Annotated in this window: 52 protein-coding genes and 1 pseudogene (2 of these 53 only partly in view); 32 read left to right on the plus strand and 21 right to left on the minus strand. The window is 72.3% G+C overall.

Translation table 11 applies throughout. The features are described 5' to 3' along the window. The 3 genes from M2266_RS11595 to M2266_RS11605 all read right to left on the minus strand — a co-directional run. Positions 1-102 carry the beginning of a deoxyguanosinetriphosphate triphosphohydrolase gene (locus M2266_RS11595; protein WP_277438125.1) on the minus strand. The gene continues 1,233 nt to the left of window position 1, outside the view, so 102 of the gene's 1,335 nt are visible here — the first part of the coding sequence; it begins with the start codon at positions 100-102; the stop codon falls past the left edge of the window. Between the two features lie 73 nt (positions 103-175). Further along, positions 176-964: a sirohydrochlorin chelatase gene (locus M2266_RS11600; RefSeq protein WP_277441159.1), complete on the minus strand. Its 789-nt coding sequence runs from the start codon at positions 962-964 to the stop codon at positions 176-178. A 252-nt stretch (positions 965-1,216) separates the two neighbouring features. Beyond that, positions 1,217-1,669, minus strand: coding sequence for a gamma-glutamylcyclotransferase family protein (locus M2266_RS11605; RefSeq protein ID WP_277438126.1), 453 nt, complete (start codon positions 1,667-1,669; stop codon positions 1,217-1,219). A 112-nt stretch (positions 1,670-1,781) separates the two neighbouring features. Between M2266_RS11605 and M2266_RS11610 the strand changes: the two genes are divergently transcribed. The 3 genes from M2266_RS11610 to M2266_RS11620 all read left to right on the plus strand — a co-directional run bounded on the left by M2266_RS11610 (position 1,782) and on the right by M2266_RS11620 (position 5,246). Further along, positions 1,782-2,519 (plus strand): ElyC/SanA/YdcF family protein, encoded by a 738-nt coding sequence (locus M2266_RS11610; RefSeq protein WP_277438127.1) that lies wholly within the window; start codon positions 1,782-1,784, stop codon positions 2,517-2,519. 115 nt (positions 2,520-2,634) lie between these two features. Further along, complete coding sequence (locus M2266_RS11615; protein WP_277438128.1) at positions 2,635-4,722, plus strand: molybdopterin oxidoreductase family protein; 2,088 nt, start codon at positions 2,635-2,637, stop codon at positions 4,720-4,722. A gap of 50 nt (positions 4,723-4,772) precedes the next feature. Further along, positions 4,773-5,246 (plus strand): OsmC family protein, encoded by a 474-nt coding sequence (locus M2266_RS11620; protein WP_277438129.1) that lies wholly within the window; start codon positions 4,773-4,775, stop codon positions 5,244-5,246. A gap of 721 nt (positions 5,247-5,967) precedes the next feature. On the opposite strand, the gene M2266_RS11625 is transcribed toward M2266_RS11620, so the two are convergent. From M2266_RS11625 to M2266_RS11635, 3 genes are all read right to left on the minus strand, one after another. Further along, the gene (locus M2266_RS11625) at positions 5,968-6,873 is read right to left on the minus strand and encodes a DJ-1/PfpI family protein (RefSeq protein WP_277438130.1); all 906 of its coding nucleotides are present in this window, start codon (positions 6,871-6,873) and stop codon (positions 5,968-5,970) included. Next, positions 6,870-7,454 (minus strand): cysteine hydrolase family protein, encoded by a 585-nt coding sequence (locus tag M2266_RS11630; protein WP_277438131.1) that lies wholly within the window; start codon positions 7,452-7,454, stop codon positions 6,870-6,872. The genes M2266_RS11625 and M2266_RS11630 overlap by 4 nt, the downstream gene beginning before the upstream one ends. A gap of 82 nt (positions 7,455-7,536) precedes the next feature. Next, positions 7,537-7,968, minus strand: coding sequence for a MarR family winged helix-turn-helix transcriptional regulator (locus tag M2266_RS11635; RefSeq protein ID WP_277438132.1), 432 nt, complete (start codon positions 7,966-7,968; stop codon positions 7,537-7,539). Between the two features lie 210 nt (positions 7,969-8,178). Here M2266_RS11635 and M2266_RS11640 point away from each other — a divergent pair, with 210 nt between their 5' ends. The 19 genes from M2266_RS11640 (at position 8,179) to M2266_RS11730 (ending at position 29,247) form a co-directional block, all read left to right on the plus strand. After that, positions 8,179-9,462, plus strand: coding sequence for an FAD-dependent oxidoreductase (locus M2266_RS11640; RefSeq protein WP_277438133.1), 1,284 nt, complete (start codon positions 8,179-8,181; stop codon positions 9,460-9,462). A 2-nt stretch (positions 9,463-9,464) separates the two neighbouring features. After that, positions 9,465-12,086 carry a nitrite reductase large subunit NirB gene (gene nirB / locus M2266_RS11645; protein ID WP_277438134.1) on the plus strand — a complete coding sequence of 874 codons (2,622 nt, stop codon included), beginning with the start codon at positions 9,465-9,467 and terminating at the stop codon, positions 12,084-12,086. Beyond that, positions 12,083-12,406, plus strand: coding sequence for a nitrite reductase small subunit NirD (gene nirD / locus M2266_RS11650; protein WP_277438135.1), 324 nt, complete (start codon positions 12,083-12,085; stop codon positions 12,404-12,406). Before nirB ends, nirD begins: the two co-directional genes overlap by 4 nt. 145 nt (positions 12,407-12,551) lie before the next feature. Then, positions 12,552-13,520, plus strand: coding sequence for an iron ABC transporter permease (locus tag M2266_RS11655; protein ID WP_277441160.1), 969 nt, complete (start codon positions 12,552-12,554; stop codon positions 13,518-13,520). A 68-nt stretch (positions 13,521-13,588) separates the two neighbouring features. Further along, positions 13,589-14,569: an iron ABC transporter permease gene (locus tag M2266_RS11660; RefSeq protein WP_277441161.1), complete on the plus strand. Its 981-nt coding sequence runs from the start codon at positions 13,589-13,591 to the stop codon at positions 14,567-14,569. Beyond that, positions 14,566-15,405 carry an ABC transporter ATP-binding protein gene (locus tag M2266_RS11665; RefSeq protein ID WP_277438136.1) on the plus strand — a complete coding sequence of 280 codons (840 nt, stop codon included), beginning with the start codon at positions 14,566-14,568 and terminating at the stop codon, positions 15,403-15,405. Before M2266_RS11660 ends, M2266_RS11665 begins: the two co-directional genes overlap by 4 nt. Positions 15,406-15,450: 45 nt before the next feature. After that, positions 15,451-16,458 (plus strand): iron-siderophore ABC transporter substrate-binding protein, encoded by a 1,008-nt coding sequence (locus M2266_RS11670; protein ID WP_277438137.1) that lies wholly within the window; start codon positions 15,451-15,453, stop codon positions 16,456-16,458. Positions 16,459-16,540: 82 nt separating this feature from the next. Then, a complete protein-coding gene (locus M2266_RS11675; RefSeq protein WP_277438138.1) occupies positions 16,541-17,734 on the plus strand; it encodes an ATP-grasp domain-containing protein in 1,194 nt (397 codons plus the stop codon). Between the two features lie 62 nt (positions 17,735-17,796). Next, a complete protein-coding gene (locus M2266_RS11680; RefSeq protein WP_277441162.1) occupies positions 17,797-19,581 on the plus strand; it encodes an IucA/IucC family protein in 1,785 nt (594 codons plus the stop codon). 53 nt (positions 19,582-19,634) lie between these two features. Continuing rightward, complete coding sequence (locus M2266_RS11685) at positions 19,635-20,819, plus strand: MFS transporter (RefSeq protein ID WP_277441163.1); 1,185 nt, start codon at positions 19,635-19,637, stop codon at positions 20,817-20,819. Between the two features lie 17 nt (positions 20,820-20,836). Then, on the plus strand, positions 20,837-22,606 hold the full coding sequence (locus M2266_RS11690; RefSeq protein ID WP_277438139.1) for an IucA/IucC family protein: 1,770 nt from the start codon (positions 20,837-20,839) through the stop codon (positions 22,604-22,606). Then, complete coding sequence (locus tag M2266_RS11695; protein ID WP_277438140.1) at positions 22,603-23,823, plus strand: type III PLP-dependent enzyme; 1,221 nt, start codon at positions 22,603-22,605, stop codon at positions 23,821-23,823. The genes M2266_RS11690 and M2266_RS11695 overlap by 4 nt, the downstream gene beginning before the upstream one ends. A gap of 9 nt (positions 23,824-23,832) precedes the next feature. Further along, positions 23,833-24,474, plus strand: a complete 642-nt coding sequence (locus M2266_RS11700; protein ID WP_277438141.1) for a PhzF family phenazine biosynthesis protein — start codon at positions 23,833-23,835, stop codon at positions 24,472-24,474. Positions 24,475-24,526: 52 nt separating this feature from the next. After that, a complete protein-coding gene (locus tag M2266_RS11705; protein ID WP_277438142.1) occupies positions 24,527-25,168 on the plus strand; it encodes a hypothetical protein in 642 nt (213 codons plus the stop codon). Then, positions 25,169-25,396 (plus strand): hypothetical protein, encoded by a 228-nt coding sequence (locus M2266_RS11710; RefSeq protein WP_277438143.1) that lies wholly within the window; start codon positions 25,169-25,171, stop codon positions 25,394-25,396. A 125-nt stretch (positions 25,397-25,521) separates the two neighbouring features. Further along, the gene (locus tag M2266_RS11715; RefSeq protein ID WP_277438144.1) at positions 25,522-26,373 is read left to right on the plus strand and encodes a helix-turn-helix transcriptional regulator; all 852 of its coding nucleotides are present in this window, start codon (positions 25,522-25,524) and stop codon (positions 26,371-26,373) included. Positions 26,374-26,383: 10 nt separating this feature from the next. Next, on the plus strand, positions 26,384-26,581 hold the full coding sequence (locus M2266_RS11720; RefSeq protein ID WP_277438145.1) for a DUF397 domain-containing protein: 198 nt from the start codon (positions 26,384-26,386) through the stop codon (positions 26,579-26,581). 9 nt (positions 26,582-26,590) lie between these two features. Further along, positions 26,591-26,926 carry a hypothetical protein gene (locus tag M2266_RS11725; RefSeq protein ID WP_277438146.1) on the plus strand — a complete coding sequence of 112 codons (336 nt, stop codon included), beginning with the start codon at positions 26,591-26,593 and terminating at the stop codon, positions 26,924-26,926. A 1,406-nt stretch (positions 26,927-28,332) separates the two neighbouring features. Further along, positions 28,333-29,247, plus strand: coding sequence for an oxidoreductase (locus M2266_RS11730; protein ID WP_277438147.1), 915 nt, complete (start codon positions 28,333-28,335; stop codon positions 29,245-29,247). 15 nt (positions 29,248-29,262) lie between these two features. Here the strand turns inward: M2266_RS11730 and M2266_RS11735 are convergent, their stop codons facing one another. From M2266_RS11735 to dusB, 3 genes are all read right to left on the minus strand, one after another. Continuing rightward, positions 29,263-30,075, minus strand: a complete 813-nt coding sequence (locus M2266_RS11735) for an HAD-IIB family hydrolase (protein WP_277438148.1) — start codon at positions 30,073-30,075, stop codon at positions 29,263-29,265. Positions 30,076-30,242: 167 nt separating this feature from the next. Further along, positions 30,243-32,954 carry a pyruvate, phosphate dikinase gene (gene ppdK / locus M2266_RS11740; protein WP_277438149.1) on the minus strand — a complete coding sequence of 904 codons (2,712 nt, stop codon included), beginning with the start codon at positions 32,952-32,954 and terminating at the stop codon, positions 30,243-30,245. A gap of 419 nt (positions 32,955-33,373) precedes the next feature. Then, positions 33,374-34,516, minus strand: coding sequence for a tRNA dihydrouridine synthase DusB (gene dusB, locus M2266_RS11745; RefSeq protein WP_277438150.1), 1,143 nt, complete (start codon positions 34,514-34,516; stop codon positions 33,374-33,376). Between the two features lie 105 nt (positions 34,517-34,621). Between dusB and M2266_RS11750 the strand changes: the two genes are divergently transcribed. Beyond that, positions 34,622-36,046 carry an MFS transporter gene (locus M2266_RS11750; RefSeq protein ID WP_277438151.1) on the plus strand — a complete coding sequence of 475 codons (1,425 nt, stop codon included), beginning with the start codon at positions 34,622-34,624 and terminating at the stop codon, positions 36,044-36,046. A gap of 13 nt (positions 36,047-36,059) precedes the next feature. Here the strand turns inward: M2266_RS11750 and M2266_RS11755 are convergent, their stop codons facing one another. Continuing rightward, a complete protein-coding gene (locus tag M2266_RS11755) occupies positions 36,060-36,995 on the minus strand; it encodes a helix-turn-helix transcriptional regulator (protein WP_277438152.1) in 936 nt (311 codons plus the stop codon). A gap of 110 nt (positions 36,996-37,105) precedes the next feature. Here M2266_RS11755 and M2266_RS11760 point away from each other — a divergent pair, with 110 nt between their 5' ends. The 3 genes from M2266_RS11760 (at position 37,106) to M2266_RS11770 (ending at position 40,463) form a co-directional block, all read left to right on the plus strand. After that, positions 37,106-38,578 (plus strand): MFS transporter, encoded by a 1,473-nt coding sequence (locus tag M2266_RS11760; protein ID WP_277441164.1) that lies wholly within the window; start codon positions 37,106-37,108, stop codon positions 38,576-38,578. 78 nt (positions 38,579-38,656) lie between these two features. Next, positions 38,657-39,667: an aldo/keto reductase gene (locus M2266_RS11765; RefSeq protein WP_277438153.1), complete on the plus strand. Its 1,011-nt coding sequence runs from the start codon at positions 38,657-38,659 to the stop codon at positions 39,665-39,667. 181 nt (positions 39,668-39,848) lie between these two features. Further along, positions 39,849-40,463, plus strand: coding sequence for a TetR family transcriptional regulator (locus M2266_RS11770; protein ID WP_277438154.1), 615 nt, complete (start codon positions 39,849-39,851; stop codon positions 40,461-40,463). Here M2266_RS11770 and M2266_RS11775 read toward each other — a convergent pair. Genes M2266_RS11775 through M2266_RS11785 form a run of 3 tightly spaced genes read right to left on the minus strand, consistent with a single transcriptional unit; the run spans position 40,433 to position 43,139 of the window. After that, positions 40,433-41,266: a DUF4097 family beta strand repeat-containing protein gene (locus tag M2266_RS11775; protein ID WP_277438155.1), complete on the minus strand. Its 834-nt coding sequence runs from the start codon at positions 41,264-41,266 to the stop codon at positions 40,433-40,435. The two genes, M2266_RS11770 and M2266_RS11775, sit on opposite strands and share 31 nt — an antisense overlap. After that, positions 41,263-41,907 carry a response regulator transcription factor gene (locus tag M2266_RS11780; protein WP_277438156.1) on the minus strand — a complete coding sequence of 215 codons (645 nt, stop codon included), beginning with the start codon at positions 41,905-41,907 and terminating at the stop codon, positions 41,263-41,265. The genes M2266_RS11775 and M2266_RS11780 overlap by 4 nt, the downstream gene beginning before the upstream one ends. Beyond that, on the minus strand, positions 41,895-43,139 hold the full coding sequence (locus M2266_RS11785) for a sensor histidine kinase (RefSeq protein WP_277438157.1): 1,245 nt from the start codon (positions 43,137-43,139) through the stop codon (positions 41,895-41,897). The genes M2266_RS11780 and M2266_RS11785 overlap by 13 nt, the downstream gene beginning before the upstream one ends. Before the next feature lie 169 nt (positions 43,140-43,308). Between M2266_RS11785 and M2266_RS11790 the strand changes: the two genes are divergently transcribed. After that, the gene (locus M2266_RS11790; RefSeq protein WP_277438158.1) at positions 43,309-43,827 is read left to right on the plus strand and encodes a hypothetical protein; all 519 of its coding nucleotides are present in this window, start codon (positions 43,309-43,311) and stop codon (positions 43,825-43,827) included. A gap of 46 nt (positions 43,828-43,873) precedes the next feature. Here M2266_RS11790 and M2266_RS11795 read toward each other — a convergent pair whose 3' ends face one another. Continuing rightward, positions 43,874-45,256, minus strand: a complete 1,383-nt coding sequence (locus M2266_RS11795; protein WP_277438159.1) for a glycine--tRNA ligase — start codon at positions 45,254-45,256, stop codon at positions 43,874-43,876. Positions 45,257-45,397: 141 nt separating this feature from the next. Between M2266_RS11795 and M2266_RS11800 the strand changes: the two genes are divergently transcribed. Genes M2266_RS11800 through M2266_RS11815 form a run of 4 tightly spaced genes read left to right on the plus strand, consistent with a single transcriptional unit; the run spans position 45,398 to position 48,544 of the window. Beyond that, positions 45,398-46,375, plus strand: coding sequence for a metal ABC transporter substrate-binding protein (locus tag M2266_RS11800; RefSeq protein ID WP_277438160.1), 978 nt, complete (start codon positions 45,398-45,400; stop codon positions 46,373-46,375). Continuing rightward, positions 46,372-47,157 carry a metal ABC transporter ATP-binding protein gene (locus M2266_RS11805; protein WP_277438161.1) on the plus strand — a complete coding sequence of 262 codons (786 nt, stop codon included), beginning with the start codon at positions 46,372-46,374 and terminating at the stop codon, positions 47,155-47,157. Before M2266_RS11800 ends, M2266_RS11805 begins: the two co-directional genes overlap by 4 nt. Continuing rightward, complete coding sequence (locus M2266_RS11810) at positions 47,157-48,098, plus strand: metal ABC transporter permease (RefSeq protein ID WP_277438162.1); 942 nt, start codon at positions 47,157-47,159, stop codon at positions 48,096-48,098. The genes M2266_RS11805 and M2266_RS11810 overlap by 1 nt, the downstream gene beginning before the upstream one ends. 26 nt (positions 48,099-48,124) lie before the next feature. Beyond that, complete coding sequence (locus M2266_RS11815) at positions 48,125-48,544, plus strand: transcriptional repressor (protein WP_277438163.1); 420 nt, start codon at positions 48,125-48,127, stop codon at positions 48,542-48,544. 79 nt (positions 48,545-48,623) lie between these two features. Here M2266_RS11815 and M2266_RS11820 read toward each other — a convergent pair whose 3' ends face one another. Further along, on the minus strand, positions 48,624-49,460 hold the full coding sequence (locus tag M2266_RS11820; protein ID WP_277438164.1) for an isoprenyl transferase: 837 nt from the start codon (positions 49,458-49,460) through the stop codon (positions 48,624-48,626). 45 nt (positions 49,461-49,505) lie between these two features. Further along, positions 49,506-50,252 (minus strand): DNA repair protein RecO, encoded by a 747-nt coding sequence (recO, locus tag M2266_RS11825; protein ID WP_138353201.1) that lies wholly within the window; start codon positions 50,250-50,252, stop codon positions 49,506-49,508. Positions 50,253-50,346: 94 nt separating this feature from the next. On the opposite strand from recO, the gene M2266_RS11830 reads away from it, so the two are divergent. Further along, positions 50,347-50,709 carry a DUF1304 domain-containing protein gene (locus M2266_RS11830; protein ID WP_277438165.1) on the plus strand — a complete coding sequence of 121 codons (363 nt, stop codon included), beginning with the start codon at positions 50,347-50,349 and terminating at the stop codon, positions 50,707-50,709. A gap of 70 nt (positions 50,710-50,779) precedes the next feature. Here M2266_RS11830 and M2266_RS11835 read toward each other — a convergent pair whose 3' ends face one another. From M2266_RS11835 to leuA, 5 genes and pseudogenes are all read right to left on the minus strand, one after another. Beyond that, positions 50,780-51,493, minus strand: a complete 714-nt coding sequence (locus M2266_RS11835) for a response regulator transcription factor (protein WP_277438166.1) — start codon at positions 51,491-51,493, stop codon at positions 50,780-50,782. Then, positions 51,490-52,812 (minus strand): sensor histidine kinase, encoded by a 1,323-nt coding sequence (locus tag M2266_RS11840; RefSeq protein ID WP_277438167.1) that lies wholly within the window; start codon positions 52,810-52,812, stop codon positions 51,490-51,492. Before M2266_RS11840 ends, M2266_RS11835 begins: the two co-directional genes overlap by 4 nt. A 167-nt stretch (positions 52,813-52,979) precedes the next feature. Then, positions 52,980-55,058, minus strand: a complete 2,079-nt coding sequence (locus M2266_RS11845; protein WP_277438168.1) for an MMPL family transporter — start codon at positions 55,056-55,058, stop codon at positions 52,980-52,982. Positions 55,059-55,197: 139 nt separating this feature from the next. After that, positions 55,198-55,914 (minus strand): TerB family tellurite resistance protein, encoded by a 717-nt coding sequence (locus M2266_RS11850; protein WP_277438169.1) that lies wholly within the window; start codon positions 55,912-55,914, stop codon positions 55,198-55,200. 412 nt (positions 55,915-56,326) lie between these two features. Then, positions 56,327-56,863, minus strand: a pseudogene (gene leuA / locus M2266_RS11855) (2-isopropylmalate synthase) (it continues 1,235 nt past the right edge of the window).

Consider the following 56,863-nt stretch of genomic DNA (forward strand, 5'->3'; position numbering starts at 1 on the left):
CTCGATCACATAGCGGTCGGTGTCGGCGTCCCCGTACGGCCCCCACCGCTCGTACGGCCCGAGGTGCGCGGCCGCCGCGTCGGTCCGGTAGTTCGCTTCCATGCCTGTGACCGTAACGCTCCGCTGTGACAGACGCGCCATCGGTCCTGCGACCCCGTGCGGGGTTCGTACCGGGTCACGCGCTGGCGAGATGGAGTGGCGCGGGCCGGCCGGCGGCGGCCAGGGCCTGGTCGTAGCGGTGCAGCACCAGGCGGGCCATGGCGCTGTGCGCGCCCAGCGGCGCCGCCGCGATCCACGGCGCCCCGGCGGAGGTCTGGGTGGCGAACCGGCCGGGGGCGGTGAAGTACGAGCTGACCGCGACCCGGTGGCCGCGCGCGGCCAGCGCACCGGCCGCCTCCGCGACCGAGGGCCCGGCGCCGGAGGCGTAGGCGGGCAGTACGGGGGCGCCGCCCAGCCTTCGGCTGAGGAGTTCGGCGGTGCGGGCGGTGTCGGCGGGCCACTCGGGGTCGCGGGAGCCGGCCGCCGCCAGCACGACGCCCGCGCGCCGCGCGCCCTTGCGCCAGCCGGCCTCGGTGAGGCGCACGTGCAGCGTCTCGGCGAGCAAGGGGTGCGGGCCGAGCGGCGCCGCGGTCAGTCCGCGCAGGTGCGGGGCTCGGGCCAGCGCCTGCGGTATGTCCTGCTTGACGTGGTAGCCGTGGCCGAGCAGCAGCGGTACGAGCACCACGTCGCCGTGCAGCGCCGCGAGCGTGTCGTCGAGCAGCGGCTCGTTCAGCTCGATGTGCCCGAGGTGGACGGGCAGGCCGGGGCGCAGCGTCCGGACCCGGTCGAGGAGCGCGCGCACGGTGCGCCGAGCCTCGGGGTCGCGGCTGCCGTGCGCCACGGCGACCAGTGCGGGACGGCGCGGGGCCGCGGTGAGGGTGACGCGGGCGAGCTGGTTGCTGAGCTGCGCGGTGATCCGGTTCATGAGCTGCGCCGTACTGTCGAAGCTGGTGGACGGGCTGGAGCCACCGGACGGGCTGGAGCCGTCCGACGGGCTGGAGCCGTCCGACGGGCTGGAGCCGTCCGACGGGCTGGAGCCGTCCGGGCCGGCGGGGCGGCCGGACTCCGGGTGCGGTTGCGGGTGCGCTGTCGACGCCGTCATGGACCGAGCGTGCGGGGCGCAGGTTGCGCCCGCGTTGCCCGGCGATGACAAGTTTTTACCTCCCCCTCACGGTCGTCAGGACCGCCTGTGAGGCCGCTGGGCGCGGACCCAGTCGCCGCCGGGTATGACCTGCCCCGAGGCCCGCAGGGCCGCCGCCGGCTCCTCCCCCGCGAGGTACACCCAGGCGTCGCACGGCCGGCCGTCGCAGACCACGCGCAGCGCCGACCGCTCGTACAGGTTCCCGCGCGCGCCCGGAACGTGCTCCTCCAGGCGGTCGAGATCGGCGAGGACGCGCTCGTAGTGGCCGGGAAGGACGTGCAGCAGCTCGCCGTGCACGCCGCCGGTGACCGCGTCGTCAGGACCGGCGACCGCGTACGGGTAGCCGGGCCCCTCATACAGCAGCACCCCCGGCAGCACGGCGGGCCGCGGGGGCGCGGTACGGCCCGCCACCAGGACGTGGTTGGCCTGGCCGGGACGGAGCGTCCCGTAGACGAAGAACGGCAGGCGGGGCCGGGGAGGCGGGGTCACGGCGGCGGTCCTCTCGTCGTCGGGGCGCGGCTGCGTCCATCGTGTCCGGAACCGTACCGGCGCCGTACGCGTCGATCCGGACGACGGGGGTCGATCAACGAGGGGGCGCCGCATGAAGCCGGGCCGGATACGCGCGGCGGTGCCCGCCGTGCTGCGCGGATGGCGTGGATTGCGCGTGCTGCGGGGGTTGCGGCCGCCGCGGACCCGGCGCGGCCGTCGGCTGCTCGTGCAGGCCGTGATGGCCTGCTGCGTTCTGGCGCTGCTGCCCGCGACCTGGCTGCAGGCCTCGGCGGACGGTCGGGTGCGCGCGGTCGCGGACGTACCGGCGGAGCCGGTGGCGGTGGTGTTCGGCGCGGGGCTGGACGACGGGAAGCCGTCGCCGTACCTCGCGCACCGGCTGGACGCGGGCGCCGAGCTGTACCGGACGCACAAGGTGCGGGCGATCCTGGTGACCGGCGACAACAGCCGCACCGACTACGACGAGCCGGGCGCGATGCTCGGCTATCTGGCGAAGCAGGGCGTGCCCGCGTCGAAGGTCGTGCTGGACTACGCCGGCTTCGACACCTGGGACTCCTGCAGCCGCGCCAAGCGGATCTTCGGGGTGGACCGGGCGATCCTCGTCAGCCAGGGCTTCCACATCCGGCGGGCTCTGGCGCTGTGCGACGCCGCGGGCGTCCAGGGGTACGGCGTCGGCGTCGACGAGCCGCACGACGTGACGTGGTTCTACGGCGGCGGGCGCGAGCTCGTCGCGGCGGTCAAGGCGGCGCTGGACGTGGTGGTCGAGCCCGACCCCGTCTTCCTCGGGCCCAAGGAGCAGGGCGTGACGCGGGCCCTCGCGGAAACGCCCTGACCAGCGCGCCGACCGGCGTCCTCACACCCGCCCCCGCGGCGCGCTGAGGTGCACGTACCGGCCGTGTAACCGCGTCGCGTACGGGGGTGAAACACGTACGGCGCAGGCTGGGCGCATGAGCCCGAGCACCGTTGACACGCACTGTCCCTACTGCGCCCTGCAGTGCGGCATGGGACTGGTGGCGCTGCCCACGGGCGGCGTCGAGGTCGTCGAGCGGACGGCGTTCCCGGTGAACCGGGGCGCGCTGTGCGGCAAGGGGCGCACCGCGCCCGAGGTGCTGGCGCGTGGCGCGCGGCTGACCGGGCCGCTGGTCCGCGGTGCGAGCGGCGCGCTGGAGCCGGCCGGCTGGGACGAGGCGCTCGACCGCGTCGCCGAGGGTCTGCTGCGGACACGTGCCGCGCACGGCCGCGACGCCGTCGGGGTCTTCGGCGGCGGCGGGCTGACGAACGAGAAGGCGTACGCGCTCGGCAAGTTCGCCCGGGTGGTGCTGCGCACCTCGCAGATCGACTACAACGGCCGGTTCTGCATGTCCTCGGCCGCCGCCGCCCACCAGCGGGCCTTCGGCCTCGACCGCGGTCTGCCGTTCCCGCTGGAGGACGTCGCCCGCACCGGCTGCGTGATCCTCGTCGGGTCCAACCTCGCCGAGACGATGCCGCCCGCGCTGCGCTACCTGACGGAGCTGCGCGAGCGCGGCGGCAAGCTGATCGTCGTCGACCCGCGCCGCACCCGTACCGCCGAGCAGGCCGATCTGCATCTGCAGCCCCGGCCCGGCACCGACCTGGCGCTCGCGCTCGGGCTGCTGCACCTGGCCCTCGCCGAGGGGTACCTGGACGAGGAGTTCATCGCGGAGCGCACGAACGGCTGGGCGGAAGCGCGGCCGGGGGTGATGGCGCACTGGCCGGAGCTGGTGGAGCGCATCACGGGGGTGCCAGTGCCGCAGCTGCGGGAGGCGGTGCGGCTGTTCTGCTCCACGCCGGACGGGATGGTCCTGACCGCGCGCGGCCCCGAGCAGCAGTCCAAGGGCACCGACACCGTCAGCGCCTGGATCAACCTGTGCCTCGCCACCGGCCGCGCGGGCCGCCCCCTCTCCGGCTACGGCTGCCTCACCGGCCAGGGCAACGGGCAGGGCGGCCGCGAGCACGGCCAGAAGGCCGACCAGCTCCCCGGCTACCGCAAGCTGGACGACCCGGCGGCGCGGGCGCACGTGGCGGCGGTGTGGGGCGTCGATCCCGACGACCTGCCGGCGCCCGGACGCAGCGCGTACGAACTGCTGGACGCGCTCGGCGTGGACGTACACGCACTGCTGCTGATGGGCTCCAACCCGGTCGTCTCGGCGCCGCGCGCCGCCCATATCACCGAACGGATCGCGTCGCTCGACTTCCTCGCGGTCTGCGACGTCGTCCTGTCGGAGACCGCCGAGATGGCGGACGTCGTCCTGCCGGTCACCCAGTGGGCGGAGGAGACCGGCACGACGACCAACCTGGAGGGCAGGGTGATCCTGCGCCGCAAGGCGATCGACCCGCCGCCGGAGATCCGCACGGACCTGGAGGTCCTGCACGGGCTCGCCGCACGGCTCGGCTGGGAGAAGGGCTTCCCGACCGATCCCGAGGAGGTCTTCGACGAGCTGCGCCGCGCGTCGGCGGGCGGCCCGGCGGACTACTCGGGCATCACGTACCGGCGGATCGCGGAGGAGGACGGCGTCTTCTGGCCGTGCCCGGAGACGCCGTCCACGCACCCCGGCACGCCCCGCCTCTTCCTCGACCGTTTCGCGACGCCCGACGGCCGGGCCCGCTTCGTCCCGGTCCTGCACCGGCCCTCGGCGGAGGAACCGTCCGCGGAGTACCCGCTCTACCTGACGACGGGACGCGTCCTGGCGCAGTACCAGTCCGGCGCCCAGACCCGCCGCGTCCGCGAACTCAACGCCGCCTCCCCCGGCCCCTTCGTGCAGCTCCATCCGCAGCTCGCCGAGCGTCTCGGCGTCGCCGAGGGCGACGCTCTCGCGGTCACGAGCCGCCGGGGCCGCGCCGTCGCCCCCGCGCTGATCAGCTCCGCCATCCGCCCCGACACCGTCTTCATGCCGTTCCACTGGCCGGGCGAGGGCCGCGCCAACAACCTGACCAACCCGGCCCTGGACCCGACGTCCCGCATGCCGGAGTTCAAGGTCTGCGCGGTGCGGGTGGAAGCGGCGGCCGCGGGAGCCTGACCGTACGCTGGGCGCTGTCCGGAAGGTACGCAGAAGGAGAGTCGGCGCCCATGTCCCACACGTATGACACGACGGTCACCTGGACCGGCAACCTCGGTACCGGGACGAGCACTTACCGTGCCTACGACCGCTCCCACGACGTCTCCGCAGCGGGCCTCCCCACCATCCTGGGCAGCTCCGACCCGACCTTCCGCGGCGACGCCACCCGCTGGAACCCCGAACAGCTGCTCCTCGCGGCACTGTCGCAGTGCCACATGCTCGCCTACCTGCACGTCTGCGCCGTCGGCGGCGTCAGCGTCACCGCCTACACGGACAACGCGCACGGCACGATGGAAACCACCCCGGGGGGCGGCCACTTCACCGAGGCGATCCTCCGCCCCCAGGTGGAGGTCGCCTCCCAGGAGATGGCCGACAAGGCAATCTCCCTCCACGACGACGCCCACCGCACCTGCTTCATCGCAAGCTCCGTCAACTTCCCGGTCCGCCACGAGCCGGTGGTGACGGTCCGCGGGGTCGAAGCCTGACGGCGGGTCGGTGGCCGGACCGGTTCGAAGAGTGCGAAGGGGTGCGTCTGCGGCGCTGCGCACCTTGACCGCGCGGAGGGGGGATGCCCCGGCGCTGCGCGCCTGGCAACGGGACCGGCCCGCTGCGCGGCCGGGATGCGGGGTGAGGCCGGTTCGCTTCGCTCCCCGGGCGGGGGCCGGGGGATGGTGGGGGCGGTAGGGCCCGGCCCCGGCCAACGGATCAGCGTGAGGGGCCGGAGCCTCGCCAAGTGAAGCTCTGGACACACACGCTGATCAACTTCTCCCAGGACAACGCCCCACGGGACCCGTTTGACCTTGTCAGTCACACCAGACCCACATTCGGCGCAGAAGAAGGGACCAAACGCCGCTGCCCGCCCGGGCGCCACCCGAGGGGCATCTCCCAACGCAACCACCCCGCCACGCCGCAACGGGCAGCGCAGCGGACCGCCCCACTCCCCCACCCGGGCCGCGCAGCGGGCCACCCCACAGGCGCGCAGCGACGGGCCCCCTCCCCCGGTCAAGGTGCGCAGCACCGCAGAAGAACCACACCGCACCGCTCTCACCCCAGCCACCCACCCCTGCCACCTGCCGGCAGGGCGCACAGCGGGCCGGTCAAGGTGCGCAGCACCGCAGAAGAACCACACCGCACCGCTCTCACCCCAGCAGTGCCTGGGGCGCCTTTCACAGCGCCCTCACCGCCGGTGAGTTCGACCGCTGACCGTCACGCCCGTGCGCGCAGTCTGCGGAGCATTCGGGCGTCTTCGAAGCCCACGGCCCGGGCGGCGGATTCGATGGTGGAGCCGTGGGAGATGAGGTGTTCGGCGCGCTCGACGCGGAGGACCTGCTGGTAGCGGAGCGGGGTGAGGCCGGTGGCCTCGCCGAAGCGGCGGGTGAGGGTGCGTTCGCTGACGCCGGAGGTGGCGGCGAGGTCGGTGAGCGCGAGGTGTTCGGAGAAGCGGGCGTCGATGAGGTCCTGGACGCGGTGGACGGCGTCGCTGAGGTGGGCGCGGTGCCGGAGCATCGCGCTGGTCTGCTGTTCGTCGCCGTTGCGGCGGGCGTAGACGACCATGTTGCGGGCGATGCGGGCGGCGGCGCCCGGCCCGTGCCGGCCCGCGACGAGGTGCAGCGCGAGGTCGATACCGCTGGCGATGCCGGCGGAGGTGACGACGCGGTCGTCGACCACGTAGAGCACGTCGCGTACGACGGTGGCCCGCGGGTGGCGCAGGGCGAGTTCGTCCTGCACGTCGTGGTGGGTGGTGCAGCGGCGGCCGTCCAGGAGGCCGGCCCGGCCGAGGGCGTCGGCGCCCGCGCAGATGCTGGCGACCACGCCGCCCGCGGCGTGGTGGTCACGGAGCCGCTGGAGCGTGGATTCCTCCAGCACCCCGTTCTGCGTCAGGGTGCGGGATCGCCAGCCGGGGACGATCACCAGGTCGTCGGCGGTGAGGTCGGGCCACTGGGTGGCCGCTCTGAGCGGGACGCCCTGGGCGGTGGGGATGTCTTCCCGCTCGCCGACGTAGGCGGTCTCGTAGTCGTGGCCGAAGTCGGCCGCGGTCGAGAACACCTGCGCAGGGCCCGCGAGATCCAGCAGATGCAGGTGCGGGATGAGCAGGAAGACCACCCGGGTCACGATCCGGTCAGCTCCTTGACGGTGGTCACACGGGCGAACCGGCCGGCGAGCGCGTACTCGGTGCGGGCGATGATGTCGTCGGTCTGCAGGGTGCGGGGGTCGGCGAGGATCTCCTCGACCGAGCGGCCGGCCGGCGCGTCCCAGTGCTCGATGGGGGTGGTGGCGGTCGCGTCGGTGACGAAGGTGACCCCGTACCCGAGGTCGGAGGCGAGCCGGGTCGTCGTCTCGACGCACTGCTCGGTGCGGATGCCGCTGATAACGACCTCGGTGACACCGCGCGAGGTGAGGAGCTGCTGGAGGTTGGTGGTGGTGAAGGCGTTGTGCGCGGTCTTGGTGAGCACCGGCTCGCCGTCGAGCGGCTCCAGCCCCTCCATCAGGCGGACGTGACCGCTCTCCGGGTCGAAGGCGTCCCCGGTGCCGGGCTCGCTGTGCAGCACCCAGACGACGAGGTCGCCCTCGTCGCGGGCGTGCGCCACGAGGCGGTTCACCTGGCCGACGATGCCGGGGTTGGACGAGGCCGCCCACAGCGGGCGCTGGAGGAAGGACTGCTGGACGTCGATGACGATCAGTGCTCGGTTCATGCCTCGATCCTCGCCCTCGGCGGGTCCGCGGGACAGACACCATTGTGCCTCGATGCGGACCGATCCGGTCACGGACCAAGTATCAGGGCGCTGGCGGTACCGCCAGCGCGCGCAGCGCGACGAGCAGCGCCTCCCCGTCGGGCACCGCGCCGAAGAACGCCGCGTCGGTCGACTCGACGGCGGCGACCGCCTTCGCGGCGAGCCGGGCACCCGCGGGGGTGATGCCGAGCCGCTTGGCCCGGGTGTCGCTCGGATCGGTCACCCGGGTGAGCAGGCCCTTGTCCTCCAGCCGGCGGAGCACCTGGGACGTCATCTTCACGTCCGTGCCGCTGTGCCGGGCCAACTGGAGCTGGTTGGGCTGCTCCCCCTGGCCGTCGAGCCACCACAGCCCGGCCAGCAGGACGAACTGGGCGTGGGTGAGATCGAGGGGGGCCAGGGCCGCCGCGATCGCGCGCTGCCAGTGCAGGGAGGTGCGCCAGAAGAGGAAACCGGGGCTGTCGTCGGGTGCTTCCATCGTCCGACCGTACCCGTCCGCGACGGCCGGAAGCGGGTTTCCGGGCATTCAGTCTGCGCAACGATCATCTCCACGCAGATCACAGCGCGGAGCGCGACGACGTGATGACGTCCGTCTCACACCCGCCGCCGGCCCGCGCTGAGGGCACCGTTCCCTCGGGGAAACGGATGCGATGCGGCCGGGTAACAGCCACGCCGCAGGCTGACGGACATGGACATCGAGGCGGGCACCGAGATCGTGGTGGTGGGTGGCGGGATGGCCGGCGCGCGCCTGGCGCAGCAGCTCGCGCCCGCCGCCCCGGACGTCCGGGTGACGCTGTTCGGTGAGGAGCGGCACGCCCCGTACAACCGGGTGCTGCTCGCGGAGGTCCTCGCCGGGCGGTACGAGCCGGACGTCATCGCGCTGCCGGCCACCGACTGCACGGAACGCCGGGTGGTGCGGGTGGACCGCGCCGAGCAGCTCGTGATCTGCGACGACGGCTCCGCCACCCGCTACGACCGGCTGGTGCTGGCCACCGGCTCCAACCCGGTGCTCCCGCCGCTGCGCGGCCTGTTCGAGGCCGGGCGGGGCGAACTGCCGTTGGGCGTGCACGCCTTCCGCACCATGGACGACTGCCTGGCGCTGTCCGGGGCGGTACGCCCCGGCGTACGGGCGGTGGTCGTCGGGGGCGGGCTGCTCGGCGTCTCCGCGGCGCGGGCGCTCGCCGCTCGCGGCGCCCATGTGATCCTGCTCCAGCAGGGCGAGTACCTGATGGAGCGGCAGCTGGACGAGCACTCCGGCAAACTGCTGCGCGCGCACCTGGAGTCGATGGGGATCGAGGTCCACACCGAGTGCCGGGTGCGGGGGTTGCGGACCCGGCCGGAAGGCACCTCACGGGCCGTCCGGTCGGTCGAACTCGCCGACGGCTACTGCCTCGGCACCGACCTGGTCGTCCTCGCCTGCGGCGTGCGCCCCCGCACCGGGCTGGCGCAGGCGGCGGGGCTCGAGGTCGCCAAGGGCATCGTCGTGGACGACGAGCTGCGCACGTCCGACCCGCTCATCCACGCGATCGGCGACTGCTCGCAGCACGGCGGTGTCGTGTACGGCCTGGCCAACGCGGCCCGTGAGCAGGCGGACGCGCTGGCGTCGCTGCTGCTCGCCGAGGCGGCGCGGGCCGCACACCCCGCGGCCGCGCCACGCTACACCGGAACCCGCGCCCTGACCCGGCTGACCCTCGGCGGATCGCGTTCCAGCGAAACCGGCATCGCCCCCTTCGACCTCGCCGCCTTCGGCGACCCGCTGCCGGTCCCCGGCGACGACGTACTGCGCCTCACGGACGCGACCCGCGGCGCCTACCGGAAGGTCGTCATACGGGACGACCGGCTGGTCGGCGGGATCCTGCTCGGCGACCTCGCCGCGGTGGGCACGCTCGCCCGCACCTGGGAGGCCGACGAGCCGCTCCCGGCCACATCCGCTCCGCTGCTCCACCTGCTCACCAACGACGGAGGTTCCTGACCATGGCTGCTGATACGACGGCTGTTGACACGACGGACGTTCCCACGACGCCCACGATCGTGCTGGTCGGCCACGGCATGGTCGGACAGCGGTTCCTGGAGGCGCTGGCCGACCGGGGCGTCACGGAGCGCTCGCGGGTGGTCGTGCTGTGCGAGGAGCCCCGTGCGGCGTACGACCGGGTGCACCTGACCTCGTACTTCTCCGGGACGACGCCGGACGAACTCGCCCTCGCCGAGGACGGTTTCATGGAGAAGCACGGCATCGAGCTGCGGCTGGGGGATCCCGCGCTCGCCATCGACCGCGCGGCCCGTACCGTGACCGCCCGCTCCGGGCTGACCTTCGCGTACGACACGCTGGTGCTGGCCACCGGCTCCTTCCCGTTCGTGCCGCCGGTCCCGGGCAAGGACGCCGAGGGCTGTTTCGTGTACCGCACCATCGAGGACCTGCTGGCGATCGAGGAGTACGCCGCGAACGGCGGAACCGGCACGGTCGTCGGCGGCGGCCTGCTCGGCCTGGAGGCGGCGGGCGCGCTGAAGGGGCTCGGACTGGACACGCACGTCGTGGAGTTCGCGCCGCGCCTGATGCCGGTGCAGGTCGACGAGGGCGGCGGCGAGGCGCTGCGGCGCACCATCGAGGAGATGGGTGTCACCGTCCACACGGGTGTCGGCACGCAGGCGATCGTCGCGGGCGAGGACGGACGGGTCGCCTCGATGTCGCTGTCGGACGGTTCGACGCTCTCCACCGGCCTGGTGGTCTTCTCGGCCGGCGTCCGCCCCCGCGACCAGCTGGCCCGGGAGTGCGGGCTGCCGGTCGGCGAGCGCGGCGGGATCGTCGTCGACGAGCAGTGCCGTACCGAGGACGAGGCGGTGTACGCGATCGGCGAGTGCGCACTGGCCTCGGATGGCCGGGTGTACGGGCTGGTCGCGCCGGGTTACGAGATGGCGGAGACGGCCGCGAAGATGATCGCGGGCGACGCGGGTTCCTTCAAGGGCGCGGACCTCTCCACGAAGCTCAAGCTGCTCGGCGTGGATGTGGCGAGCTTCGGCGACGCGCACGGCGCCACCCCCGGCTGCCTGGACGTGCTGTACTCCGACTCGCGCTCCGGCGTGTACAAGAAGCTGGTGGTCTCCCGCGAGGGCGTGCTGCTGGGCGGCATCCTGGTGGGTGACGCCGACTCGTACGGCATGCTGCGCCCGATGACGGGCTCGGTGCCGCCGGTGCCGCCCGAGCGGCTGGTCCTGCCGGCGGGCGCGGGCGGCCCGGTCGAGCTCGGCCCGTCGTCGCTGCCCGACACGGCGGTGATCTGCAGCTGCCACAACGTCACCAAGGGCGCGATACTCGACGCCGTCACCGAGCACTCCTGCACCACCGTGCCGCAGATCAAGAAGTGCACCAAGGCCGGTACGGGCTGCGGAAGCTGCGTCAAGGTGCTGGGGCAGCTGCTGCCCCCCGCCGAGGACAAGGGCCTGTGCGGCGACTTCGCGCACACCCGCCAGGAGCTGTACGAGATCGTGCGCGCGCTGCGGGTCACCTCGTTCGCCGCGCTGCTCGACAGCCACGGGCGCGAGGCGGCCAGGGGCGGCGAGGGCTGCGAGATCTGCAAGCCCGCGGTGGCCTCGGTCATCGCCTCGCTCGCGCCGTCGATCGGCGCTCCGGTACATGTGCTGGACGGCGGCCAGGCCGCGATCCAGGACACCAACGACCACTTCCTCGCCAATCTGCAGCGCAACGGCTCGTACTCGATCGTGCCGCGCATCCCCGGTGGTGAGATCACCCCGGAGAAGCTCATCGTGATCGGCGAGGTGGCCCGGGACTTCGGCCTCTACACGAAGATCACCGGCGGTCAGCGGATCGACCTCTTCGGTGCCCGTGTCGACCAACTGCCGCTGATCTGGACGCGGCTGGTGGACGCCGGGTTCGAGTCGGGGCACGCGTACGGCAAGTCACTGCGCACGGTGAAGTCGTGCGTGGGCAGCACCTGGTGCCGCTACGGCGTCCAGGACAGCGTGAAGATGGCCATCGACCTGGAGCTGCGCTACCGGGGGCTGCGGTCGCCGCACAAGCTCAAGTCCGCCGTGTCGGGGTGCGCGCGCGAGTGCGCGGAGGCCCGCGGCAAGGACTTCGGGATCATCGCCACCGCGTCGGGCTGGAACCTGTACGTCGGCGGCAACGGCGGCGCCGACCCGCGCCACGCGGACCTGCTGGCGCAGGACCTCAGCGACGCGGAACTGGTTCGACTCATCGACCGCTTCCTGATGTTCTACATCCGCACCGCGGACCGCCTCGAGCGCACCTCCGCCTGGCTGGAGCGGATCGACGGCGGCCTGGAGCACATCCGCGACGTCGTCGTGCACGACTCGCTGGGCATCTGCGACGAACTGGAGTCGCTGATGTCCGCACACGTCGCGGGGTACCGCGACGAGTGGGCGGACACCATCAACGACCCCGAGCGGCTGAGCCGCTTCGTCTCCTTCGTCAACGCGCCCGACGTACCGGACCCCAGCGTCCGGTTCGTCGAGGAGCGCGACCAGGTCAAGCCCGACCTGGAGGTCCTGGCCGGCCCGGTGCTGCTCGCCGGCCCCACCCTCGCCATCCGCACCCTTGAAGGGACGGTCACCGCATGACCATCGAACTCCTCCTCGACGACACGTGGTTCCCGGTCTGCGACGACGCGGTGCTGACCCCTGGCCGGGGCGTCGCCGCCCTGCTGCCCGACGGCTCGCAGGCCGCCCTCTTCCAGGACCGGCACGGCGCCCTGTACGCGATCGGCAACCAGGACCCGTTCACCGGCGCCTATGTCCTGTCCCGCGGCCTGGTCGGCTCGGATGCCGGGCGGGCGTACGTCGCCTCCCCCCTGCTCAAGCAGCGCTTCGATCTGGTGACCGGGACCTGCCTGGACGACGAAACGGTCAGTACCACGTCGTATGCCGTCAGATCACTCTGAACCCCTCTTCGGAGGAACCCACGTCCCGTAACGTGGCGGGCACACAGCGAGTTGACAAGGTTAGGTTTACCTAACCTAAGATCGAGGGGTGCTCAAGAACCAGCGGGCGGCCGTGGCCGGCCGGCTCCCCTCCCCGGCCCGGCGGATACCGCTGTTCCTGCTCGGCGCGGTCGCCCTGACGCTGTGCGGCGCCGCGAGCCTCGCCCTCGGCTCGCGGCCGGTGCCCCTCGGCACCGTGCTCGACGCCCTGTTCCACGACGCGCACAGCCGCGACGCCGTGGTGGTCACCGGGCTCCGCGTGCCGCGCACCCTCATCGGGCTCGCGGTCGGTGCGGCACTCGGGGTGGCGGGCGCCGTCGCCCAGGGCGTCACGCGCAACGCGCTGGCCTCACCGACGACGTTGGGGATCAACGCGGGCGCGGGCTTCGCCGTCGTCACGGCGATCTACGCCCTGCATCTGACGCACCCCGCCCAGTACCTGTGGTTCGCGTTCGCCGGAGCGGCGGCCGCCGCGCTCTTCGCCCAGACGCTCGCCCGCCGGGCGGGCGATCTGGACCCGGTCCGCCTGGCGCTCGGCGGCACCGTACTGACGGCCGTCCTGGTCTCCTGGACCTCCGCCGTGATGCTGGCGAGCAACCGCACCCTGGACGAGGCCCGGTTCTGGCTCGCGGGCTCGCTGTCCGGGCGGACGCTCGACGTCCTCTACCCCGTACTCCCACTGATCGCCGTCGGGTTGGTCATCGCGCTGGCCATCACCCCGGCGCTCAACGCCCTGGCCCTCGGCGACGAGACCGCGCAGGCGCTGGGCGTGCCGGTGGCGCGGATCCGGGTCGCCGGCGGTCTCGCCGTGGTGCTGCTCGCCGGCTCCGCCGTCGCGGTGGCGGGACCGGTCGCGTTCATCGGACTGGCCGCCCCGCACCTGGTGCGGCTGGTGTTCGGCAACGACCACCGGCTGCTGGTCCCCGGCTGCCTGATCGCCGGCCCCCTGCTGCTGCTCGGCGCCGATGTCCTGGGCCGCGTCGTGATCGCGCCCTCCGAACTGGAGGTCGGCATCGTCACCGCCTTCCTCGGCGCGCCGCTGCTCGCCGTGCTGGCCCGGAAGGTGGCCCGGTGACCGCCCCGACTTTTCCCGTGACCCACTCGGTACGAACGCGACCGTCCCCCCGCCGACGCCGTACCGCCCTGCTGAGCGCTGCCGCCGTGGCGGCCATCCTCGTACTCGCCACGACCGCGCTCACCACCGGTCAGATCCCGATGCCCGCGCTCACCGCGCTGCGCGCCCTGATCGGCCTCGGCGACTCCGGTGACGTGCTGGTGGTCCAGGAGTTCCGCGCGCCCAGGATGGCGGCGGCACTCGTCGCCGGAGCGGGCCTCGCCGTCGCCGGGGCGCTGCTGCAGCGGCTGTTCCGCAACCCGCTCGCCTCCCCCGACGTCATGGGCGTGACCGGCGGCGCCTCGCTCGGCGCCGTCTCGCTGCTCGCCACCGGCGCCTCGCAGACCCTCATCCCGCTGGCCGCGCTCGGCGGCGGGCTGCTCGCCGCCGTCCTGCTCGGCGCGTTCGCCTGGCGCTCGGGGCTCGGCGTCACCCGCCTCGTGCTGGTGGGGCTGGCCGTGCAGGCCGGACTGGCCGCCGCCGTCAACCTGATGGTGGTGCGCTTCCCCGCCGAACTCGCCAACTCCGCGCTGCAGTGGACGACCGGCTCGCTCTACGGGCGGACCTGGACCGAGGTGTCCGCCGCGGGCGCCGCCGTGGCGGCGGCGATGGCCGCCGCGTTCGTCCTGCACCGGCGCCTCGCCGTCCTCGACCTGGGCGACGACTCGGCGGGCGGCCTCGGCCTGGCGCCGTCCACCGCGCGTCTGCACCTGCTCCTCACGGCCATCGTGCTGGCGTCGCTGGCCGCCGCGCTCACCGGCCCGGTCGCGTTCGTCGCCCTCGCCGTACCCCACGTGGTCCGCTTCCTCGCCGGGCCGCCGACGGCGGGAACGCTCGCCCTGTCGGCGCTGACCGGCGCCGTACTGCTGCTCGGCTCCGACCTGGTCGTCCAGCACCTGCTGCCGGTGCACGGGCTGCCCGTCGGCGTCGTCACCGCGACCCTCGGCGCGCCCTGGCTCCTCGCCTTGATGATCCGTCAGAGCAGGCCCACGCACAGGAGTTTCGGATGACCACCCGCGCCGACCGGCAGCCCCGTACCAACCAGCTCTCCACCCACGGCCTGGACCTGCGCTACGGCGACCGCACGGTGATCGGCGGCCTGGACCTCGTCCTGCCCGGCGGCGCCGTCACCGCCATCGTCGGCCCCAACGCCTGCGGGAAGTCGACACTCCTGCGCGGGCTGACCCGGCTGCTCTCCCCCGCCGCCGGCACCGTGGCCCTGGACGGCGCTGACATCCACCGGATGCCCGCCCGCGCGCTGGCCCGCCGGATGGGGCTGCTGCCGCAGCAGCCGGTCACCCCCGACGCGATCACCGTCGAGGCGCTGGTCCGGCTCGGCCGCTACCCGCACCAGCGGCTGCTGAGCCCCTGGTCGGCCACCGACCAGGCCGCCGTCGACGAGGCACTGGAGCGCACCGGCACCACGGAACTGCGCGACCAGCACGTGGACCGGCTCTCCGGCGGCCAGCGGCAGCGCGCCTGGATCGCGCTGGCCCTCGCCCAGGACACCGAGCTGCTGCTCCTCGACGAGCCCACCACCTTCCTCGACCTGCGCCACCAGCTCGACGTCCTCGACCTGGTCTCGGACCTGCACGCCGACTCCGGGCGCACCGTCGTCATGGTGCTGCACGACCTCGGCCAGGCCGCCCGGTACGCCGACCACCTCGTCGTCCTCCAGGACGGCCGCCTGGCCGCGACCGGGCCGCCCTCCGAGGTGCTCGACGCCGCGCTGGTGAAGTCCGTGTTCGACGTGGAGTGCCAGGTCATCCCCGACCCCGAGACCGGCACCCCGCTCGTCGTCCCGCGCGGACGCGCCAGACGGCACGCCGCCGCCGTCGCCATCTGACCTCCCCCGTCCCCGTCCTGTCCAACAGCAAGGATCCCCACCCCCATGAACACCAGAGCCCCGCTCCGCCACCGCCTCGTCCGGTTGGTCGCCGCGCCCGTCGCCCTCGTCATCGGCGTGGGCGCGCTCGCCGCCTGTGGCAGCGAAACCGGAGCCAAGGACGACAAGTCGAACACCGCGGCCACCGCCGACGGCTTCCCGCGCACCCTCACGCACGCCATGGGCAGCACCACGATCCCGGCGAAGCCGAAGCGCGTGGTCGTGCTCGACACGGGTGAGCTGGACGACGTGACGATGCTCGGCATCACCCCGGTCGGGGCGGTGGCGCCGCACCTGAAGTCCGAGGGCGGCTTCCCCGCGTACCTGAAGGGCAAAACGGACGGCACCCAGGACGTCGGCCCGTCCGCGGAGCCCAACCTGGAGCTGATCGCGTCCCTCAAGCCGGACCTGATCCTGTCCTCCAAGGTCCGCCACGAGAAGGTCTACGACAAGCTCAAGGCCATCGCCCCGACCGTCTTCACCGCGACCACCGGCTTCCCCTGGAAGGAGAACCTGGCCGTCCACGCCAAGGCCCTCGGCCTGGAGAAGGAGGCGGCCACGGCGCTGACGTCCTACGAGGCCCGCGCGAAGAAGCTCGGTGAGGCCATCAAGGCCAAGAACGGCGGCAAGGAGCCGACGGCCTCGGTCGTCCGCTTCGTCGCCGGCCCGACCCGGCTCTACCAGCTGGACTCGTTCAGCGGTGTCGTGCTGACCGACATCGGCCTGGGCCGCCCCGCCTCGCAGAACGTGCACAGCGCGATGCTGGAGGTCGGCCCCGAGCAGATCGACAAGGCCGACGCGGACCTGGTCTTCGTCACCGTCTCCGACGACCCCGCCAAGACGCAGCAGAGCGTCGTCGAGTCCAACCCGGTCTGGAAGAGCCTGAACGCGGTCAAGGACCACAAGGTCGTCAACGTGACCGACGAGACCTGGATGTCCGGCATCGGCGTCCAGGCCGCGATCGGCATGCTCGGCGACGTGGCCAAGGCCGCCGGCGTCGACCTGCCGAAGTAACGCCCTCCGTGTGAAGGGGGCGGGCCTCCTCCGCCGGCCCGCCCCCTCCCCTCCGCACGCCCCCAGAACAGGACTCCCGGCCATGCGGCTGTATCTGCTCGCGCTCAACCCCACGGACTCCGTCACCGAGGGCTTCCTGCCGGCCGCCTCACGGCTCGGCCTGGACGTCACCGTGCTCACCGAATTCCCCACCGCCCACCAGGAGCTGTACGGCGACCGGGTGGACGTCATGGAGTGCGACGTACGCGACTTCCGCGCCGTCATCACCCGGATCGCCACCGGCCCCACCCCCCACGCCGTCTTCACCAACAGCGACCACCTGCAGACCCAGGCCGCCCTCGCGGCCGCGTACTTCGGTCTGCCCGCCAAACCCTGGCAGGCGGCCCTGCGCGCCAAGGACAAGGCGCAGATGCGCCGCCACCTGGCCGCCACCGGAGCCGACACCGTCTGGTCCGCCGAACTCGCCGCCGGTGAGGACCCCGTGGCGCTGCTGGACCTGCCCGTTCCCTACCCGTGTGTGGTGAAGCCGCGCGAGGGCGTGGCCAGCGAGGACGTGGTCCTCGTCGGCGACGCCGAGGAGCTGGTGCTGCGCTGCAAGGAGATCCAGGCGCGCCGCCCGCGGGCGGCACTCGTGGCGGAGGAGTACCTGACCGGCGAGCTGTACACGCTGGAGACGCTCGGCGACGGCCGCGTCCGGCACGTCCTGGGCGGGTTCCACACCGAGCTCTCGCCGCTGCCCTACTTCATCGAGGAGCGGCTGACCTTCGTCCCCGCGCACCCCGAGCCGGTCGTCGAACAGGTCCTCGCACAGCTGGACGCCCTCGGCGTCGGGTTCGGTGCCTGTCACACCGAGTTCGTGGTCCAGGACGGCCGAGCCCGCGTCATCGAGGTCAACTACCGGGCCATCGGCGACCAGTGTGACCTGCTACTCGCCGGCCTGCTCGACATCCCGCTCTTCGAGCTCATCCTCCGCGTCCACCTCGGCGAGCCGCTCCCCGCCGACCTCGGCGCCCGCGATGACGGCCGCGCCCGGCTGGAGTACCCGTGCGCGCAGCGGGCGGGCACCCTGACGGCCGCGCCCGACGCGTCCGAGCACACGGTGGACGGCGTCCGGCTCGTCTACCGGCCGCTGCGCGCGACCGGTGAGCGCCACGAACTGCACCACACCAACCGCGACTACCTCGGCGTCCTGCGCGCCACCGGCACCGACCAGGAGGCCGTCGACCGCACCGTGACGGAGTTCCTGGGGGCGCAGCGCTGGGAGATCACCCCGTGACGGCCATCGAGGTCGGCGTGGGCGCCGGCACCGGCACCGGCACGGACACCGACACGGTACTCATGTTGCGTGTGCTCAGCGCGCTGCTGCGCGAGGACGTCGTCGGCCTGCGCACGCGCTCCACCCTCGTCGAGGAGTCCGACGGGCTCTGGCTGCGGCTGCCCTACACGTACGGCGGTGACGGGGACGGCGGCTCCGGGAACGGGGGCTCCGGGAACAGCGGCTTCGCGGACGCGCTGCTGCTCCCGGTGGTCGAGGACGGCTTCCAGTGCGAGTACGCGGCCCGGCTGCCGCTGCTGCGACGCGCCTCGGACGGCCGCGAACTCACCGGCAGCGACGCCGTACTGCGGGCGCTGCGCGCCCTCGCGGACCCCGTCGACCGGGCCGGCTTCGACGCGTTCGCCGAGGAGTGCGCGCAGACCGCCGTGACCCTGCGACTGCACGACCGGGTGCGCGACGAGGTGACCGCCCGGCTCGTCGAGCGGTACGGCTCCGACACCGCCTACTGGACCTACCCGCGCGGCCTGGGCTTCGACGCGCTGGCAGCCTTCCACGACCACCCCGTGTATCCGACCTCGCGCGGCCGCAGCGGGCTCGGCGAGGCCGAACTGCGCGCCTACGCACCGGAGTTCCACGAGGACGTGGCGCTGCGCTGGCTCGTCCTGCCCCGCGCGTCCGTGACGGAGTCCGGCGGCGGCGCCGCCGAGGCGTACTCCTACCTGTGGCCGACCCCCACCTCGCTCGGCATGCCGGAACTGCGCGACACCCACACCGTGCTCCCGGTGCACCCACTGACCGCCGGGGAACCGCTGGACGCGGCGCTGCGCGCCACCGGCCTGGAAGAGCGCGCGTTCCTCGTGGAACAGCGACCCCTCACGCTCCTCCCCACCCTGTCCATGCGCACGCTCGCGGACCGCACGTACCCGCTGCTGCACCTGAAGCTGCCGCTGGCCACCGCGACCCTCGGCCTGCGCAACCGGCGGACCATCAAGCCCGGCACCCTCGCCGACGGCGCCGCCTGCCAGCGCCTGCTGAACCAGGTGATCGCCCGCGAACCACGGTTTCGCGACACCGTGCTGCTCGCCGACGAGCGCGGCTACGCCCACGCCGGGCACGAACTCCTCGCCGTCCTGCTGCGCCGCTATCCGGAGCACCTGCAGAACTCCGTGCTGGTGCCGATGGCCGCGCTGCTGGCCGGCGCCCCGGACGGCCGGCTGGTGATCGACCAGCTCGCGGACCGCTTCTACGACGGCGACCCCATCGCCCTGCTGGATGCCTGCCTGACGCTGCTGTTCGACTGGCAGACCACGCTCTTCGGCTACGGGATCGCGTTGGAGTCCCACCAGCAGAACATCTCCCTCGCCCTGGACCGGGACCGCACGACGGGCGCCACCCGGCTGCGGCTGGTCCTGAAGGACAACGACGGACCGCGGATCAACACCGCGCGGCTGAGCCGGGCGCTGGGCGAGACCCCGGCCCGGATCGACGAGTTCGACGACGAGCGGATCTTCTGCGTCTCCGACGACCCGCTCGTCGACCTGTTCACCACCATCACCGTCCACCTGTGCGCGGGGTCGTACGCGTTCGGGCTCGCCGACCACGGGCGGGCGCCCCTGGACCACCTGCTGCGGCTGGTCCGCGACCGGCTCTCCGAGGCGGTCGACCGCCTCGGCGGCGCGCCGGCCGAGCTGCTGCGCGAGCGGGTGCTGAACGCCGACCGGCTCCCGGTCAAGGCGATGGTCAGCGCTGGGACGCTGCTCAGCAAGGAGCGCTCGGGCGCGGCCGACATCAACAAGCACTACACGACCGGGCCCAACTACCTGCTCCTCGACGGTGGTCCGCGGTGAGCGCGGAAGCGGTGAGCGCGCAGGTGGCGAGCGCGCAGGTGGCGAGCGCGGAGGTGGCGACGCTCGCCCGCACTCCGGCTCCCGCCCTGGGGCGCCGCCAGGTGCACGCGGTCGCGGCCTGCTACTTCGTCGCGTCGTTCGCCGCGCTCGGCCTGCCCCCGTACCTCACATCGATCCTGCCGGAACTGGGCGACACGACCGCGCACTGGGCCGGGCTGCTCTACATCGTCCCGACGGTCTTCGGCGGTCTCGCCGCCCCGCTGTGGGGGCGGCTGGCCGACCGCTACGGCCGCAAACGGCTGCTGCTGCGCGCCCAACTCGGGCTGGCGCTGTCGTTCCTGCTGGCCGGGGCCGCCGACTCGCTGCCCACCTTCACCGCCGCCCTCGTACTGCAGGGAATCCTCGGCGGCACCTTCGCCGCCACCAACGGCTATCTCGCGGCGGGGCTGGACGGCACCCGGCTGTCCTGGGCCCTGACCCTGATGCAGGGCAGCGCCCGCGCCGCCCTCGTCGCCGCTCCCATCGTCGTCGGCTCCCTGTCCCCCTGGCTCTCCCCGCACCGCCAGTACGCGCTGCTCGCCCTCCTCCCGCTGGGCGCCGCCGCGATGCTGCTGGCGCTGCCGGAACCGCGGGAGGGCATCGTGCTCCCGCCGGTTCGGCAGGAGGAGACCCGGCCGGGCACCGCGCAGCGCCGGCTCCTGCGGGAGCTGTACGTCTTCGAGTTCGCGTTCGTCTTCTCGACCGTCATCTCGTTCCCGTACCTCATCGCCCTGCTCGGGGACCGAATATCGGGCATCTCCCCGGTCGTCTCCGGATCGCTCTTCGCCCTGCCACACCTGTGCTACCTGCTCTTCGCGGCGCCCGTGCACTCCGCTTTCCGCGACCGTCCCCGGCTGGGCATCGCCCTCGGTTTCACGGCGGTGGCGGCAGGTCTCGCGGGGCACGCCGCGGCCGGTTCGCTGATCACCTTCACGGCCGTCAGGCTGCTGCTCGGCGCCGGACTCACCCTCGGCCTGGTCTGCCTCTCCCTGCTCGCCGCCGACGCGGTGCGCGGCCGGTCACCGGGGAGGATGTTCGGATCCCTGGAGTTCGTCTCCAAGGGCGGAGCCGTCGCCGCCGGAGTGGTCGCCGCCCTCGGCAACAGCGCCTTCGGACCGACCGCTCCCGTTCTCGCGGGCACCGCGGTCGCCCTGGTCACCGTCGCAGCCGCCGTACACGCTCTCTTCTCGCACCCTTGATGTTGATGGAGCCGTTGATGACGCTTCCCCTGCGCCTCGCGCAGCCCTCCGCCACCCGCGCCGACGACCTTCCCCCCACCGGCCTTCCCGACGCCGATGACGTCGTGGCCCACACCCTGCTCAACTGCCTGCTCCGCGAGGTCTCGGGACCCGAACACCAGACGGCGGTCGCGGACGGCCACCTCCTGCTGCGGCTGCCCCGCGCGGGCGCGCTGCTGCGGGTCGCGCTGCGCCGCACGTCACTGATCGGCGCCCACCGGTTCACCGGTCCCGTGGCGGAGCGGCACGCGAACGCGTGGAAGGAGCTGGACTGGTACCGGCTCGCCGAGTACGTACACGACGAGCTGTCACTGCGGACCGGGGTGCGCAACGACGAGTTCCTGGACCAGGTCGTCTCCAGCCACCAGGGCGTCAGCGCCGCTCTGTCGCTCCCGCGCGGGGACGCGCCTGTCGCCTACCTGGAGTCCGAGCAGTCCCTGCTGTTCGGCCACCGCTTCCACCCCACCCCGAAGGCGCGCACCGGCGACCCCGCGTCGTGGGCCGCGTACGCCCCCGAGGCGGGCGCGACGTTCCCGCTGCGGCACTTCGCCGTCCGCGAGCACCTGGTGGCGGAGGAGTGCAGCGCACCCGGCGCCGCGGGCCCGCTCGACCGGTTGCGGCCGGTGCCCGCCGGCTACCGGCTGCTTCCCGCACACCCGTGGCAGTACAGCCTGCTGCACGACCACCCGGCGCTGCGCGCGGCCCTGGCCTGCGGCGACATCCTCGACCTGGGCACCGGCGACGTGCCCGCGGCGCCGACCGCTTCCGTCCGCACCCTGTACGACGGTGACACGTTCCTGAAGTTCAGCCTCAACATCAGGATCACCAACTGCCTGCGGAAGAACGCCGCTTACGAGCTGTCCGGCGCGGTAGCGCTCACCCGCCTCCTGGAGCCGGTCTTCACCGACCTCGCCGAACGTTTCCCGGCCGGCGCCATGTTGCGGGAGCCCGCGTACCGCAGCCTCGCCCTGCCGGGCCCCGACGGGCGTCCGGACCTCGGCCTGCTGGAGGGGTTCGGCGTCATCGTCCGCGACGGCCTGGACGCGCACCTGCGCCCCGGCGTCACCCCGCTGCTGGCCGCCGCCGTCGCCGACGAGTACCCGACCGGTTCCGCGCACATCTCGCGGCTCCTCGCCGGGACGGGCCCGCAGGCCGCGCTCGACTGGTGGACGGCGTACCTGCGGCTGCTGCTCCCGCCGGTGCTCGCGGCCTACTTCGACCACGGCGTCGTGCTGGAACCGCACCTGCAGAACGTGCTGATCGGGGTGGACGGCGACGGCTTCCCCGTCCAGGTCCTCTTCCGCGACCTGGAGGGCACCAAGCTCGTCCCCGAGCACCACGCCGCGACCCTCGCCGCGCTGCCCGCCGAGGTCGCGGCCCCGATGACGTACGACGCGGAACGCGGCTGGGACCGCGTCATGTACTGCCTGCTCGTCAACCACGTCGCCGAACTGCTCGCGGCCCTCGCCGACCTGCATCCGCAGACCGAGACGGCCCTGTGGGCGCGGGTCCGCACCGTGCTGCGCGAGTACGCGGACGACCACGGCTGCCCGCCCCGACTCAGCGCCCTGCTCGCCGGTGTCCCGCTGCCCGCCAAGACCAACCTGCTCACCCGCTGGGAGCGCAAGGCCGACCGCGAGGCCGGCTACGTACGGCTGTCGTCGCCGCTGGCGGAGGACGTCCTGTCGTCGCCGCCGGCGGAGGACGTCCTGTCGTCCGACCGCACCGAACCCTGGAGCGCCCGATGACCACGGCCCCCGTCGCACCCCTCCTCACCGAAACGGTCCGCGAGCGGGCCGCGTACCTGGCCTCCGACCACCTCCCCGCCTACCTCTACGACCTGGCGGAACTGCGCGCCCACGCCGCCGCCGTCCGGGCCGCGCTCCCCGAGCGCGTGGAGCTCTACTACGCCGCCAAGGCCAACCCCGAGCCGGAGATCCTGACCGCGCTCGCCCCGTACGTCGACGGGTTCGAGGTCTCCTCCGGCGGCGAACTGGCCCATGTGCGCAAGGCCGTCCCGAACCGCCCGCTGGCCTTCGGCGGCCCGGGCAAGACCCCGGCCGAGATCGCGGCCGGACTGGATCTGCGGGTGGCGCGCTTCCACGTGGAGAGCGAGTACGAGCTGCGCATGCTCGGGCATCTGGCCGCGCGCCTGGCTCCCGGCCGGACCGTTCCGGTCCTGCTGCGCATCAACCTCCCCGTGCCGGGCGCGGCCCTGGAGGGCAGCTCGCTGGCGATGGGCGGCCGCCCCACGCCGTTCGGCCTCGATCCCGCGCAGGCCGACAGCGCCGTACGGCTGCTCAGCGACCACCCGCGGCTGGAGCTGCGCGGCATCCACGCGCACCTCGCCAGCGGCCTGGACGCGGCGGCGCAACTCGCCGTGGCCGGCGAGGTGGTCACGTTCGCGGTGGGCCTGGCTGCCCGGCACGGCATCGCGCTGCCCGAGGTGAACGTCGGCGGCGGCATGAACGTGGACTACGCCGACCCCGGCGTCCGCTTCGACTGGACCGCGTACGGCGAAGGCCTCGCGCGCCTCACCGCCGCCCACCCCGACCTGCTGCTGCGCATCGAACCGGGCCGCGCTCTCACCGCGTACTGCGGTTGGTACGCCACCGAGGTCCTGGACGTGAGGCCGAGCCACGGTGAGGAGTTCGCCGTGCTGCGCGGCGGCACGCACCATCTGCGCACCCCGGCGACCAAGAACCACGACCAGCCCTGCGCGGTCCTGCCCGTCGACCACTGGCCCCACCCCTGGCCGCGCCCCGCCGCACGGCAGGACCACATCACCCTCACCGGGCAGCTCTGCACACCGAAGGACGTCCTCGCCCGCCGGGTTCCGTCCGGCGGTCTACGGGCCGGGGACCGGGTGGTGTTCGCGCTGGCCGGGGCGTACGCGTGGAACATCTCGCACCACGACTTCCTGATGCACCCCCGGCCGGGCTTCCACTTCCTGGGCGGTGCTTGAATCGCACCCATGACCGATCACGAAGTACTGCGGGTCTTCATCGGCCCCGACGGCCGGGGCGGCAACCCGCTGGGCGTGGTGACCGCCGACTCCTCCGACGCGGCCGGCCGGCAGCGCATCGCGGCCGAACTCGGGTACAGCGAGACGGTCTTCATCGACGATCCGGAGCGCGGCGCGGTGCGGATCTTCACGCCGAGCGTGGAGCTCCCCTTCGCCGGCCACCCCCTGGTCGGCACCGCCTGGCTCCTGCGATCGCCTTTGCTGCGCCCCCCGGCCGGCGACGTCCCCGCCTGGACCGAGGGCGACATCACCTGGATCCGCGGCCGTGCCGCGTGGGCCCCGGGCCGGCGCACGGAGCAGTACGCGACGGTCGCCGAAGTCGACGCCCTGCCCGCCCCGCCGCCCGGCGAGGGCTGGCTCTACGCCTGGGCGTGGGCGGACGAAGCCGCGGGCCGCGTCCGCACCCGCGGCTTCCCCCGCCGCGGCGACGCCATCACCGAGGACGAGGCGACCGGCGCCTCCGCGATGGTCCTCGCCGCCGAACTGGGCCGCCCCCTCGACATCCGCCAGGGCGCCGCCTCCCAGATCCTGACCCGTCCGGGCCCGGACGGCACGATCGACGTGGGCGGCCGGGTGTCGCGGGTCCGCTGAGAGGGGGCGGCGGACCCTGCTGCTCATCCTGATCGCACCCCTGCTCGTCGGCGTGGCGGCGGCCGTGGCGGGCGTGGTGTTCGTCTCCCACCTGTTCGACGACGACCCTCCGCTGGTGACGGACGCCCACTCCTGCGGTCGATCGACGGCGGAACTCGACCCGTCCCTCGCCCACTTCGGCCTCACCCTGCCCGCCGACGCCACCGGCGTCCGCTTCACCGCCTCGGCCGACCCGATCCACGGCGAGACCGACCTGACGGCCGCGTTCACCACCGCGCCGGCCGGCCTGCGCCGCTTCCTCGCCGACGCCGGCCTCCCCCACCGGGTGGAGCCCCCGGCCCCGGCCCAGCGCATCACCGGCTGCGCGGCCGAGCCGACGGGCGCCTTCACGTCGACCACCAGGACGACCCGCACCACCCCAGAATCGTCCTGGTCGCCTCCGACCGCTGACTCCGGAACGCGTCACACGCCCTTGACCGGCGTGTCCAACTCGAACCACACCCCCCAGCGATCGGCCGCCCCACACCGGTCGGCCAGCGCCGCCACCAGGAACAACCCGCGCCCGCTCAACGCCTCGTCGTCCGCCCGGCCTTCCCCGAACCGCACCGCGCTCCCGTCGACGACGGTCACGCGCAGCTGCCGGGGCGCCACCCGGACCCGCAGGAGAAGGTGCGGCCCACCGGCGTGCAGATAGGTGTTCGTCACCAGCTCCGACGTACACACCGTCGCCGAGTCGACCAGCTCGTCACGCCCGATCGCCCGGACCACCCCCGCCACGAAGTCCCGGCAGATCCTGGGTGCGGTGACGACGCGGGCGCTGCGCAACGTGAACGTGTGGGGAACGTGGGCCGCCGGAGGCGGCTGGGCGGGGAGGCGGGTTCCGGGGTGCATGGCCAACTCCGTTGTTCGGTACGCGAAGTAGTGACTCCGCCACACACCGTAAACCTCATGGTTATCTAGTTCAACCGAGTCGCGTACTTTCGTCTCCTGCTGGCAGTGATCGCGCGAGCACGCCAGACTGGGCAACCACCGACGAGAGAGGCGCACATGGCCCACCGAACGTTCATCACGGCTCGCCAGCGCCGCCTGGGCGCGGAGCTTCGCCGCATGCGGGAGCACGCGGGGTTCACCATCCAGGAAGCGGCGGACCTCATGGGCGTCACCCGGTCGCACATCACCAACACGGAACTTGCCCGCTTCGGCGTGAGCGAGGACCGTCTTCGCGCCCTCGCCGCCAACTACTCCTGCTCGGACGGCGCCTACGTCGACGCACTGGTCGCCATGGCGGCCGAACGCAAGCCGGGTTGGTGGGAAGACTTCCGCGGCATCCTGCCCGCGGGTGCCCTGGATCTGGCGGAACTCGAGCACTGCGCCGCAGCGCTCCGCGTGGTGCAAATCATGCATGTGCCGGGATTGCTGCAAACCGAGGAGTACGCACGGGCGGTCCTCAGCGCGTCCGTTCCCAGCCGCTCACCGGCCGAACTTCGCCGTACGCTCTCGCACCGACTGCGGCGACGCGAGATCCTGGACCGCGACGCTCCTCCGCCCTGCGTCTTCATAATCCACGAAGCGGCTTTGCGCATGCGGTTCGGTGATCAACAGGTCCTGCGGGCGCAACTCGCAGCCCTCCTGGAAGCTTCCGAGCGGGAGAACGTCACCGTACGAATCGTCCCCTTCGAAGCAGGAGGCTTCCACATCGCCGGACTCACCGTCACCTACGCCTCCGGAGCGGTCGCGCAGCTGGATACCGTGCAACTGGACACCGCGCACAAGGCGCTGTTCCTGGAGGCGGAAGCCCAACTGGAGAACCACCGGGCGATCTTCGAACGAACAGAGAAGATGGCTCTGCCCGTCAAGAAGTCGCGTGATTTCATTCGCAGCATCGCCCACCACATGTGAAGGCCAGCAGATGCTCTCGATAATTTGGCAGAAGTCCTCCTACTCCGGTTCAGGCGACGAGAACGCCTGCGTCGAACTCGCGGCGGTCGGCGGAACGATCCGCCTGCGGGAGAGTGACGACCCCGATGTCGTCCTCACCACCACCCCCGCACAGCTCAGCGAGTTCCTCCGGGGTGTACGGGCCGGCCGGTTCGACCATCTCGGTTAGGTTCGGCTGATGGGGATCGAACTACAACTGCACTCGGAGCGTCCCGGCGCGCGGAAGCGCGCGCCCAACGTCACCCTGCTGCGGGAGTCCCACCAGCACGGTGAGGCGCTGGCGCACGCGCTGGACACGCTCGAACTGGACCCTTCGGGCAAACTCGGCTGGATCGATCCGTACGGCGACACCCTGTTCAACGAGCAGGAGGCGCAGGCGATGCAACAGGAAGTCGCCGCCCTGGTACGGCGGTGCGCCGACGACGCGCAGAGGGCTGCGCTGCTCGACCTCGCCGATCTGCTGGGCGAGTGCGCGGCAACGCCGGGCAGTTACGTACGGTGCGTGGGCGACTGATCCCGGCGGACGGGGCTGAGGTCCGAGCAGTGCGGAGTGGTTCTTCTGCGGCGCTGCGCACCTTGACCGGGCGGAGGGGAGGGCCTTGGCGCTGCGCGCCTGGCAGGGGCGGTACCGCTGCGCGGCCCGGGGGGCAGTGATTCCGGTCCGCTGCGCTCCCCGGGCGGGGTGGTGGGGTGGGTGAGGCGGATGGGGAGGTACCGCTGCGCTCCCTTGCCAGTGGCGGGGACTCGGATGAAAGGTGCCTTGGCTCGCGGCTAGGGTCCAGACTCGCAAGCGGTCCTTCTGCGGCGCTGCGCACCTTGACCGGGCGGAGGGGGAGGCCCCGGCGCTGCGCGCCTGGCAGCGGGGCAGTTCGCTGCGCTCCCTTGCCGGGAGGCGGAGAGGTTCGCGTGGGAAAGGCCCTGCGGGGGATGGCGGGGGTTGCCCATGGGCCGGGGCGACTTCTGATCCCCTCTTCCTTCCGAGAGATGGTGCCGGTGGGACTGCATGTTATTGATGGGATTGGTGAGGCGACTTCTGAGCCGGTGTGGATGACTTAGGTCGGTCAGAACCCGATATAGCGGTGCTCCGGCCCCCGGTGGTGATCGACATCGCGTCGGCCGGAGCTCAAGCGGTCGCCCCGCTCCACCGCTTCGCCGTTCGACCCGCGCTGCCCCATCCGCCTCACCCGCCCCACCACCCCGCCCGGGGAGCGCAGCGAACCGGAATCACTGCGCCCCCCGGACCGCGCAGCGGTACCGCCCCCGCCAGGCGCGCAGCGCCAAGGGCCCTCCCCCTCCGCCCGGTCAAGGTGCGCAGCGCCGCAGAAGAACCACTCCGCATCCGCCCGAACCTCAGCCACCCGCGCACCCGCACCCCGAAGCCCGCAGCCCGCACCCCACACCCGCACCCCCGCACCCCGAACCGCCCCACTCGCCCCACTCGCCCCACCCACCCCGCCACCACCCCGCCCGGGGAGCGCAGCGGACCGGAATCACTGCCCCCTCGGGCCGCGCAGCGGTACCGCCCCTGCCAGGCGCGCAGCGCCAAGGCCCTCCCCTCCGCCCGGTCAAGGTGCGCAGCACCGCAGAAGAACCACTCCGCATCCGCCCGAACCTCAGCCACCCGCGCACCCGCACCCCCGAAGCCCACAGCCGCCCACCCGCACCCCCTCACCCCGAACCGCCCCACTCACCCCACCCACCCCGCCACCACCCCACCACCCCGCCACCACCCCGCCCGGGGAGCGCAGCGGACCGGAATCGCTGCGTCCTCCCGGGCCGCGGGGCGGTACCGCCCCGCCCGCCCGGCGGCCGCGGAACGCGCTGCCGCGCGCACATGCCTCGTGCATCGGCGGCCCGCTCTCTAAGCTGACCGCCGGGGGGATCCGGAATTCGGCCAGCTATACGAGGAGAACCGGTCACATGGGCTGGACTGCGAACGACATCCCCGACCAGACCGGACGCACCGCCGTGGTGACCGGCGCCAACAGCGGGATCGGGTACTGCGCCGCGAAGGAGCTGGCGCGGCGCGGGGCGCTCGTCGTGCTGGCGTGCCGCAGTGAGGAGCGCGGGCAGGCCGCGGCGGATCGGTTGGTGGCAGAGGTGCCCGAAGCGCGGGCCCTGTTCCAGCGGCTGGACCTGGGTGACCTGGGCTCCGTGCGGGCCTTCGCGGAGGAGTTCGACGGCGACCGGCTGGACCTGCTGGTGAACAACGCGGGCGTGATGGCGCTGCCGTACACGCAGACCGCCGACGGGTTCGAGACGCAGTTCGGCGTCAATCACCTGGGGCACTTCGCGCTGACGGGACTGCTGATGCCGAAGCTGCTCGCGACACCCGGAGCCCGGGTGGTCAGCGTCTCCAGCGGGATGCACGCGGTCGCCAACGTGGATCTCGGGGACCTGAACAGCGAGCGCCGCTACCGGCGCTGGATCGCCTACGGCCGCTCCAAGAGCGCCAACCTGCTGTTCATCCATGAGCTGGCGCGGCAGTTGGAGGCGTCGGGCTCGGACGTGGTGGCCGCCGCCGCGCACCCCGGCTACGCCGAGACGAACCTCCAGACGGCGGGCGCCAGGATGGAGGGGCGCAAGCGCATCGAGCGCGTCATCCACGTCGGTAACCGCATCGTCGGCCAGTCGCCGGAGGCGGGCGCGCTGCCCACGCTCTACGCGGCCACGGCGCCCGATGTGGCCCCCGACTCGTTCACCGGCCCGCAGTTCCTGGGCTGGCGCGGCGCGCCGCGCCGCTCCTGGCGCGCGTCCTGGACGAAGGACGACCGGGCGGGCGAGCTGCTGTGGACGGCGTCCGAGCAACTGACGGGTGTCGGCTATAAGTTCTGAGCACTGGAATGGCCACTACGAGCCGTACAGCTGCTCCAGCACCCGCGCCACCCCGTCGTCGTCGTTCGCGGCCGCCCGCAGCGGCGTCGCGGCCAGGACGTCCGGGTGCGCGTTGCCCATCGCGTAGCCCGCTCCGGCCCAGGTCAGGGTGGACAGGTCGTTCGGCATGTCACCGAAGGAGACCACCTCGGAGGCGGCGATCCCGCGAGCCGCGCACCACAGGGCGAGCGTGCCGGCCTTCGTCACGCCGGGCGAGCTGATCTCCAGCATGCCGGAGCCGCCGGAGTGGGTGACCTCGACGTCGGTGAGCGCGGCGTCGTGGGACGCGGTCATCATCAGGTCCGCGTGGTGCCGGTCGGAGTGCACGAGGAGCTTGACGATGTCCTCGTCCGCCTCCCACAGCTCGGCGGCGCTCTCCACGATCACCTCCTGGAAGTCCTTCTTCCCGAAGTCGCGCTCGCTGATGAGGCGGTATCCGGTCTCCAGGGCGAGCGTCGAGCCCGGCAGCGCCGCGACCAGCGCCTCCGCGGCCTTGTGCGCGACGGCCGTCGGCATCAGGCGCGCGTCGAGGAACTGCCGACCGGGGACGTCGTAGACGATCGCGCCGTTGCAGCAGATCGCGGTCCCCTCGTGCCCCGCACCCTCGGCGATGGCGTCCACGTAACGCGGCGGCCGCGCCGTGACGAAGACGACCTCGGCCCCCGTCGCCTCCACCATCCGCAGCGCCCGCCGGGTCCGCTCCGAGACCGTACCGTCGCTGCGCAGCAGCGTGCCGTCGAGGTCGGTGGCCACCAGTCGGGGAGGGGTCAGGAAGGGAGAAGCAGTCATGTTCGGATCATGGCAGATACGCCGGATAGGAACGGAGACGGGAGGTGGAGGCAGGATGACCTGCGGTGAAACGACCCAGGGGAAGAGGAGGGGGCGGCGTCTCCGCACGAGACGCCGCCCCCGGTGAGGGTGGAGATGGTTCTACGGGGTGACCTGGAGCAGGTCGGTCACCGGCTGTCGTTGCCGGACGGGGCCGCCGCCGCGCGGCCCGCTTCGAGGCGGGCGACGGGGATGCGGAACGGGGAACAGGAGACGTAGTCGAGTCCGACCTCGTGGAAGAAGTGGACGGACTCGGGGTCGCCGCCGTGCTCGCCGCAGACGCCGAGCTTGAGGCCGGGGCGCGCCGCGCGGCCGGCTTCGCAGGCGGAGCGGATGAGGGCGCCGACGCCGTCCCGGTCGATGGTCTCGAACGGGGAGACGCCGAAGATGCCCTTCTCCAGGTAGGCGGTGAAGAACGAGGCTTCCACGTCGTCGCGGGAGAAGCCCCACACCGTCTGGGTCAGGTCGTTGGTGCCGAAGGAGAAGAACTCCGCGGCCTCCGCGATCTGGCCCGCGGTCAGCGCGGCGCGCGGCAGTTCGATCATCGTGCCGAGCGTCAGTTTGAGGTTTATGCCGGTGGCGGCCTCCACCTCGGCGATGACCTTCTCGGCCTCCTCGCGGACGATCTCCAGCTCCTGCACGGTGCCCACGAGCGGGATCATGATCTCCGGACGCGGGTCGCCCTTCATGTTCTTGCGGTGCGCGGCGGCTTCGGCGATCGCCCGTACCTGCATGGAGAACAGCCCGGGGATGACGAGGCCGAGCCGGACGCCGCGCAGGCCGAGCATCGGGTTCTGCTCGTGGAGCTTGTGGACGGCCTGCAGCAGGCGCAGGTCGTTCTCGTTGGCGTCCTTGCGGGACTCCGCGAGCGCGACGCGCACCGACAGCTCGGTGATGTCCGGCAGGAACTCGTGCAGCGGCGGGTCGAGGAGCCGCACGGTCACCGGCAGGCCGTCCATCGACTCGAAGAGCTCGATGAAGTCGGCCTTCTGGAGCGGCAGCAGGGCACTCAGTGCCTCGTCGCGCTCGTTGTCGGTGTCGGCGAGGATCAGCCGCTCGACCAGCTCGCGCCGCTCGCCGAGGAACATGTGCTCGGTGCGGCACAGGCCGATGCCCTGGGCGCCGAAGCGCCGCGCGCGGTTGGCGTCCTCGGCGTTGTCGGCGTTGGCCCGTACCCGCAGCCGGCGGACCCGGTCCGCGTAGGCCATGACGCGGTGGACGGCCTGGACCAGCTCGTCGGCGTCGTCGGCGCCCGCGTGCATCCGGCCCTCGAAGTACTCGACCACCGGGGACGGGACGACCGGCACCTCACCGAGGTAGACCTTGCCGGAGGAGCCGTCGATGGAGACGACGTCGCCCTCCTCGACGACGATCCCGCCCGGGGCGGTCATCCGGCGCCGCTTGGTGTCGACCTCCAGCTCCTCGGCGCCGCACACACAGGTCTTCCCCATGCCGCGGGCGACGACGGCGGCATGGGAGGTCTTGCCGCCGCGCGAGGTCAGGATGCCCTCGGCGGCGATCATGCCGTTGAGGTCGTCCGGGTTGGTCTCGCGGCGGATCAGGATGACCTTCTCGCCGGACCGCGACCACTTGACGGCGGTGTAGGAGTCGAAGACGGCCTTGCCGACGGCCGCGCCCGGGGAGGCGGCGATGCCCCAGCCGAGCCGCTTGCTCGACGCGGCCTCCTCGAAGCGCGGGAACATCAGCTGCGCGAGCTGCGCCCCGTTGACCCGCTGCAGCGCCTCGGCCTCGTCGATCAGGCCCTGGTCGACGAGCTGGGTGGCGATCCGGAAGGCGGCCGCCGCCGTGCGCTTGCCGACGCGGGTCTGCAGCATCCACAGGTGGCCGCGCTCGATCGTGAACTCGATGTCGCACAAATCCTTGTAGTGCGTCTCGAGGGTGTTCATGATCTGCATGAGCTGGTCGTACGAGGCCTTGTCGAGGCCCTCGAGATCGGCCAGCGGCACGGTGTTGCGGATACCCGCGACGACGTCCTCGCCCTGCGCGTTCTGCAGGTAGTCGCCGTACACGCCCTGGTGGCCGGTGGCCGGGTCGCGGGTGAAGGCGACGCCGGTGCCCGAGTCGGGGCCGAGGTTGCCGAAGACCATGGAGCAGATGTTGACGGCCGTGCCGAGGTCGCCCGGGATGCGCTCCTGGCGGCGGTAGAGCTTGGCGCGGTCGGTGTTCCACGATTCGAAGACGGCGCGCACGGCGAGGTCCATCTGCTCGCGCGGCTCCTGCGGGAACTCGCGGCCCGCCTCCTTGAGCACGATGCCCTTGAAGGACTCCACGAGCTGCTGGAGGTCGGCCGCGTCGAGGCCGAGGTCGCTCTCGGCGCCCTTGGCGCGCTTGACCTCGTCGAGCGCCTCCTCGAAGAGCTCGCCGTCCACGCCCATGACGGTCTTGCCGAACATCTGCAGCAGCCGGCGGTAGGAGTCCCACGCGAAGCGCTCGTCCCCGGCCTGGGCGGCGAGCCCGGCCACGGAGGCGTCGGAGAGGCCGATGTTGAGGACCGTGTCCATCATGCCCGGCATGGAGAACTTGGCCCCGGACCGCACGGAGACGAGCAGCGGGTCGTCCGGCTGCCCGAGCTTCTTGCCCATCTTCTGTTCGAGGGCGTCGAGGTGCGCACTCACCTCGTCGCGGAGCTCCGCGGGTTCGTCGCCGGAGTCCAGGTAGACCTTGCACGCCTCGGTCGTGATGGTGAAGCCCGGAGGGACGGGCAGACCGAGGTTGGTCATCTCGGCGAGGTTCGCACCTTTCCCGCCGAGCAGGTCCTTGAGTTCCTTGTTGCCCTCAGTGAAGTCGTAGACGAACTTCTGCGATACCTGTTCCGACACGGGACTCGACTCCTCGTGAGGTCCCCCCGGACAGGGTCTGGGGGAGGGATGCCCTGACGGCCCGGAGCGTACCCATTCCCAAGGCTTTGCAGTACGTCCATCACCACATCAGACGGCCGTAACCACCCGTCTGCCACTAGATCGAAAGTGACGCGCCCGGGCGGTCCGCCGCCGATTCCGTTCACTTGTCGAACCGACGACCGCACAGCGTGCCGCGATCGACGGACGCCGCTCACCCTCCGTGAGCTATTCGTTGATCAAGTGGAGGATCCGGAGTGGCACTCAGTGCCATCCCTTGGAGAGGTGCAGGCATGCCATAACGCTCATCTGAGCGGTGGCATCATCAAACGTGGCGTGAATCACGCGGTGGGAGGAGCCCTCCTGGACGCCCGATCTCATCCTTCGGACGCCCCCGGTGATCAGCCGCCCGACGTGTCCAGTTCGGCATCCGGGCTGACGGCGGCGCAGTCGTAGGGGTCCTTCAGCCAGCCGTCCGGGAGCACGACGCGGTTGTTGCCCGCGGTGCGGCCGCGCGGGCCCTCGGCGCTCTCCGGCCACGGCTGGTCGAGGTCCACCGCGGCCAGGTGCTCGTCCAGCTCCGCGAGGGAGGAGGAGACGGCGAGGCTGCGGCGCAACTGGGAGCCGACCGAGAATCCCTTGGTGTACCAGGCGACGTGCTTGCGGAAGTCGATCACTCCGCGCGCCTCGTCGCCGATCCACTCGCCGAGCAGTTCTGCATGGCGCCGCATGACGACGGCGACCTCCCGGAACGTCGGCCGGGCCTGCGCGTCCCCGCCTTCCATCGCGCTGACCAGGTCGCCGAAGATCCAGGGGCGGCCAAGGCAGCCGCGGCCGACCACGACGCCGTCGGCGCCGGTCTCGCGCATCATGCGCAGCGCGTCGTCGGCGCGCCAGATGTCGCCGTTGCCGAGCACCGGGATCTCGGGGACGTGCTCCTTGAGTCGGGCGATGGCGTCCCAGTCGGCGGTGCCGCCGTAGTGCTGAGCGGCGGTGCGGCCGTGCAGGGCGACCGCGGTGACGCCCTCCTCGACGGCGATGCGGCCCGCGTCGAGATACGTCAGGTGGTCGTCGTCGATGCCCTTGCGCATCTTGATCGTGACCGGCAGGTCGCCCGCGTTGCCGACCGCCTCGCGCAGGATCGAGCGCAGCAGGTTCCGCTTGTACGGGAGTGCCGAGCCGCCGCCCTTGCGGGTCACCTTGGGGACGGGGCAGCCGAAGTTGAGGTCGATGTGGTCGGCCAGGCCCTCGTCCGCGATCATGCGGACCGCCTTGCCGACGGTCACCGGGTCGACGCCGTAGAGCTGGATGGAGCGCGGCTTCTCGCTCGCGTCGAAGCGGATCAGCCGCAGCGTCTTGGGGTCCCGCTCGACGAGGGCGCGGGTGGTGATCATCTCGCTGACGAACAGGCCCTTGCCGCCGGAGAACTCGCGGCACAGCGTGCGGAAGGGCGCATTGGTGATGCCGGCCATGGGGGCGAGCACCACGGGCGGCCACACCGTGTGCGGGCCGATCTGGAGTGGCATGGTGGCGTCAGCGGTCATGGCCCCATTGTCGCGTACGCCGGAAGGGGATTTCGATGTAGCGTTCACGTATCTGTGTGCTCTTGACCACGAGGCCGGAGAACGGCTGATCCCTGGAGGTCCGACGTGCCGGAACTCAGCTCCCGGCGCCGCATGCTCGTGCTGGCGATCTGCTGCATGAGCCTGCTCATGGTCAGCCTCGACAACACCATCCTCAATGTGGCGCTCCCCTCCATGCAGAAGGAGCTGCACGCCTCGGTCGCCGGTCTGCAGTGGACGATCGACGCGTACACGCTGGTGCTGGCCTCGCTGCTGATGCTCGCCGGTTCGACGGCCGACCGGATCGGCCGCCGCCGGGTCTTCCAGACCGGACTGGTGCTGTTCACCGCCGGCTCGGTGCTCTGCAGCCTCGCGCCGAGCCTCCAGTGGCTCATCGTCTTCCGCATGGTGCAGGCGGTCGGCGGCTCGATGCTCAACCCCGTCGCGATGTCGATCATCACCAACACCTTCACGGAGCCGCGCGAGCGCGCCCGCGCGATCGGGGTGTGGGGCGGCGTCGTCGGCGTCAGCATGGCGGCGGGCCCGGTGCTCGGCGGGCTGCTCGTCCAGACCGTCGGCTGGCGCTCCATCTTCTGGATCAACCTCCCGGTCGGGCTGCTCGCGCTCGTCCTGACCGCCCGCTACGTGCCCGAGTCGCGCGCCGCCACGGCGCGCCGGGTGGACCCGGTCGGCCAGCTCCTCGTCATCGCCCTGCTCGGCTCCCTGACCTACGCGATCATCGAGGCGCCGGACGCGGGGTGGACGTCGGCGCTGATCCTGGGCTGCCTGGCCGTCGCGATCGGCTCGCTCGCCGGGCTGGTGAGCTACGAGCGGCGCCGGGTGGACCCGCTGATCGAGCTCGGCTTCTTCCGCAGCGCGCCCTTCAGCGGCGCCACGGTCATAGCGGTGAGCGCCTTCGCGGCGCTCGGCGGCTTCCTCTTCCTCAACACGCTGTACCTGCAGAACACCCGCGGGCTCTCCGCCCTCGACGCCGGGCTCTCCATGCTGCCGATGGCCGTCATGTGCCTGGTCTTCGCCCCGTTGTCCGGGCGGCTGGTCGCCAACCGGGGACCCCGGCTGTCGCTGGTTCTCGCGGGGACCGCGATGACGATCAGCGGCGTGCTGTTCGCGGCGCTGGACGCCGAGTCCTCCACCACGCTGCTGTTCACCTCGTACGTGCTCTTCGGTATCGGGTTCGGGCTGGTCAACGCGCCGATCACCAACACCGCCGTGTCCGGGATGCCGCGTTCGCAGGCCGGGGTGGCCGCGGCCGTCGCCTCCACCAGCCGCCAGGTCGGGCAGTCGCTCGGGGTCGCCGTGATCGGCGCCGCCATCGCCGCGGAGCTGCACACCGCGGCCTGGTGGATCATCGCGGGGTGCGGGGCCGTCGTCCTGATCCTGGGCACGCTCACCACCGGCCGCTGGGCCGCCGGGACCGCCGAACGGGCCGCGGAGCGGCTGCGGGAGCCGGCGGTCAGGACCGCCGGGGCCGAAGCCGTCACGAAGTCCTGACGAGGGGCGGGCGCTACGACCGCCCGGCCGCCGCGAACACCGGCACCGCGTCGGAGACGGGGGTGGCTGCCGGGGACGTCGCGGACGCGGTGCACAGCTCGTGCAGCCGCCGCAGCCGGGTGCGCGTCACGTCGTCCGCCGGGGTGTACGTCACGAGGCGCGGCCCGGAGCGCGGGCCGAGCCACAGGTGGGTGAAGTCGAAGGTGAGCAGCCCGACCTGCGGATTCAGATAGCGCTTGGAGCGGTTATCCGGCTGGAGCACCTCGTGGCGGTCCCACGCCTCGCAGAACTCCGGTGACGCCTGCTGGAGGCGCTTGAGGAGCGACTTCCAGGCCGGCTCCGCCAGGTGCTCGGCCATCGCGGACCGGAACTTGGCGGCCATCAGCCGGATCACCTCCTCGCGGTCGATCAGCGCCTCGCGCCAGGCGGGGTCGGTGAAGGCGAGCCACATGATGTTGCGGTCCTCGAAGGGCCGCGCGTCCAGGTCGTCGATCAGCCGGTTGTACGTGCGGTTGTACGCGATCACGTCATGCCTGCTGTTGGCGACGAAGGCCGGCAGCGGTTCCAGTTGCCGCAGCATCAGGCGGATCTGGTCCGACATGCCGGGGCAGTCGGCGAACGGGCTCGGGTCCGCGACACCGGCGAGGGTGAACAGGTGCACCCGCTCGTTCGGGTCGAGCATCAGGGCGCGGGCGATGGCGTCGGCGACCTGCGCGGACACCTGGATGTCGCGCGCCTGCTCCAGCCACGTGTACCAGGTGACGCCGACCGCGGCGAGGTTCGCGACCTCCTCGCGACGCAGCCCCGGCGTGCGGCGCCGCCGCCCCGCGGGCAGCCCGACCTGCTCGGGAGCGATGCGCTCGCGGCGGCTGCGCAGGAACGAGGCGAGCTCGCGCCGCTTGATGTCGGCGCCCGACTCGTGCCGCTCGGTGGTCGTCGTCGTAGGCATGCTTTCAGCATGCCTCATCGTGCAGCCAGTTGCCTGGTGGTTCTTATACCTGGATAAACGCTCTCTGGTACCACCCTGAAAACGGGCGCATGGTTGCTCACGTGACCCCAATGGAACGTACTCCCGTCCTTCCCTCCCGCGCCTCGGTCCGTCCCCGCGTGACCCGCATCGGGGCCCCGCCGGCCGCCGAGCGCCCCGCCGGTCCCGTGCTGACCGCGCTCGGCCTGTTCACCGTGCTGCTCGGCGCGGCCCTGCCGCTGATCGACTTCTTCATCGTCAACGTCGCGCTGCCGACCATCGACCGCGACCTCGCCGCGGGACCGGCCCTGCTGGAACTGGTGGTGGCCGGCTACGGCACCGCGTACGCCGTCCTCCTCGTGCTCGGCGGGCGGCTCGGCGACATGTTCGGCCGCCGACGGCTCTTCCTCGCCGGGATGGCCGCCTTCGGTCTGACCTCGCTGGCCTGCGGCCTCGCGCCGGACGCCTGGACGCTGGTCGGCGCCCGGGTGGCGCAGGGCGCCGCGGCCGCGCTGATGCTCCCCCAGGTGCTCGCCACCATCCAGTCCACCACCGCCGGGACACGGCGCGCCCGCGCGCTCAGCCTGTACGGCGCCACGGCCGGCCTGTCGATGGTCGCCGGGCAGATCCTCGGCGGCGTGCTGGTGGCGGCCGACATCGCCGGCACCGGCTGGCGCGCGGTGTTCCTGGTGAACGTGCCGGTCGCGCTGATCGGCCTGGTCCTGGCGGCCCGCACCATCCCCGAGACCCGCTCGGAGCGACCGGCCCCGATCGACGTGCCGGGCACCGTACTGCTGGCCGTCTCCCTGGTGACGCTGCTGGCGCCGCTGACCGAGGGCCGTGCCTCCGGCTGGCCGCTGTGGACCTGGATCTCACTCGCCGCCTTCCCCTTCGCGGCCTACGCCTTCTACGCCGTCGAGCGCCGCGCGGATCGGCAGGGCCGCACCCCGCTGGTGCCGCCGAGCCTGTTCGAACTTCCCGGCATCCGGCGCGGACTGCCGCTCGTCGTGCCGTTCTCCATCGGCTTCGGCGGCTTCATGCTCGTGCTGGCGGTCGCCCTGCAGCAGGGCCTGGCCTTCGGCCCGATCGCGGCCGGCGCCGCGATGGCCCCGCTGGCCGCCACCTTCTTCGCCGCGTCCCTGATGGGCCCGCGTCTGGTCGCCCGGTACGGCAGCCGGGTGGTCACCGTCGGCGGCCTGATCCAGGCGCTCGGCGTACTCCTCCTGGTCGGCGCCGCCCTGCACGACTGGCAGCACCTGAACATCGCCTACCTCGCCCCGGGCATGGCGGTGGCCGGCTTCGGCCAGGGCCTGCAGCTCCCGGTGCTCTTCCGCATCGTGCTCGCGGAGATTCCGGCGGAGCGGGCGGGTGTCGGCAGCGGCGTCATGGTCACCACCCAGCAGTCCGCGCTCGCGCTCGGCGTGGCAACGCTCGGCACCCTCTTCCTGGCCCTGATCCCCTCGGCCGGCATGCGGAACGCCCTGGTCATCACCCTGCTCGTGCAGCTCGGGGCCATCGCCCTCACGGTCCTGCTCAGCCTGCGGCTCCCGCGCCACGTCTCCTGAATGGAGTGACAGATATTGAAATCTGTCACTCCATATGCCAAGCTTCAGTCATCCCCTCCCCCGCCCAAGGAGCACCCCGTGCTGAAGCGCACCCTCGGAACCACCGGCCCCGCCGTCTCCGCCCTCGGCCTCGGCGCCATGGGCATGTCCGCCCTCTACGGCGGCGCCGACGAGGCGGAGTCGATCGCCACCATCCACGCCGCGCTCGACGCCGGCGTCACGCTCATCGACACCGGCGACTTCTACGGCATGGGCCACAACGAACTCCTCATCCGCGACGCCCTGCGCAGCAGCTCCCAGGGCCGCGAGAAGGCCGTCATCAGCGTCAAGTTCGGCGCGCTGCGGGACATCGACGGCGGCTGGTCCGGCTATGACGGCCGGCCCGCCGCCGTGAAGAACTTCCTCGCCTACTCCCTCAACCGCCTCGGCACCGACCACATCGACGTCTACCGGATCGCCCGCGTCGACCCCGACGTCCCGATCGAGGAGACCGTCGGCGCCATCGCGGAGCAGGTACAGGCCGGCCACGTCCGGCACATCGGCCTCTCCGAGGTCGGCGCGGACGCCCTGCGCCGGGCGGCGGCCACCGCCCCGATCGCGGACCTGCAGATCGAGTACTCGCTGTTCTCCCGCGGCATCGAGGCCGAGATCCTGCCGACCGCCCGCGAACTGGGCATCGGCGTCACCGCGTACGGCGTCCTCTCCCGCGGCCTGCTCAGCGGGCACTGGACGCGCGAGCGCTCGGAGCAGAGCGGCGCCCAGGGTGACTTCCGCGGCGTGAGCCCGCGCTTCTCCGGCGACAACCTGGACCGCAACCTCGACCTCGTGGAGGCGCTCCGCAAGATCGCCGAGGGCAAGGGCGTCACCGTCGCCCAGGCCGCGATCGGCTGGGTCCTGGCCCAAGGCGACGACATCGTCCCGATCATCGGCGCCCGCCGCCGCGACCGCCTCACGGAGGCGCTCGGTGCGCTCGACCTCACCCTCGACGCGGCCGACCTCGCGGCCATCGAAGCGGCGGTGCCGGCCGGCGCGGCGGCGGGTTCGCGCTACCCGGAAGCGCAGATGGCCCACCTCGACAGCGAACGCTGACCGTCCCGGCGGGTCCGGAGCACCACGGCCGGGGGTACGCGGGCCCCGGCGTCACGCCTGCGGCGGGCTTTCCCCACCCACCCGGGTTCGCCTGCGCCGGGCTCTGGGTCGGGGGCAGCCGGGTCGCCCGGCCCCCGACCCAGCACACTGGGGTGGTACCGCCCCGCACCGAAAGGCACCCATGCCGCCCGCACCCAGGACCCTGACCACCGACCGCATCCTCGAAGCCACCGAGGACGTGCTCCGGCGCTACGGCCCCGCCAAGGCCACCGTCGTCGACGTGGCGCGTGCCCTGGGCGTCAGTCACGGGACCGTGTACCGGCACTTCGCCAGCAAGGCCGCGCTCCGCGAGGCCGTCACCCAGCGCTGGCTGGACCAGTCGCACTCCACCCTCTCCGCCGTCGCGGCCGGGCCGCAACCCGCGCCGGAGCGGCTGCGGCGGTGGCTGACGGAGCTGTTCGCGGCGAAGCGGCGCAAGGCCGGGGGCGATCCGGAGCTGTTCGCCACGTACCTGGCGCTCGCGGGCGAGGCCAGCGCCGTGGTGGCGCAGCACGTCGGGGACCTGGTCGGCCAGCTCACCCGCATCATCGAGGACGGCGTCGCGCGCGGCGAGTTCACCGCTCCCGACCCCGCCCGCGCCGCCCGCGCCGTCTGGGACGCCACCGGCCGCTTCCACGACCCGGCCTACGCGGCCGAGTGGTCGCGGCCCGACATCGACGCCGCCTTCGACGCGGTCTGCGACCTGCTGGTCAACGGACTCCGGCCTCAGGGCGCGCCCGGCGAACGCTCCGCGTAGACCACGTCCACCGACCCCGACCCCGCCGTCGCGTCGATGATCCGTGGCGACGCGCTCTCCTCCAGCCCCGTCGCGTACTCCCGCGAACCGCTCCCGCTGCGCCCGACCACCTGGTAGCGGGACCCCGGCGGGACGCCGATCGTCACGGAGCCGGAGCCCACCTTCGCCGTCACCTTGTCCGGGGGCGAGGCGAACGCGAGGTCCAGCGATCCGGAGTGCGCCGCCACGTTCGCCGTCCGGGACGAGAGCCCGGTGCCCTCGATGGTGCCCGAGCCGGTGCGGGCCCAGACCGTGCCGCCGACGTCGGTCAGGGTCGTGGACCCCGACGTGCTCGTCAGATCCAGCCGGCCGGTGGTGCCGCGTACGTCCGTGGATCCTGAGGTGCCCCCGACCTGGATCTCGATCTCCGGCGGGACGACGAACTCCAGCTTCACCGAGCAGCCGAGGCCGGTCAGCGACCACCAGTCGGAGCACTCCGCCTGCACCTTCAGTATCCCGCCGTCCCACACCTTCCTGACCTGCGGCTTCGTCGTCGACCAGATCAGCGTCTGCGTGACGCGCACCTGGCCGGCCGGCCCGGGGCGCACCGTCACCGACGCGCTGCCCGCGTCCACCTGCAAGCGCTCGACCCGCCCCCGCGGCGGGAGTTCGAGCGACTGGGAGGGCCCGGGTCGGTGCGCGCCGAAGTACGCCCACGTCTCCACGGCCATCGGCGACACGATGAACAGCGCGCTGATCACCGCGACCACCAGCCAGGCCGCACGGTGCTTCCGGCGCCCTCCGCCGCCCACGGCGGTACTCACGCCCCCTCCAGGAACCGCAGCACCGCGAGCACCCGCCGGTGGTCCCCGTCCGCCTGCGGCAGGTCGAGTTTGGCGAAGATGTTGTTGATGTGCTTGGCGACCGCGCTCTCGCTGACCACCAGTTGCTCGGCGATGCCCGCGTTGGAGCGCCCCTCCGCCATCAGCGAGAGCACTTCGCGCTCGCGCGGCGTCAGCCGCTCCAGCGGGTCGGAGTTGCGGCGCAGCAGCAGCTGCGCGACCACCTGAGGGTCGAGCGCGGTGCCGCCGTTCGCGACGCGGCGCAGCGCGTCGATGAACTCCTCGACGTCCGCCACGCGTTGCTTGAGCAGGTACCCGATGCCGCCGCCGTGCGCCGACAGCAGATCGGCCGCGTACCGCTCCTCGACGAACTGGGAGAGCAGCAGCACGGCCGTGTCCGGCCACTGCCGGCGGATCATCAGGGCGGCCCGCACGCCCTCGTCGGTGTAGCCGGGCGGCATCCTGACGTCCAGCAGGGCCAGTTGCGGCCGGTGCTCGTCGACGGCGGCCAGCACGGCGTCCGCGTCGCCCACTTCGGCGGCGACCTCGAACCCCGCGGTCTCCAGGACCTTGACCAGTCCGATGCGCAGAAGGACCGAGTCCTCCGCGATTACAGCCCGCACGGCAACTCCACGTTGATGATGGTCGGGCCCCCGGCGGGGCTGCTGATGCTGATCGCTCCGTCGACGGAGCCGACGCGCTGCGCGAGCCCGGCCAGGCCGGTACCGCCCGCCACGTCCGCGCCGCCGATCCCGTCGTCGGTGACGGTCACCCGCAGCACGTCCCCGCGCGACCGCACCACGACGTCCACCCGCTCCGCGTGGGCGTGCTTGGCGACGTTGGCGAGCGCCTCGGAGACCACGAAGTACGCGACGGCCTCGACGGTGGGGGCCGCCCGCCGCTCCATGTCCACCTTCAGATGGACCGGCAGCGGCGCCCGCGCCGCGACACCGGACAGCGCGGCGTCCAGGCCCCGGTCGTCCAGGACGGCCGGGTGCAGGCCGCGCACCAGGTTGTTGAGTTCCTCGATAGCCTCCTTCGCCTCGCGGTGCGCCTCGTCGATCACTCGGCGCGCCTCCGGCGGCAGGTCCTTGAGGGTGGCGCGGGCCAGGCCGAGGTTCATCGCGAGGGAGACCAGCCGCTGCTGCGCGCCGTCGTGCAGGTCGCGTTCGATGCGGCGGCGTTCGGCGTCCGCGGCGTCCACGACTCCCGCCCGGCTCTCGGCGAGGTCCTCGACGCGGCGCCGCAGTTCCTTGGCCCGGTTGGGCCCCAGCAGCGCGGCGGCGGCCGAGGTGTCGAGCCGGGTGACGGCGGCGGCCAGGAAGGGCGCCGCGAACAGCAGGAGCACCCCGGCGGCGGTGACGAGCGTGTACCGCGTGGTCCAACCGGGCAGTCGATCCTCGACGGGCAGCGCCCACACCCAGGAGAAGACCAGTGTGCCGAAGATCCCCGCAACCCAGGAGCAGACGACGAGCACCGCTCCGCCCGCGGCGAGCGGGGCGGCCACCAGGTGGTAGCCGCACTGCCGCCACGTCGCCTCGGAGCGCAGCCACTGCGCGGCGCCGCGCGGGGTGTACCAGGGACGCGTGCGGGGCACCCGGGGGACGTTCAACCCCAGCAGCGACCAGAACCGGCTGCGCTGAAGCACCGTCAGCGGGCCGCACAGCAGGGGCAGTGCGGGCAGCAGGATCACGGAACGCCAGTCCGTCACGATGTCGAACACCAGCAGCGCGCTCACGCCCGCCAGCGGTACGCCCGCCGTGACGAACGCCGTGTTGCGCCATGCCCAGGCCGACCACGGGGCGTATGCGGCGGCTTGCTGTAGTGCACGCCGCAGCGGCCCTGTCGATGCCATGCGCTCACCGTAGAGCCCCAGGTGGGGCGGTGTGCATCCCCCAGGGGCCCGCTCCGGGGGTGTAGCTGGCACCACCCCAGGTCGGACCCGGGCGTTACTGACCTTCGGGAGCCCGGCGACGAGGCTGGTTCCCGTACCCGACCACCGGGTCCGGAAGGAGTTCACCACCATGTCCGTCCTGGAGATTCCGCCCCACCGGATCCGTCCGACCACGGAGCCCGTGCCGACCACGTCCACCATGGCGTGTGGCACCGGCGCCGAGATCATCGAGTTGTACGCCGTCCCGGAACGGGAGCCGCGCCGTCCCAGACCGCTGGGCTACGTCCTGATCGCGCTCGGCGTGGCCCTGATCCCCTGGCTCTTCGTCCTCGCGACCTCGCTCCCGGCCACCGCTCAGGCGTCGCACTGGTCGACGGCCTGGGTGGGCCTGGACGCCCTGGAGGCCGCCGGCCTCATCGGCACCGGTGTGCTGCTGCGCCGCCGCGACCACCGCCGCGGCATCGCGGCGGCCGCCACCGCGATGCTGCTGGTGGTCGACGCCTGGTTCGACGTCTCGACGGCCGCTCCCGGGGCGGACATCGCGTCCGCGGTCTTGATGGCGGTCTGCGTCGAACTCCCACTGGCCGCGCTGTGCGCGGTGATCGCCGTAAGGGCGTCCGCACGCGCGAACGCCGGCCGGGCTGGATGATCCAACCCGGCCGGCGTTCGATTCCCGCACGCCGCCCGGAGGGCGGTCAGCAGCCGAGGAGTCGGCCGCCCAGGTACGACTGGATCTGGTCCAGCGACACGCGCTCCTGCTTCATGGTGTCGCGCTCGCGCACGGTCACCGCGTTGTCGTCGAGGGTGTCGAAGTCGACGGTGACGCAGAACGGCGTACCGATCTCGTCCTGACGACGGTAGCGGCGGCCGATGGCACCCGCGTCGTCGAACTCGATGTTCCAGTTCTTCCGCAGGTCGGTCGCCAGACCCTTGGCCTTCGGCGACAGCTGCGGGTTGCGGGACAGCGGCAGGACGGCGACCTTGACCGGCGCCAGGCGCGGGTCGAGGCGCATGACCGTGCGCTTCTCCATGACGCCCTTGGCGTTGGGCGCCTCGTCCTCGTTGTACGCGTCGAGCATGAAGGCGAGCATGGCGCGGTTGACGCCCGCCGCCGGCTCGATGACGTACGGGAACCAGCGCTCGCCGGCCTCCTGGTCGAAGTACGACAGGTCCTGGCCGGAGGCCTCGGAGTGCGCCTTGAGGTCGAAGTCGGTGCGGTTGGCCACACCCTCCAGCTCGGAGAACTCGTTGCCGCCGAAGTTGAAGCGGTACTCGATGTCAGTGGTGCGCTTCGAGTAGTGGGACAGCTTCTCCTTGGCGTGCTCGAACCAGCGCATGTTGTCCGGGTTGAGGCCCAGGCCGGTGTACCAGTTCCAGCGCTGCTCCATCCAGTACTCGTGCCACTGCTCGTCCTCGCCCGGCTTGACGAAGAACTCCATCTCCATCTGCTCGAACTCGCGGGTCCTGAAGATGAAGTTGCCGGGCGTGATCTCGTTGCGGAAGCTCTTGCCGGTCTGGGCGATGCCGAACGGCGGCTTCTTGCGCGAGGTCGTCTGCACCTGGGCGAAGTTGGTGAAGATGCCCTGGGCGGTCTCCGGCCGCAGGTACGCGACGGAGCCCGCGTCCTGGGTCGGGCCGAGGTGCGTCTGCAGCATGCCGGAGAACTGCTTGGGCTCGGTGAACGCGCCCTTGTTGCCGCAGTTCGGGCAGTTGATGTCGGCGAGACCGTTGGCCGGCGGACGGTTGTGCTTGGACTCGTACGCCTCCTCCAGGTGGTCCGCGCGGTAGCGCTTGTGACAGGAGGTGCACTCGGTCAGCGGGTCGGAGAACGTCGCGACGTGGCCGGACGCCTCCCACACCTCGCGCGCCAGGATGACCGACGAGTCGAGTCCGACAACGTCGTCGCGCGAGGTGACCATGGAGCGCCACCACTGGCGCTTGATGTTCTCCTTGAGCTCGACGCCGAGCGGCCCGTAGTCCCAGGCGGCTCGCGAGCCGCCGTAGATCTCACTGCACGGGAATACGAAGCCTCGGCGCTTGCTCAGGCTGACGATGGTGTCGATCTTGTCGGCGGCCACGGTGCTCTCTTCAGTACGACGAAGCGGTCAGTTGCCCCAGGTTACCGGCGCGCCGGGGCCCGGTATCACATCGGTTCCGGCGGAACTCCGGGCTCCGAAGGCAATTGACAATCGTTTCCACTTCAGATGAAAATGAGTGTCATGAACAAACGCCACCGTCTGATACCCGCAGCCGTCGCCGGAACCGCCGCTCTCGGGCTGCTCACGCTGAGCTCGTGCTCGGTGTCCGACGCCGCGGACGGCTCGGGCGGCGGCGGAAAACTCAAGGTCACGGCGTCCTTCTACCCCATGGAGTTCCTGGCGAAGGAGATCGGCGGCGAGAACGTCAGGGTGACGGCGCTCACCAAGCCGGGTGTCGAGCCACACGATCTGGAGCTCACCCCGCGGCAGACCGCGGCCCTCACCAAGACCGACGTGATCGTCTACCTCAAGGGCCTGCAGCCCGCGATCGACGAGGCCGTCAAACAGTCCGGCGTGAAGAACACCGCCGACGCCGCCTCCCTGACGAAGCTCGAGGAGCACGGCACCGAGGTCGACGGCCACGCCCACACCACGGGCGACAACCACTCCGGAGAGGGCGAGGCCGGCGCCGACCCGCACGTCTGGCTCGACCCGGTGAAGTACGCCGAGGTCGCCAAGGGGGTCGGCATCGCGTTCGCGAAGGCCGACCCGGTCCACGCCGCCGCGTACCTGGTGAACGCGGACACGCTGGTGAAGAAGTTGGACGCGCTGAACACCGAGTTCGCCGACGGTCTCAAGAACCGCGCCTCCGACACCTTCATCACCACCCACGCCGCCTTCGGCTACCTCGCCGAGCGCTACGGCCTGGTCGAGGAGGCCATCGGCGGCATCGACCCCGAGGCCGAGCCCAGCGGCGCCCGCATCAAGGCCCTGCAGCAGCTCTCCGCGAAGCACCACGTCACGACGGTCTTCTTCGAGACGCTCGCCAGCAACGCCACCGCCAAGACCCTGGCCGGCGACCTGAAGCTCAGGACCGCCGTCCTGGACCCCCTCGAGGGCATCACCGACAAGTCCCAGGGCACCGACTACTTCGAGGTCCAGCGGAGCAACCTCAAGGCCCTGCGGACGGCACTCGGCAGCAAGGGAAGCACGCGATGACGGAGGCAGACATGGAGCCGGTCCCGGTCATTTCCCTGCGCGGGGCGACGGCCTCGCTCGGATCCCGGCCCGTGCTGCGCGGGGTGGACCTGACGGTCGGCGCCGGCGAGGTCGTCGCGCTGCTCGGAGCCAACGGTTCCGGCAAGTCGACGGCGGTCCGCGCGGTCGTCGGCCAGGTGCCGCTCAGTGAGGGCCGTCTCGAGCTGTTCGGCACGCCGCTCAAGCGTTTCCGCGACTGGGCCAGGATCGGCTACGTCCCGCAGCGCACCACCGCCGCGAGCGGGGTGCCGGCGACCGTCCGCGAGGTCGTCGCCGCGGGCCGGCTGGCCCGAGCCCGACTGCGGCCGCTCGGCCGGGCCGACCGCGCCGCGGTCGACCGGGCGCTGGAGATGGTCGGCATGGCCGACCGCGCCAAGGACTCCGTCGACGCGCTCTCCGGCGGCCAGCACCAGCGGGTGCTCATCGCCCGCGCGCTGGCCGTGCAGCCCGAACTGCTGATCATGGACGAGCCGATGGCGGGGGTCGACGTCGCCAGCCAGGAGATCCTGGCCGGCACCCTGCGCGAGCAGGTCGCGAACGGCGCCACCGTCCTGCTCGTCCTGCACGAGCTCGGGCCGCTGGAGCCGCTGATCGACCGCGCGGTGGTACTGCGCGACGGCTGCGTCGTCCACGACGGACCGCCGCCGCGCGCCGTGGGCCAGCACGCGCTGCCCGGCCACGACCACGTGCACCCGCACGCCGCACACGACGCCGAACCGATCAGGACGGGGCTGCTCAGCTGATGGACATCCTCGACTACGCCTTCATGCAGCGGGCCCTGATCGCGGCCGTCCTGGTCGGCATCACGGCCCCCGCCATCGGCATCTACCTCGTCCAGCGCCGCCAGGCGCTGATGGGCGACGGCATCGGCCACGTCGCGATGACCGGCGTCGGCCTGGGCTTCCTGCTCAACACCAGCCCGATCTGGATGGCCACCGCCGTCGCCGTCGTCGGTTCCGTCGCCATCGAGCTGATCCGCTGGTACGGCAGGACGCACGGCGACATCGCGCTCGCGATGCTCTTCTACGGCGGCATGGCCGGCGGCGTCATGCTGATGAGCATGTCCGACACGGGGTCCAACGCCAACCTCGTCACGTACCTCTTCGGCTCCCTCAACACGGTCTCGCCCGAGGACGTCACGACCATCTGCGTACTCGCGGCGTTCGTGGTGCTCGTCACCGTGGGGTTGCGGCGCCAGCTCTTCGCGATCTGCCAGGACGAGGAGTTCGCCCGCGTCACCGGGCTGCCGGTCCGGCTGCTGAACCTGCTGGTGGCGGTCACCGCCGCCGTCACCGTCACCGTCGCGATGCGCGTCGTGGGCCTGCTGCTCGTCAGCGCCCTCATGGTCGTCCCGGTCGCCGCGGCGCAGCAGCTGTCCCGCAGCTTCGCGATGACATTCGCGCTGGCCGTCCTGATCGGGGTCACGGTGTCGCTCTCCGGAGCCGTCACGTCGTTCTACGTGGACGTGCCGTCCGGGCCGACGATCGTTCTGCTGGCCATCGCCATCTTCGTCGTGCTGGCGGTGCTGGCCGGTCCGCTGGCGAGAAAACGGGCCAGCGGTTCCGCCGCCGCCGCGGAACGGTGCACCCTGGAGGTACCCGGCGCGCGCGTCCCCCAGGACGACGTTCGGGTGCAGAGCCCGCGGCCTGACACAATGACGACCGACCGGACATCTGGACGGTGACGGTTACGACCGAGAAGGAGGCACCGGTGACGACCGCCAAGCCCCCCGTGCAGGGCCGATCGACCCGGCAGCGCGCTGCCGTCGCCGCCGCGCTCGACGAGGTCGAGGAATTCCGCAGCGCGCAGGACCTGCACGACCTCCTCAAACACCGCGGCGACTCCGTCGGCCTCACCACCGTCTACCGCACGCTGCAGTCCCTCGCCGACGCCGGCGAGGTCGACGTGCTGCGCACCGACGAGGGCGAGTCCGTCTACCGCCGCTGCTCCGACGGCCACCACCACCACCTCGTCTGCCGCATGTGCGGCAAAGCCGTCGAGGTCGAGGGCCCGGCCGTAGAGAAGTGGGCCGAGTCGATCGCCACCGACCACGGCTTCGTCAACGTCGCCCACACCGTAGAAATCTTCGGCACGTGCGCCGACTGCGCGACCCCGGCCACGGAGGCCTGAGCCCCGCCCTCGGCGGTCGTCGTGAAAGCCGGTGGTCCGCGCCGCGTACAGGCGGCGCGGACCACCGGCTTTCACGCGCTCACGCGCTTGAGGGCCGTTTGTCCGTCGGGGCCAGGTCGTTGGGGAGGGCGCCGCCGAAGCGGCGGTCCCGTGAGGCGTACTCGTGGCAGGCGCGCCAGAGATCGCGGCGGTCGAAGTCGGGCCACAGGACGTCCTGGAAGACCATCTCGGCGTAAGCGGTCTGCCAGAGCAGGAAGTTGGAGGTGCGCTGCTCGCCGGAGGGGCGGATGAAGAGGTCCACGTCCGGCATGTCCGGGTAGTAGAGGTACTTCGCGAAGGTCTTCTCGTTCACCTTGGAAGGGTCGAGCTTGCCGGCCTTCACGTCCGCCGCCATCGCGGCGGCCGCGTCGGCGACCTCCGCGCGGCCGCCGTAGTTGACGCAGAAGTAGAGCGTCATGGCGTCGTTGTCCTTGGTCTGCTCCTGGGCGACCTGGAGCTCCTGCACCACGGACTTCCACAGCTTCGGCATCCGGCCCACCCAACGGATGCGGATGCCGAGCTCGTCCATCTCGTCGCGGCGGCGGCGGATGACGTCGCGGTTGAAGTTCATCAGGAAGCGCACCTCGTCGGGCGAGCGCTTCCAGTTCTCGGTGGAGAAGGCGTACAGGGAGAGGTTCTTGACGCCCAGCTCGATGCTGCCCTTGAGGACGTCGAGGACGACGGACTCACCGACCTTGTGGCCCTCGGTGCGCGGCAGCCCGCGCTCCTTCGCCCAGCGGCCGTTGCCGTCCATGACGATGGCGACGTGCTGCGGCACCAGCTCCCCCGGGATCTTGGGGGGCACCGCACCGGACGGATGCGGGTCCGGAGTCCGGTACTCCGGTCGGGAACGGCCCAGAATCCCGCGACGTGCCATGCGCGTTGCCTCTCCTACATCTCGAACATCTCGTACATCTCAGTACTACTTCTCGACGAACTTCAGCGAGCGCAGCCCGCGCTCCAGGTGCCACTGCAGATACGCCGCGACCAGCCCGCTGCCCTCCCGGCAGAAGTGCGGCTCGCACGCGTCCGCCGTCTCCCAGTCCCCGCCCAGCAGCGCGCCGAGCAGTTCCAGGGACTCCCGTGAGGGTACGACGCTTCCCGGCACACGGCATTCGGCGCAGACGACTCCTCCCGCCCCGACCGAAAAGAACCGGTTCGGCCCGTCCATGCCGCATTTGGCACAGTTGTCGAAGCTCGGCGCGTAGCCGTTCACCGCCAGCGAGCGCAGCAGGAACGCGTCGAGGATCAGCCGCGGCTGGTGCTCGCCGGCCGCCAGGGTGCGCAGCGCGCCGACGAGGAGCAGGTACTGCTGGACGGCCGGCTCGCCCTCGTGGTCGGTGAACCGCTCCGCCGTCTCCAGCATCGCGGTGCCGGCGGTGTAGCGGTCGTAGTCGGCCGCGATGGCGCTACCGTAGGGAGCGATCGTCTCACCCTGGGTGCACAGCGGCAGCCCGCGCCCGACCAGTTCCCCGCCACGCGCGAACAACTGCACGTCGACGTGGCTGAACGGCTCCAGCCGCGCCCCGAACTTCGATTTCGTGCGGCGCACCCCACGGGCCACCGCCCGCACCCGGCCGTGTCTGCGGGTGAGCAGCGTGATAATCCGGTCCGCCTCACCCAGCTTCTGGGTGCGCAGCACGATGCCGTCGTCGCGGAACAGACTCATGCGATCCATTGTCCCGTACCGGGCGGCGCCCCGAGGCCCCCTCCACCCCGCCGTCCACTCCCGCACACGGCCCGGTCCGCATACGCTGCGGCCTATGTCGATCACCGCAACCGTGGCCGTGCTGGCCATCGCCGCCCTGCACGTCTACATCCTGGTCCTGGAGATGTTCCTGTGGACCACCCCGAAGGGCAGGGCCGCCTTCGGCCTGACGCCCGAGTTCGCCGCCGAGACCAAGGCGCTGGCCGGGAACCAGGGGCTCTACAACGGGTTCCTCGCCGCCGGCCTGGCGTGGGCCGCGTTCGCCTCCGACCCGGTCGGCTTCCAGACGAGGATCTTCTTCCTGGTCTGCGTTGCCGTGGCCGGGGTGTACGGGGCCGCCACCGCGAGCCGCCGCATCCTCTTCGTCCAGACCGTGCCGGCGCTCGTCGCCCTGGCCCTGGTGCTCGTCGCCCACTGACCGCGGACGCCCTCACGTCGAAGAAGGCGCCAGTGCTCTGGCCCCGGCCAGGGCACTGGCGCTCTGGCCACTAGCGTTCTCCCGCCGCCCGGATCAGTCCCGACTCGTAGGCGGCGATGACCAGTTGGGCGCGGTCGCGCACCGCGAGCTTGCCCATGATGCGGCTGACGTGCGTCTTGGCGGTGAGCGGGCTGAGCCCGAGGGCCTCGCCGATCTCGGAGTTGTTCAGGCCCCGGCCGACGAGGGTCAGGACCTCCCGCTCCCGGTCCGACAGACCTGTGAGACCGGCCGGGGCGGGCCCGGGCGGCGGCCGGTCGGGCAGCCGCAGGACGCGGGCGATGAGGCGGGCCGTGGGGCCGGGCGACAACAGCGCGTCGCCCGCGGCGACGGTGCGGATGGCGTCCAGGAGCTCGGCGGGCCGGGTGTCCTTGACCAGGAAGCCGCTGGCTCCCGCCCGGAGCGCCGCGACCACGTGCTCGTCGGTGTCGTACGTGGTCAGCACCAGCACCCGCACCCCGGCGAGGGCGCCGTCCGCGGCGATGATCCTCGTCGCCTCGATCCCGTCCAGGTCCGGCATCCGGATGTCCATCACCACCACATCGGCGCCGGCGCTGCCGGCCAGCGCCGCGGCCTCCCGGCCGGTGCCCGCCTGCCCGACCACCTCCATGTCGGCGGCGGACCCGACCAGCATCGCGAACGCGGCCCGCACCAGCGTCTGATCATCGGCGAGCAGCACCCGGATCACCGGCGGAGCGGTCGCGGGGGATGCCATCGGTGACGTCATCGGGTCGCTCCTTCGAGCGAGTCCGCGATCGGGTCCGGGAGCGGGTCCGGGAGCGGGATTTCCGGCCGGGCCGCCGGCGATCCTTCGAGCGGGTCCTCGCCCTCCTCGGGCCATCCCCCGAGCGGGAGCATCGCCGTGACGACGAACCCGGCACCGTCCGCCCGGGGTTCGGCCGCCAGCCGGCCGCCGACACTGCGGGCCCGCTCCCGCATGCCGACGATGCCGTAGCCGTCCGTACGGGCCGGTCCGCGCGGGGTGCCCGCGGCCGGTCCGTCGTCCAGGACGGACACGTAGAGCGCCGCCACGGAGCGGGTGAGGGCCACCCGGACATGCGAACCGCCCGCGTGCCGCACGGCGTTGGTGAGCGCCTCCTGCACGATGCGGTAGGCGGCGGCGCCGACCGCGGGCGGCGCGTGGTCCGCGCCGTCGCCGACCGTGAGTTCCACCCGCGCCCCGGCCGCCTCGGCGGCGCGGACCAGGTCGGGCACCCCCGGCAGTCCCGGCAGCGGCCCCAGCGGGCCCTCTGCTCCCAGTGCGCCCTGGCCCTCGTCGGCGGTGTCGGACCGCAACACCCGCAAAGTGGCCCGCAGCTCCGCGCGGGCGTCCCGGCAGGTGTCGGAGATGGCTTCGAGCGAGGCGGCGACCGCCTCCCGGTCCAGCTTGTCCGGGTCGGCGATCAGGACATGCGCGGCCACCGAGGTCTGCACACCGACCAGCGTGATCGTGTGCGCCAGCAGATCGTGGAGATCACGGGCGATCCGCAGCCGCTCTTCCGCGACCCGGCGGCCCGCCTCCTCCTCCCGGGTGCGCTCCGCCCGCTCGGCGCGTTCCACGATCGCGCCGATGTACTTGCGGTGCATCCGTACCGCCTCGCCGACCAGCCCGACCGCGAAGATCCAGCCGGCGCTGCTGAGCATGTGCAGGCCCGTGTCGGTCCCGTCGAGCGTGGCCGTCATCACCAGGGCCATCAAGCCGACCAGCGCCGGGACCACCAGGAAGGTGCGCAGCGGCGGCCCGGCGACCGCCAGGCTGTAGAGCGCGACCATGGTGGCGGGGATCACCGCCTGGTGGACATTGCCCATGCCGTGGTAGGCCGACGCGACCGGTGCCAGTACCAGCACCATGAGCAGCGGCGCCCGCCGCCGCCACACCTGGAGGACGGCGATGAGCACCAGGAGCGTCCACCCCACGGCATCCGGCCGGTGGCCGTTGCCGGCGGAGGCGGGCAGCGTCAGGGCCAGTACCGCCTGGAGCGCCAGCAGTCCGGCGGCGAGCAGCGGATCGTTGCGCGTGAGGCGCACCGCGGGCGTGGTTCTCATGGCTGACACCGCTCCATCCTGCGTGCTGTTCGACGACCTGTCACCGGACGGGCCGGGCCCCGGCCCGTCCGGTGACAGGGGAGAGATTCTCAAGGCACTGGGTTCTCAAGGCACCTCAAGGCTCTGGGTCCTCAAGACACTGAGTTCTCCAGGCACTGGGCAAGGCCCTAGCGGACCAGTTCCAGTTCCACGGCCGTCGGCTCGGGCGGCCGCGGAACCTCACGGCTGAGCCCACCCGGCCACCAGACGCGGGCGCCGAGCAGGGTGCTCGCGGCCGGGACCAGGAAGGTCCGCACCACAAAGGTGTCCAGCAGGACGCCGAGGGCGATCGTCGTGCCCATCTCGACCATCATCACCAGGGGCAGGGAGGCGAGGACGGTGAAGGTGGCGGCGAGCACGATACCCGCCGAGGCGATGACACCACCGGTCGCCTCCAGCGCGGTGACGGCCGAACGCCGGGCGTCCTCGCCGTGCCGCACCTCCTCCCGCATGCGGTGCAGCAGGAAGATCCCGTAGTCGACGCCGAGGGCGACGAGGAAGACGAAGCTCAGCAGCGGCAGCCCGGGGTCCATGCCATGGAAGCCGAGGACCGGTCCGAAGAGCAGCCCGCCGATGCCCAGCGCGGCCAGCCAGACTCCCGCCATCGCCACCACCAGCAGCAGCGGCGCGACCAGGCTGCGCAGCAGCGCGGCGAGCAGCAGGAAGACGGCGACCAGCACCAGCGGGATGACGATCTTCCGGTCGTGGGACGAGGTGCCGGAGGTGTCGATCTGCTGGGCGCTGAAGCCGCCGACCAGCCCGTGCTCCGCGGCCGTGACCGTGCGCAGCCGCTCGATCGTGCCGTGCTCGGCCGCCGAGCCGGGCACGGCGGACGGGTAGACCTCGATCTCCGTCCAGCCGCTCCCGGTACGTCCCGCCGCCGTACTCGCGACCCCGGCGGTGGCCCGCACCGCGGTCTGTACCGTCTGGACGCGGGCGCTGGGGACGAGCACGGTGACGGGCTGGGCGCTGCGCTCGGGGAAGGCCCGCTGCAAGGTGTGGGCGGCGGTCACGGACTCCGAGGTGACGGTGAAGGTGTCGTCCTGGCGCAGGTCGCCGGGGAGGTTCCCGATGCCGAGCGCGAGCGCCCCGACGGCGACCGCGGAGGCGGTGAGCACCGCGACCGGGCGGCGTACGACGAGTGCGCCGATCCGGCCGTAGAAGCCGCTGCCGGCCTTCTTCGGCTCGCTGCCGTAGGCGGGGACGAGCGGCCAGAACACCCGGCGGCCGAGCAGCACCAGGACAGCGGGCAGCAGGGTGGTCATCGCGGCGAGCGCGCAGACGATGCCGACGGCGCCGGTCGGGCCGAGGCCGCGGCTGCTGTTGAGGTCGGCGGCGAGCAGGCACAGCAGTCCGGCGACGACCGTCGCGGCCGAGGTGAGCACGGCGGGGCCGATGCCGCGCAGTGCGGCGCGCATCGCCTCGTACGGTTCCGGGCGGCGACGCAGTTCGTCGCGGTAACGGGCGATCAGCAGCAGCGCGTAGTCCGTTCCCGCGCCGAAGATGAGCACGGTCATGACCGAGGAGCTCATGCTGGAGACGGTCAGCCCGAAGCCCTGCACCAGCCCGTAGACGGCGGCCATCGCCGCCCCCGAGGCGACGCCCACGACGAGCAGCGGCACCAACCACAGGAACGGGCTTCGGTACGTGACGATCAGCAGCAGCGCGACGACGCCGACCGTGCCGAACAGCAGAGTGCCGTCGATGCTGTGGAAGACCTCCTTGGCGTCGGCCTCCATGCCGCCGGGGCCGCCGACCTGGACGGTCAGTCCGTCCGGCCGGTCCTTGGCGAGCAGCGCCCGGACGTCCTTGACCACGTCCTCGGGCTTTCCGTCCTTCTCGGCGATCGCCACCGGCACCATCAGCGTGCGCCCGTCCTTCGCCGTCACGACCCTGGGCGCGCCGCCCACCAGGTCGTACGCGGCGTCCACGGACTCCGTCTGCCGCTGGACCGCGGCGCGGTCGGTGCCGGTGATCCCCGAGGCGCGGTCGTACACCAGGACCAGATCGGTCGACCCGCCGCCCGGCATCGACTTCTGGATCTTCGCGACCTGGGTCGACTGGGCACTGGCCGGCAGATAGTCGATGGCGTCGTCGTGCTTGACGCCGTCGAGCCTTCCGGCGAACGCCCCGGTGACGGCGAGCACCACGATCCAGAACCCGATCACCGCCCATGGCAGCGCTCTGCGGTGCGTCCTGGCCCTCATCCGGGCCTCCCCTCGTGGAACGGCTGGTTTCCTGTGCACCAGCGTTCCCGTGAAAGGGATCTCTCGCGTCGCGCTCACGGCCGACCTTGCCGCTACTCCCGCCGTCGCCCGCCCGGCCGACTACTCCCCCGGGAGTACGTCAGGACGGCGCGTTCGCGGCCTCGGCGAGCAGCCGGTCGGTGTCCGCCGCGGGCAGCGACAGGCAGCGGCCGACCGCGACCAGCGCCTCCCGCTCGGCGGGCAGGTAGGGCCCGTCGGCGAGGGCGATCCGCGCGCCCTGCAGCAGGATCCGCTCCCGCCCCTGGGGCGCGAGGTGGGCGGAGAGCGGCTCCAGGGCCTCATGGAGTTCGATGGAGAGCCAACTGCCGCAGCCGTCGAGGGCGTCGGCGAAGGAGTCCGGGCCGAGGACGTCGGCGGCGCCGGGGAACCGGCCCGCGTCGGCGACGATCGCCGCCAGCAGACCGAGGAGCTGGTCCTCCGTACAGTCGGTGAAGCCCGCGGAGCGCACCGCGCGGACGGCCTCTTCCCGCGCCGGGCGGCCGTGGGCCCCGCCGGCCGTCAGCACGGCGAGCGCGACGGTGTGGACGGCGTCGCGCAGCATCGCCGAGAAGCGGGTCGACGTGAGGTGGTCGAGCGTCTCGGCACCGAAGTGCCCGTGGCAGCCGCTGCATTCGATGACGGTTCCGGCCGGCCCTCGCGCCAGCACGGGAACGTTGAGCACGGTGAGGCGCCGTGTGCCGCTGCGCCGGTGATAGGCGCGGTCGCCCCCGCAGTCGGGGCAGAAGAACTCGCCGTCGTCCTCGGTGTGCCATGCGGTGCGCACACCCCAGAAGCACAGCCCTCGCAGCTGAACCACGTTGCACCCTCCGGCGTTTCGTCCCGGTACGCACCGATCCGGCACGCACATGTGCGTAACGCCTCGGCAACGGTGCCGTTACTGCTGCCGTGATGTTAGCCACACCAGTGACGCGCAGTCAGTAGCGCGTAAGGGGGGATTTCCGGATCGGCCGCCTCCGTACGGCGTATGGGCAGGTCAAGGCCGGTGGACCCGACAAGAGGATTGACGTGATCTCGCTGCTGGTCCGCCCCCTGCCGTCAGCCGGTGCCGGACAGGGGTTTTCGGCGGCCCCGAGGCGTTTCGGCGCTCGTGGCGCGGGGCTCCCCCGACGCGGCAACGGCCGCGGCGAAGCCCGTGAAGGCCGCCGCGGCCGTTGCCGCCACACGGTGCCGCTCCCCTCAGGAGCGGATGTGGTCACCCGAAGGCGTGATCAGCGCGCCGCCCGGTTGACGGCCGAGACGACCGCCTTCAGGGAGGCGCGGGTGGTGTTCGGGTCGATGCCGATGCCCCACAGCACCTTGCCGTCGATCGCGCACTCGATGTACGACGCCGCCTGGGCGCTCGCGCCCTCGCTCAGCGTGTGCTCGGTGTAGTCCAGCAGCCGCGCGTCGATGCCGACCGAGGACAGCGCGTCGAAGAACGCGGAGATCGGACCGTTGCCGCGACCGGTGAGCACCGTCGCGGCGCCGTCGACGACGGCTTCCACGGTCAGCGCGTCGCCGCCGTCGGTCGTGGTCTCGGCCTGCGCGGAGCGCAGTTCGATGCGGCCCCAGGCGTTCTCCGCCGTCGGCAGAGGTACTCGTCGCGGAAGGCGGCCCAGATTTCGGCGGGCGTGATCTCGCCGCCCACGTCGTCGGTCCTGGTCTGGATGATCTTGGAGAACTCGATCTGCATCCGGCGCGGCAGGTCCAGCTTGTGGTCGTTCTTCAGGACGTACGCGATACCGCCCTTGCCCGACTGCGAGTTG

This window comes from Streptomyces sp. SPB162 (genome assembly GCF_029504575.1).
GTDB lineage: Bacteria > Actinomycetota > Actinomycetes > Streptomycetales > Streptomycetaceae > Actinacidiphila.

What these genes read in the sequence shown, in the direction of transcription:
- M2266_RS11830 (WP_277438165.1), top strand. Translation starts at nt 50,347, where the DNA reads ATGTCGATCACCGCAACCGTGGCCGTGCTGGCCATCGCCGCCCTGCAC.
- M2266_RS11665 (WP_277438136.1), top strand. Translation starts at nt 14,566, where the DNA reads ATGACCACCCGCGCCGACCGGCAGCCCCGTACCAACCAGCTCTCCACC.
- M2266_RS11610 (WP_277438127.1), top strand. Translation starts at nt 1,782, where the DNA reads ATGAAGCCGGGCCGGATACGCGCGGCGGTGCCCGCCGTGCTGCGCGGA.
- M2266_RS11600 (WP_277441159.1), bottom strand. Translation starts at nt 964, where the DNA reads ATGAACCGGATCACCGCGCAGCTCAGCAACCAGCTCGCCCGCGTCACC.
- M2266_RS11760 (WP_277441164.1), top strand. Translation starts at nt 37,106, where the DNA reads ATGGAACGTACTCCCGTCCTTCCCTCCCGCGCCTCGGTCCGTCCCCGC.
- M2266_RS11730 (WP_277438147.1), top strand. Translation starts at nt 28,333, where the DNA reads ATGGGCTGGACTGCGAACGACATCCCCGACCAGACCGGACGCACCGCC.
- recO (WP_138353201.1), bottom strand. Translation starts at nt 50,252, where the DNA reads ATGAGTCTGTTCCGCGACGACGGCATCGTGCTGCGCACCCAGAAGCTG.
- M2266_RS11735 (WP_277438148.1), bottom strand. Translation starts at nt 30,075, where the DNA reads ATGACTGCTTCTCCCTTCCTGACCCCTCCCCGACTGGTGGCCACCGAC.
- M2266_RS11630 (WP_277438131.1), bottom strand. Translation starts at nt 7,454, where the DNA reads ATGAACCGAGCACTGATCGTCATCGACGTCCAGCAGTCCTTCCTCCAG.
- M2266_RS11675 (WP_277438138.1), top strand. Translation starts at nt 16,541, where the DNA reads ATGCGGCTGTATCTGCTCGCGCTCAACCCCACGGACTCCGTCACCGAG.
- M2266_RS11725 (WP_277438146.1), top strand. Translation starts at nt 26,591, where the DNA reads ATGGGGATCGAACTACAACTGCACTCGGAGCGTCCCGGCGCGCGGAAG.
- M2266_RS11720 (WP_277438145.1), top strand. Translation starts at nt 26,384, where the DNA reads ATGCTCTCGATAATTTGGCAGAAGTCCTCCTACTCCGGTTCAGGCGAC.
- M2266_RS11670 (WP_277438137.1), top strand. Translation starts at nt 15,451, where the DNA reads ATGAACACCAGAGCCCCGCTCCGCCACCGCCTCGTCCGGTTGGTCGCC.
- dusB (WP_277438150.1), bottom strand. Translation starts at nt 34,516, where the DNA reads ATGACCGCTGACGCCACCATGCCACTCCAGATCGGCCCGCACACGGTG.
- M2266_RS11810 (WP_277438162.1), top strand. Translation starts at nt 47,157, where the DNA reads ATGGACATCCTCGACTACGCCTTCATGCAGCGGGCCCTGATCGCGGCC.
- M2266_RS11785 (WP_277438157.1), bottom strand. Translation starts at nt 43,139, where the DNA reads ATGGCATCGACAGGGCCGCTGCGGCGTGCACTACAGCAAGCCGCCGCA.
- M2266_RS11805 (WP_277438161.1), top strand. Translation starts at nt 46,372, where the DNA reads ATGACGGAGGCAGACATGGAGCCGGTCCCGGTCATTTCCCTGCGCGGG.
- M2266_RS11690 (WP_277438139.1), top strand. Translation starts at nt 20,837, where the DNA reads ATGACGCTTCCCCTGCGCCTCGCGCAGCCCTCCGCCACCCGCGCCGAC.
- M2266_RS11835 (WP_277438166.1), bottom strand. Translation starts at nt 51,493, where the DNA reads ATGACGTCACCGATGGCATCCCCCGCGACCGCTCCGCCGGTGATCCGG.
- M2266_RS11620 (WP_277438129.1), top strand. Translation starts at nt 4,773, where the DNA reads ATGTCCCACACGTATGACACGACGGTCACCTGGACCGGCAACCTCGGT.
- M2266_RS11615 (WP_277438128.1), top strand. Translation starts at nt 2,635, where the DNA reads ATGAGCCCGAGCACCGTTGACACGCACTGTCCCTACTGCGCCCTGCAG.
- M2266_RS11820 (WP_277438164.1), bottom strand. Translation starts at nt 49,460, where the DNA reads ATGGCACGTCGCGGGATTCTGGGCCGTTCCCGACCGGAGTACCGGACT.
- M2266_RS11790 (WP_277438158.1), top strand. Translation starts at nt 43,309, where the DNA reads ATGTCCGTCCTGGAGATTCCGCCCCACCGGATCCGTCCGACCACGGAG.
- M2266_RS11755 (WP_277438152.1), bottom strand. Translation starts at nt 36,995, where the DNA reads ATGCCTACGACGACGACCACCGAGCGGCACGAGTCGGGCGCCGACATC.
- M2266_RS11635 (WP_277438132.1), bottom strand. Translation starts at nt 7,968, where the DNA reads ATGGAAGCACCCGACGACAGCCCCGGTTTCCTCTTCTGGCGCACCTCC.
- M2266_RS11640 (WP_277438133.1), top strand. Translation starts at nt 8,179, where the DNA reads ATGGACATCGAGGCGGGCACCGAGATCGTGGTGGTGGGTGGCGGGATG.
- nirB (WP_277438134.1), top strand. Translation starts at nt 9,465, where the DNA reads ATGGCTGCTGATACGACGGCTGTTGACACGACGGACGTTCCCACGACG.
- M2266_RS11715 (WP_277438144.1), top strand. Translation starts at nt 25,522, where the DNA reads ATGGCCCACCGAACGTTCATCACGGCTCGCCAGCGCCGCCTGGGCGCG.
- M2266_RS11770 (WP_277438154.1), top strand. Translation starts at nt 39,849, where the DNA reads ATGCCGCCCGCACCCAGGACCCTGACCACCGACCGCATCCTCGAAGCC.
- M2266_RS11845 (WP_277438168.1), bottom strand. Translation starts at nt 55,058, where the DNA reads ATGAGGGCCAGGACGCACCGCAGAGCGCTGCCATGGGCGGTGATCGGG.
- M2266_RS11700 (WP_277438141.1), top strand. Translation starts at nt 23,833, where the DNA reads ATGACCGATCACGAAGTACTGCGGGTCTTCATCGGCCCCGACGGCCGG.
- M2266_RS11800 (WP_277438160.1), top strand. Translation starts at nt 45,398, where the DNA reads ATGAACAAACGCCACCGTCTGATACCCGCAGCCGTCGCCGGAACCGCC.
- M2266_RS11695 (WP_277438140.1), top strand. Translation starts at nt 22,603, where the DNA reads ATGACCACGGCCCCCGTCGCACCCCTCCTCACCGAAACGGTCCGCGAG.
- nirD (WP_277438135.1), top strand. Translation starts at nt 12,083, where the DNA reads ATGACCATCGAACTCCTCCTCGACGACACGTGGTTCCCGGTCTGCGAC.
- M2266_RS11840 (WP_277438167.1), bottom strand. Translation starts at nt 52,812, where the DNA reads ATGAGAACCACGCCCGCGGTGCGCCTCACGCGCAACGATCCGCTGCTC.
- M2266_RS11680 (WP_277441162.1), top strand. Translation starts at nt 17,797, where the DNA reads ATGTTGCGTGTGCTCAGCGCGCTGCTGCGCGAGGACGTCGTCGGCCTG.